Consider the following 45,657-nt stretch of genomic DNA (forward strand, 5'->3'; position numbering starts at 1 on the left):
GAGGCATCAGAAAGTATTGATTTCAGTGCAGATCGTCTTGGGCGGTGCAATTCGCGATGAAGGGGGTCGCCTCAGAAAACGGAAAATAAAGCACGCTAAGCCGGTTGCAGCGGTCGTAGCGGCCTGAACTTGCCCGCGCCGATCTTGGCGCTGCTGCGCCAGAGGTAATCGCCGGTGAGGTTGATGTGCTCCCAACCGAGCGGCGACAGGTACTGCAACAGCGCGTCATCAACGGCATGGCCGTTGCCACGCAGCGCGTGCGCAGCCCGTTCCAGATAGACCGTGTTCCACAACACGACGGCAGCCGTTACCAGATTGAGGCCGCTAGCCCGGTAGCGCTGCTGCTCGAAACTGCGGTCGCGGATTTCACCCAGGCGGTTGAAAAACACTGCCCTGGCCAGCGCATTGCGCGCCTCGCCCTTGTTCAGGCCGGCATGCACGCGGCGGCGCAGTTCCACGCTTTGCAGCCAGTCCAGGATGAACAGCGTGCGCTCGATGCGGCCCAGCTCGCGGAGCGCCACGGCCAGGCCGTTCTGGCGTGGGTAGCTGCCGAGCTTTCGGAGCATCAGGGAGGCCGTCACCGTGCCCTGCTTGATCGAGGTGGCCAGCCGCAGGATTTCGTCCCAATGGGCGCGGACGTGCTTGATGTTGAGCGTGCCGCCGATCATGGGTTTCAGCGCGTCATAGGCGGCGTCGCCCTTCGGGATGTAGAGCTTGGTGTCGCCCAGGTCGCGGATGCGCGGCGCGAAGCGGAAGCCCAGGAGGTGCATCAGGGCGAAGACGTGATCGGTGAAGCCCGCCGTGTCGGTGTAATGCTCCTCGATCCGCAAGTCGGACTCGTGGTACAGCAGGCCGTCGAGCACGTAGGTCGAATCGCGCACGCCGACGTTCACGACCTTGGTGTGAAATGGCGCGTACTGGTCAGAAATGTGGGTGTAGAACGTCCGCCCTGGGCTGCTCCCGTATTTCGGGTTGATGTGGCCGGTGCTCTCGGCCTTGCTGCCGGTGCGGAAGTTCTGGCCGTCCGACGATGAGGTGGTGCCGTCGCCCCAGTGCTCGGCGAAGGGATGGCGGAACTGTGCGTTGACCAGATCGGCCAGCGCCGCCCCGTAGGTTTCGTCGCGGATGTGCCAGGCTTGCAGCCAAGCCAGCTTGGCGTAGGTCGTGCCGGGGCAAGACTCCGCCATCTTGGTCAGGCCCAGGTTGATCGCGTCGGCGAGGATCGTGGTCAGCAACAGGTTCTTGTCTTTGGCCGGGTCGCCCGATTTCAGATGCGCGAAATGCCGAGTGAAGCCCGTCCATTCGTCCACCTCCAGCAGCAGTTCGGTGATCTTGACGTGCGGCAGGATCATTGCCGTCTGGTCGATCAGCGCTTGGGCGGTGTCGGGTACCGCCGCGTCGAGCGGCGTGATCTTCAAGCCTGACTCGGTGATGATGGCGTCCGGCAGCTCGTTGGCCGTCGCCATACGGTTGACGGTGGCAAGCTGTGTTTCCAGCAGCGTCAGCCGGTCGTTCAGGTACCGGTTGCAGTCGGTGGCCACGGCCAGCGGCAATTCGCTGGCCTGCTTGAGGCTGGCGAATTTCGCGGGCGGCACCAGGTAGTCCTCGAAGTCCTTGAACTGGCGCGACCCCTGCACCCAGATGTCGCCGGAACGCAACGCGTTCTTCATCTCCGACAGCGCGCATAGTTCGTAGTAGCGCCGGTCGATGCCGGTGTCGGTCATGACCAGCTTCTGCCAGCGCGGCTTGATGAACTCGGTCGGCGCGTCGGCGGGCACCTTGCGGGCGTTGTCGCTGTTCATGCCGCGCAGCACCTCGATGGCGTCGAGCACGTCCTTCGCGGCGGGAGCGGCCCGCAGCTTGAGCACGGCAAGGAATTCCGGCGCGTAGCGGCGCAGCGTGGCGTAGCTTTCGCCGATGCGGTGCAGGAAATCGAAGTCCTCGGGCTGCGCAAGCTTCTGCGCTTCGGTGACGCTCTCGGCGAAGGCATCCCAGGACATGACGGCCTCGATGGCGGCGAACGGATCGCGGCCCGCCTGCTTGGCCTCGATCAGCGCCTGGCCGATGCGGCCGAACAACCGCACCTTGGCGTTGATCGCCTTGCCGGACGCCTGGAATTGCTGCTGATGCTTGTTCTTGGCGGCGTTGAACAGCTTGCCCAGGATGCGGTCGTGCAGGTCGATGATTTCGTCGGTGACGGTGGCCATGCCCTCGATGGCAAGCGCCACCAGGGTGGCATAGCGTCGCTGCGCCTCGAACTTGGCCAGGTCGGCGGGCGTCATCTGGCCACCCTCACGGGCGATCTTGAGCAGGCGGTTCTGGTGCACCGACCGCTCGATGCCAGAAGGCAGGTCGAGCGCCTGCCACGCTTTGAGGCGTTCGATGTGTTCCAGCATGTGCCGCGAATTCGGTTTGACGGGCGATTGGCGCAGCCAGGCCAGCCAGGTCGTTTTGCCGTTGTCCCGACGCTTGAGCAGATCGTCGAGGCGGCGGCGATGCGCGTCCGACAGCGGTTCGGCCAAGGCATCGTAGATGCGCCGGTTGGCGCGGGTGATTGCTTCGGCGCTCGCCCGCTCGACGGCGTTGAGGGCAGGCAGAATGACCGACTGCTGCCGCAGGTGCTCGATCAAGGTGCTGGCCAGCACGATGCCCTTGTCGGTCTGCAAGGCCATCTCGGTCAGCAACTGGACGGCCTGCCGGTAGTGGCCCATGGTAAAGGGCTGGAAGCCGAACACCGTTTGCAGTTCGACCAGGTGCTCGCGCCGGGTCTGCTCCCGCTGCCCGTATTCGTCCCAGCTTTCGACGCTGACCTTGAGCTGGTCGGCGACCAGTTTCAACAAGGGCGGAAACGGCGGCTCATCGACGCCCAGGATGACACCAGGAAAGCGCAGGTAACAGAGCTGCACGGCGAAGCCCAGCCGGTTGGCCGGGCCGCGCCGCTGCCGGATGATGGAGAGGTCGGTTTCGCTGAACGTGTAGTGACGGATCAACTCATCCTTGGTGTCCGGCAACGCCAGCAGGCTTTCGCGCTCGGCGGCGGACAGGATTGAACGACGTGGCATATTTACTGATCCGTTCTCAAGTATTGATACAGGGTTTCGCGACTGATTCCGAATTCACGAGCCAGCTTGGTCTTTTGCTCGCCAGCCTCGACACGTTGGCGCAGTTCGGCAATACGCTCAGACGACAGGGATTTCTTCCTGCCACGGTAGGCCCCGCGCTGCTTGGCGAGCGCGATGCCCTCGCGCTGCCGCTCGCGGATCAAGGCGCGTTCGAACTCGGCGAACGCGCCCATTACCGACAGCATCAGGTTCGCCATCGGCGAGTCCTCGCCGGTGAAGGTCAAATGCTCCTTAAGGAACTCGATGCGTACGCCGCGCTGGGTGAGGCCCTGCACCAGGCGGCGCAGGTCGTCGAGGTTGCGCGCCAGACGATCCATGCTGTGCACCACGACCGTGTCGCCTTCGCGCACGAAGGCGAGCAGCCGTTCCAGTTCGGGCCGCCGTGTGTCCTTGCCCGACGCCTTGTCGGTGAACACTTTATCCACCTGGATCTGTTCGAGCTGCCGTTCTGGGTTCTGGTCGAAGCTGCTGACGCGGACGTAACCGATGCGCTGACCGTGCAAGGTATCCTCCTGAGGGAAATGTGTCAGGAAGAAATCTATGACCCTTGACGGCGTATGTCAATCAATTCGGAAGGCAACTCTATTCTGACGATTTAGCGCCGGATGGTCTGACGCCAAGTTAGGGTATAGCTCAATATGACACATGGCTGCAAATCGCTAATTTACCAACTATAAAGAGCTATGCTCTCAAGAAGCGGTTGCGCTAACCGATACAGTATAAATTAGGCCCCAAGTATTATTTTATTTGCACAAAGGTAATGATTATGTTTTTCAATAAAAACAAACAACTGCTGGACACAGAAAATAAGCTCTCAGAACTACAGTGGCAGCTTGATTCAATAAATCGAAATGTCGCGGAAATCAGATTCAGGCCAGACGGGAGCGTAATCTATGCGAGCAATATCTTTCTAGAGATGCTTGGTTACAAACTCGAAGAAATAGCAGGGCAGCACCACAGAATTTTCTGCGAAAAGAATTATGCTAGCACAGCTGATTATTCGCGCTTCTGGCAGAAATTGGCTGACGGCCATCCTCTATCAAGTTTATTTAGGCGGCTGCGCAAAGACGGTAACTTAATATTGATTGAGGCTACTTATATTCCAGTTCAAAATCAAGATGGAAAAGTTATTGAAATCATTAAGATTGGCTCAGATGTCACTCAGAGAGAAAACGAGTTACTCTCACTAAGAGCCGTCCATGCAGCCATCTCCCGCTCGATGGCGGAGATCGAGTTCACACCTAACGGTGACATTCTGCATGCAAATGAGAATTTCCTCCGTGCTATGGGTTATCGCCTCAGCGATATCAAGGGTCGACACCACCGAATGTTCTGTTTCGATAATTTTTATCAAGAAAATACAAATTTTTGGCAGAGTTTAAAGGGAGGAACTTTTTTCAGCGGGCAATTTGAGCGCAAGACCGCATCGGGAGAGACCATCTATCTTGAGGCCACCTACAACCCCGTCGTTGATGAAGCCGGCCAGGTTGTGAAAGTGTTAAAATTTGCCACCGACGTCAGCTCGCAGAAGCATAAGGCTGATGAAATCCGTCAAGCCGCAGAGCTTTCCTTCACCACCGCCGAGGAGACATCTCAAATTTCCGTGCGGGGCATGGAGTCCCTTGCTAGTTCAATTGAATTATCTCAGAGCACACTTAATTTAATAAACGGTGCGGTTATTTTGATTACACAGCTAAATGCTCAGGCTAAAGATATCGAGAAAATTGTTACCACCATCCAAGGCGTGGCAGAACAAACTAACTTACTAGCACTTAACGCCGCAATTGAAGCTGCCCGAGCGGGTGAAATGGGCCGAGGCTTTGCTGTAGTAGCCGACGAGGTTCGTCAGTTGGCAGCTCGAACTAGCAGTGCCACCGTGGAAATCCAGAATGTGGTAACTGCTAACGGAAAGCTTACTCAGCAACTGAATATAGATATGAACAGCATCGCTAGAAGCGCCGAAGAAAACAACGATCAGATCGCAACTGTAACAACTATTATGCGTGAAATCAGTGACGGTGCAGACCATGTTGCCCGTACCGTATCGACGTTGTTCAAAGACAATAGCTAGTGTCCAGTTTTAGGCAAAATCAGGATCGGAACTTCGAGCCGCAGCGCTACAGAGCCAGAAGCCCAAACTTGGTGACGGCCATCGTGCTATGGAACACGATGTATCTGGAGCGCATCACTTGGGGCTGGTCGAGGCAAGTCGGTGGGCGGCGAGCTGCTGCAATACCTGTTGCCGCTGGGCTGGGAGCACATCAACCTGACTGGCGATTACGTCTGGCGGCAGAGCCGCAGGCTGGAGGTCGGGAAGTTCAGGCCGCTACGATTGCCCGGAAAACCTTAGCGTACGATTTTTTCCGAATTCTGCGGGCACCCCTTTAAAGTCCAGCGGAAAGTTGGGGCGGCGACCGGCTCGACGGGCTGGGGCAACTGTATCCAAGATAGTGTCCACTAAAAAATGGTGTCCACTATCTTGGCCAATTTGGAGGGCTGTCAGGAGAGGGTGCTGGCCGGACGGTTACTCTGAAACTGCGTATCAACGAGCAGAAAAGCGCAGTGGCACGACCCTGGAAGCGAAAATTTCTGGGCTATGCGATCACGATCTATCGCAAAGAGACACGGGTGCGAGCTGCACCCGAAAGCCTCCGAAGACTGATGGATCGAGTTCGTGAGTTGCTGCGCAAGGGGCGAGGACGATCCTTGCCCCACACTATTGAGGTGCTGAACCCTGTACTGCGGGGTTGGGCAAACTACTTCCGGCTTACCGCGAACATGCGGACGCTGGATGAACTCGATTGGTGGCTGCGTCGAAAACTACGTTGCCTGCTCTGGCGACAGTGGAAAACCCCGAAGACCCGCGAACGACGACTCATCTCACTTGGGCTTAGGCCGGAGCGGGCGTGGAAGTCGAGCGTGAATGGGCGAGGGCCTTGGTGGAATTCGGCATCCAAGCACATGAATCAGGCGGTACCGACGCTGTACTTCGTCAAAATGGGGCTGGTCTCGCTGCGCAGCACTGTGCAGGGACTCCAGCGTATTAATTGAACCGCCGTATGCGGAACCGCACGTACGGTGGTGTGAGAGGGCTGGGGGAGTGATCCCCCACCCTACTCGATCCCGCAGGATGAGCGTGCTTCACTGCAGGCCACAGTTATCTCTAATCGACTTATGTTTACGTGTAAAGTATCGATATTATTTAGAATGCATGGTTCAATTGGTGCACACACAATGGTGCCGGAGCCTTAGGGAGGGACCCAGCATGTGCAATCGGAATTTGATTGAAGAATGGTCGTGGGATGGATCATCGATCGAGGGCATCAAACGCTTCGCTGCCGAGCTCGGAATCGGCCTGCTGGAATTCGTCGAGTCATTCTTTTGCGACGGATGGCCCGAGACAGTTCCAGAGCCATACCGCGGGGTCGCCAAAGGGCCGATCAGTCGAGATCTTACTCAAAGTGAAAATAGCCTGGCAGGCCACCAAAACTACACCCACATCCTGGCAATCGACCTTGCCGGCGCTGCGCTCGTGATGGATACCACGGGCTGCCTGTACACCGATGGGGAAACGCAAACCCTAGTCGAGCGCTCGGCAGCAGACGCGCTGGCCAGGGTGGACGAGTACCGTCTCGGATGGTCTGCACATCGCCCGGAGGTGCGCGAAGCATGAACTATTTGGAGCGTGCAGCGGACGACGCAGGCTATCCCAACCTCGACTTCGAAGATATGTATCAGAAGGGCCTTGCGTGCTTTCAGTGGGGCCTACCAAGGCCTTTGGTTCGCCAGGCATTCAGGCATGCATGTGCAGGGTGGACTGAGCGAAACCGCCCGGTCTTGATGTGGCATGTCCGTGCATTCGTATATGGGTTGTCCGGCCGCTGTGACGGCGGAATTCGGAAGCGCCTGGGGCCGGCGGGCTACCAATGGCCAATCCCCCCTGATCCGTCCTGGGAGCTTGTGGTGTGCGCCTATCCCGACGGCACCTGTGAGCTTGACCTGGTTCATCCAGTGAGCGGCCGATTCTGGTCCGAGGACAACGGTTTTTTCGAACTCCCCACCGAGAAACGCACGTTGATGAACCCTGTGTGGTTCAAGTCCATGGGTTTTGACGTAATGCACATGCAGCCGGCGCTGCAGGTCCGTATAGGCGACCCTAAAAGACCCCATCTGAAGCTGGTGTGATGTAGGGACCAGAGGACCTAATCGCATCCCTGTTCCATTGACCTAGGAGATAACCGCTATGACCGATCAAGTGATGCACATTTTCGCGCCCGAGCAGTCCAAGATCACCCCGTTCATTACCAAAGTTGAGATGCTATTGGGCGGGATACCTCAGGTGATGTTCCCTGACGGCACCCTGCAGTTCGCAGATCAGGACCAGCGGCCAGTGATTCTATTCTCGCCGCGGTTACCCGAGCCTGAGCTGGAAGAGTTCTGCCGCCTCAACATCAAGATTTACGAGCAGCATTACCAGCAGCACAAGGAAGCCATCGACAATTTTGAGACCCGGCCTATCACGCAGTTTTGGTGATGCCCAGACCGTTGCCAGGCGGGTGGGCTAACCCAGCGGGCCAACTCGCCGTTGCAGCACTCGATCTGCCCGGGCCGGCCCCAGGCCTATGATCCCCGATCGCGCCATTGCCCGGATTTACCGCTCTGTGTTGCACATCTCCGGTTATACAGCCAACAGGAGATTTTCCAATGCAACATTTTCAAAAAGCCGCAGTGGACCGCACCGATCGTCAAGCGATGATCAGCTTCCTGGCTGGTCATTATCGCTATGACACAATGAACTCTTGGAACCGCGTCACCAGTTACGCTCACTGCGTGAAGATTCATGCCCTTGGCCTGGATCGGGAGCAGACAGAGAAGGCCTTTGAGCTGCTCAATGTCGACTACTGGGATGACTTGTCTCTGGTGATCGAGGACTTCGTCGTGGAAATGAATGGCGAGTTCACCATCAGCAGTAATGGACGTTCGAGCGGGTATCTGGTGCTCATGAAGAGCCACTGGGAGTCCACCGGCTATCAGTCCTACTGCCGAAGCTGCTCTCAACGCAATTACCAAGGCTGTTCCGAAGGTGACAACCGCTGCGGTCGCTGTGGCGCCGAAGGTCATGCAGGTCGTTTAAACTTCCAGCATCCACCCAAAACGCTTCGTGTCTCTGGCCAGGCGTTGGACCAGGATGAAGACTTCAACGAATGGTCTCTGGACCAACTCGCGAACCGCGTGGAGGTCGTCGAGGCATTTGACAATGCTTGTGACAATATCCGCTCAACCTTCATCGACATGCTGAGCCTAAACGTCGTCGAAGAAACAGTGCTCATTCCGCAGAAGCGCTATGTGCTGAAATCGGCATAGCCCACACAAACGCTCCATCCGCCGCTGGTCTTCGGACTGGCGGTTTTCTTTTGCCCAAAGAAAAGCCCCGACACAAGGTCGGGGCGGGTAGAGCGTTATACCCCCTCGGCATCAGCCTCAGTGTCTGCGATCAGTCGCAGCAAATCAGCGACAGGCAGAGAGCAGAGCTCGCGCATGTCGTCGTTCGTGTCTTCCAGTCGTTGACGCAGGCCCTGGAGCAACTCGTGGAGCTGCTTTTTCTCCAGAAGGTTGACCGCCATGACCAAGACTCGCCATACCAGCTCGGATTCTTCATCCAGAGTGTCGGTGCGTTTGCGAAGATCCGCGAAGAAATCGAGGATCTCACCGCTGTCCAGGTGGTCGTAGACGCAATCCGGACTCCAGGTGACCTCGGTACCGTAATCAGCCGCGAGCGCAGCCGTGACCTGGTCACGCAGTTGCGGCATCGAGGCCCAGTCCCATACGCCGAGTTGCGCGGCTTTGGTGAGTGTTTCCTGGACGGTGTTCAGCGTTGCAAGCATCTGCGGGAACAGCAACCGTCGGACTGACTTCGAACCTTCCCAGACAGCTACCTGCAGGGCATTTTGCATGGGCTTGGTTGGCAAGTGCCGGCGGCGATTAGCTTCCAGCAACAGTTCACGGAGCAAGGCATCGAGCTCGTTCGGCGTGCTGCAGTCGGGTTTGATTGTTGTCGTCTGCAGTAATTGCAGCGTCACCTCGCGGCCGTGAATATCCAGGCAGTGGAACGTGTCGTCGACCCAGTGACCAGCCGACAGTGCCTCAGCAGTGATCAGCGTCTCGCAGTTGCTCGACCACAACAGGCGAAGCAGGGTGATGGTTGAATCCGTTTGCTCGACCTCCGCAGTGCAGCGCGTGGTAAGCCCGGGCAGCGTCAGCTGCACGTGGGAGGCGCTGTGCAGCAGGTTGATGAAGCTGATGAGCGATACGTTGTTCATGGCGAACTCCTGAAAGTAGTTGAACTTGCCCTCAGGGATGCCACACACGCACGAATACCCCCTCCCTTGTTCTGTGCTCTTGAAGCCGCCGGTCCCTCTCGGCCCGCAGTGCCGGCGCCAGGCACACCCCATTCTGTCAGTGAAAAAACCAGGCGAGTACAAATGTTCTCCACTACACTTCATCGACATGCAATTAACAGTCAGAGCAGGCCGACCTAGCTCCCGTCCATCCTGTACCTCCGGAGTCGCCCATGAGCGCTACTGAAGACCTCTTCAAACCTGACAGTCCTTCTTGGAATGAACGGCCCAAGGAGACATTCGACCACTGGATCAGCCAGCAAGCGGGCAGGGGAACCTCAGCCCGCATTCGAATATCGTCCGCGGAGGTCTATCGCTCGCAGTGGGGCCGGTTTGTCGACTGGATTGAGCAAAAGAGCATTAAATTAGACGAAGTGGATGCAAGCAATATTTCAGACTTCCTAGATAGCCTAACCCCTGAGATCGAGAAGAACGAAAAGCGAGTGAACAATAGGCCGCAGCGCGACCGGTACCGCAAACTCATACAACGGGTGTTGGCCGACCTGTTCAAGGAAAAGGAAGAGCCAGGCTTCCTCAACCCGGCGGCGCAGGCGTTGAGGGCTGAAGGGGTCAAATGGAAGGATGTCGACGGCAACCTGCCTACGAGCTTTCTGCGGCCCCAGGAAGCCGAGCTGCTGGCCAATCACCTGGTGGCGCCGCTGACGGCGCAGAACGAGCGGGGGCGCTGGCGCGAAGCCCGCGATCGGGCGATGGTGGGTCTGTGTGTGGGGGCTGGGCTCAAGGTGCAGGACATCGTCGGCCTGACTGTTAATTGCATCACCCCGCAAGCCGCCCCATGGATCATCATTTCCTATGCGGATTCGAAGTTCGAGCACCGGACCAAGCCGTTTGACTACGCCGCCCGGGCGCTGGCCACCTGGTTGCACATCCGCCATCAGGCCGGTACCGAGGGCGACCTGGTGTTCCCGAGCGACATCACGCCGGTGGTCAAGAACGGTCGCAAAATCACCTCGATCAACCCGTCGACGGTGAACCGCATCACCGAGGCCGTGATCGTCGAATCCGGGGTGAAGGCCATTCGCGATCCTGAGCATCGAGCTAGCCCGCAGACCCTACGTAATACCTTTGCGGCTGAGTTGTTCGAAAGAGGTGAAACGCCGGCCCTGGTGGCGGAATGGATGGGCTTTGCACAGCCCGTATCCGCCGAGCGGCTTTATGAGTCCTGGAAACTGTGGCGGCAGTCCACCAAAGGCACAGAACAAGGGGAGTGATCTGTAGTTGGGTAGAGGCGTGATCACCTCCGCCCTCTGCGGACTCTTGTTTAGCGAACCCATGCACTGCGTAAGAAACGCGCATGATTCACGAACGCCAGAAACCACAAGGCCCACTACGAAGTAGCGGGCCTTGTGGTCGCAAGTTCAACCTTTCGGTTGATTTTCCCAGCCTTTCAGGAGATTGGGTAGGTTGAGGCTTGATCGCCTGCATGGGGCCTATTAGACACCGATTCCGCTGGCGATGCAACATGGATCTATAAAATTCTTCAGACCATCGCTTGCGCCCCATAAAATGGCGGAAATTAGCCGCTTCTAGAGGATTAGGCATCCTTATACACTGCTTTAAAACCCTCTAATCAGCACTATAAATACTCACAGTATCGGAATGGGGAAAGGCAACCCATGCATTCAGAAGCACGAGGCGTATAGGTACGCGTTCCAGGCGCGACTTCTGCCTTAACCCAATAGGGACAACGATGGCCACCATACTCTCACACGAACAGCAGCAGCGCCGGGAAGATAACGAGCTCAGCATGCAGCCTATCAACCGAGCCAAGCCTCCAACCGTGCGGGCTATGATTTTGATCGGTTCAAAACATCCTCGGTCCAGCCAGATTCACCCTATGCTGGCCGGCTGAACTGCTTCCAGTACTCGGCCTCCTCGATCGCGAGAGCCTGGCATGCAGGCGATAATCATGAGTTCCTGATCTTTCGCTTATCAGCCACCTGAATTCCCCTAGTGGCTAATCCGCGGGAGGTACCGAGGACAACGAGGGGTGGGGGATAATAGCCACGCCCGATCAATGGCTCGAACGGGTCGAGGTACTCTGTAGGCTGCAGTTGTCCCTGGTGCAGAATACGAAGTGCTGTAATCGACATAAGCTTGTTGGCCACGTCCATTTTCGGCTTCTATGCAGGCCATCACCATTGCTACCTCCCTGCCATCAGTTGTGAGTCTCACAAACAGAGACATCAGGTCGCCAAAATCGGCCGATGAGTTGGATTTCAAGCTTCGCTGCCATGGACAAAGGTTATCCGAATAAGCCTCGGTAGTCGTCTCGACAAGCAAGATAGTGGCAGTGCCCAGCGCCGAGGGATAGTGTAAAGTACTACGCAATATCGTGCTTAGTTTCTAAGCTTTTTTCTGACGTCAAATAATCAGGGAAGACTGATGTATCACCATTACAAGCCACTTCGTAATTTTGTTGCCAAGCTTGACCGTACTGCAGCCCTTCTACAAATATGTCGGTTTTTTCAGAATATCCAATATGGGGAATCTATTCCTCTGCACTTTTCACGCATTCATCCAAAGGGCAAGTGTTCTATAAAGGGTGTAGTATTTCCTTGGGAGCTCGATATCCTTGCGCGTGAGGTGATCTTGAACTCTGGAGTGGGTGCTACAAAAAACCTTTTTGACTTAAGAGATTTTGTTTCCGCCATCGAGAAAGTCAGGAAGCTGCAAGATCAACAGGTGCACGGCCGCCTTGAAAAGATGATCTTCCAAGAAGTGCATCGGATCATTCAGCAACAGTTCCCCTGGCAGGCCCACACTGTCGAATTGCGGCTTGCTCGATACTTTAGGATTTACAGAGCGCCTGAGGTTGAAGCCCTTTTGGAGAAGGAGACTGGCCTCACTATCAAGAAATTCTATCTCCTAGGTATGGCGACAGCCGGTGCGTTCATCTCAAAAAATTCATATGATCTGAATACTGATTTTACACAGCTCGGAATTTCTGATCAGCAACGGGATTCATTTTTCAACTTGATTGTGATGGATTTTCAGCCCCTCCGAGAGCGGACCAAGTCAGTTCAAGAATACAATGAGAACTGGTCGTACACTATCAACCCTTTGCAAAGTACACCTTTGGTTCGTGTTTTTCCAGAGGCCCCTAATATTGTAATTTGCCCGGTTCCTCATTTTATCTTGTCGAGAGTGTCGGAAGGCTTATTTTTTGACTTGGGAAGAATTGAGGGGTTTGAGAATCCATACGGGGCGGCGGTTGAACGATATGTTGGTGAAATAAGTGCTGAGCTTATAACAACGGGCAATCTATCAATTCGAGCGGGAGAGGAGTATTTCGTTAAAAAGACTAAGAAGGATGGGGTGGACTGGTATGTGTACGATGGATCGGCGGCTATGCTTATTGAGTGTAAATCGAAGCGCCTTGGACTTCCAGCTCGTTACCAGCTAGAGGAGGGCGCTCTAGAGAAAGAGGTTAATCATCTGGCAAAATTCGTCGTTCAGAACTACAAGAATTTGGCGGATGTAGTTAGTGAGTATACGCCATGGAAGCCAGAGGGTCGGAAACTCTACCCGGTTGTATTGACTCTCTCAAACTGGTATCTCTTTGGCCCATCCATCTTCCAGAAACTTGAAGACGCTATTCTTAATCTCCTAGACAAGGCTGGTCTTGAAAAGAGCATGGTAGATCAGTACCCATACACAATCATGTCGATTGAGGAGTATGAGATCGCAATTCAGGTCATTAGTCAGGTTGGCTTGACGGAGTTTTTTGAAGAGCGATCAAAAAGCGAGCATAAAGGGTGGATGGTTTCCCCATTCATGGATTCCAAATATCCAGATGTAGTCGCTAATGCTCGCTTTGATTATTTGCGGTCTGAACTAGACTTCATGATCGATGATATTGAACCTGCGGTTTGAGGTATCAGGCTCTGCCTCGGAGTGTGCGCGAGCAGGGCCGAATTCCTGAGGATTTATCGGATTCAACAAAAAAACTCCGCATGGCTACCGCACCAAGTGTACAACCATGGCTGACCAACCAAAGTAGAGAAACCAGCACACATTGGAGCTGAGCTCTGTCCTGTCGGCCTATCACCGGAGCAGAGCTCGCACACTCGCATCAGCACCCCTACCTCAAACCGAGCCCAGCTTTATTGCTCGATGCTCACCATCTCCTGGGACCAGGTCATCGCAAGACCTGTTTCATTCAGGAGATTCAGCATGTCCAAGCAAATCCAAGCAACTCAAACTGCAGTTCTGGTCGATGACCGTGAACAAGGTACGATCCTCGCCTCACTTCGCCACTATCAGGAGTTCCTTCGAAGCGGCGAGTCAGCAGCTCCGGGCTTGCTTGATATCGCAAGCAATTCCGGACAGCTCACCCCTCTGTCCATCCAAGAGATCGAAGGGCTCTGCGAGAAAGTAAATTTCGGCTCGACCGTTAAGGAACTCGAATCGTTCGTCGCCAACACCAAAGCTAAGTGAAGGGTGGCGGTATGCATCCCATCATCGAAGCCTCGCGACTGATGAAAGACGCGCAGATCACCCGTAAAGCAGCGGTGCATGCCAATGGTGGCACCATTTTCCTCTGGGAGCTTTCAACAGGAGGCACCATTGAGACCATCCGCTCAGCGCATGGCTTCAGTTCAACCGCGTTGAAGGCCATCCCCTTCATCGAACGCGTCAATTACTACAGCGCCATGCGCGGTACCAAGGTAACTGGTAGCTACCAGCTGCAAGCTTAGAAACGCTCCATCCAACCCGGCCACGCGCCGGGTTTTTCATGTGGATTTATAGGCCCATGAGGGACATCCCCAAAGGCAAGTTCAACGCCAGATGGCGACTCAAGTGCCTCGGCACACCTCACATGAATGGAGCAGGCGATGGCCACTCTCACCGCAGTTATAGCAAGGAAGAAAATTGAAGATCACCTGATGAAAGGGGCGGGCATCTACGCCTACCACCCGAAGCTGGGCGGGCGCTACTTCGATGCACGTGTGTCTGGCGAAACGCTGGAGGTCTGGGACGGTTACAGCTGGTTCGAAGTGCCTCGTGACACGAAGTTCAACAACGGCAATGGATCTGCGGGTGACCTGTTCACTTATTGATCTGCCAGCAATAAACGCCTTTCAGGAGATACACATGAGCACCCGCACCCCTGTCGCAAAACTGGGCAAGACCGTCATCGCCGCCACAATCGAGCTGAAGGTGGGCCGAAGCGCTTACCAAATTGACGTACCTGCTGGCACCACATGCTGTTTCCTCGTAGGAGGTAGCAATGGAGGACGTTGGGTCGTTGAGGATCTGTCATTCCTCAATCCGAACTCATCGGTGTACCACGATGCCGACCACTACGGGATTCCTATCCCGGAAAGCAACGTAATGGAGAATGCAGGCCGGACATGAGCCGTTTGGATTCTTGCGAGCGAACCAGCTCTGCATAACTGCTTCACCATCCCTCGGACCATTGGTTCGAGGGATTTTTTATGCCGCCGGCTGCACCAGAGTTCTGGCTGACGAATGCAGTATTGCACCCGACGTCGACATCTCGGCGCCTTCGCGCTCGATCGCTCCCGCAGTAGATACCTCAGCCGTTAGCGGCAGCTGGCAATCACCGCACACCAGGTTGAACTGGTCGCCGCCGAGCACAGATTTGTTGCAGCCAGCACATGTGTATTTCGTTCTGGCCCAGGCTTTTTTGTTCGCGCTTCGGAGGCCAGCACCAGCAGGCCCGGCCGCACCCGCCAGATTGATATTCAGCCCTTGATCGTGAAGCTCGCGGATGAGGAGACTCAGGCCCCCGCCTTCGAGAAGGTAGTGCGACACCTTCTGCCCAGTCACTCGGCCACCAGGCATACCGGTACTGGACGGTTGCAGACCGATCTCGACCATTTTCTCGGCCCAGACCTGGTCGTGGTAGGACCGCCGCGGGGGCGGTCCGGAGTGCTGGCGGTACTGATGACAGGCCTGATGCGCCAGCGATTCGATCATCTTGCTGCTCGAAAGGTGCGCCCCGATGGCGATTTGGTCCAGGGCCGGGCAGAGCTCCCCGCTCGGAAGAGCGCCAGGCCGGTAATGGCCTTCAGATCCATGGCGTGTCGAAAATCCGATTTCACAGCCAGGCAATGCCCCGGAAAAGAAACGCTCGTTGATGGCGTGATAGGCGTGCTGCAGTTGCTGCAACGGGTGAGATGGCGGCTTTGTGGTATCCATAACTCTCTTTTAATACTCGCTGCGTATAGTCACGCGTTGTCGGTATTGCTAGTATATGATCACACGTACACATAATTCTACCGATGCCATTTCTAAATCTGAGGTAACCGATGAAAAAGCTCGTTGTCGCTATCGCTCTCGCCAGTTGCTCGCTGGCTGCATTCGCCCAGGCCGAGTCTACTGCACCAGAGGTGGCTCAGGCCCCTGCAGCAGCCATCGCTCCAGCTGCTGCGGCAGCGGCGCCAGCTGCTGACATCGAGATCATGACCGTGCTCAACACGCTCAAGGGCAAATACCCCTCCACCAACTTCACCAACGTGGAGCGGGCGCCGATTGATGGCCTCTACGAAATCACCATGGGCAAGAACATTGCCTATACCGACGCTTCAGGTCGCTACCTGTTGTTCGGCAGCGTCTACGACATGCAGACCCGCAAGGACCTGACGGCACCTAAGCGAGCTGCCGCTGAGAAAATCGACGTATCGAAGTTTCCTCTGGCCGATGCGATCACTCGCGTGAAGGGCAACGGCGCCCGCAAGCTCTACCTGTTCTCTGACCCTGACTGCCCGTTCTGCAAAACCCTGGAATCGGACGTCCTGGCCAAGCTCGACAACGTCACGATCTACACCTTCATGTATCCGCTTGACTCACTGCACCCGCAGGCTCGCGCCAAAGCAGAATCGGTTTGGTGTTTGCCTGAATCGGGCCGGGCTGCAGCATGGGAAGCACTGGCGCATGGCACCCAGCCTCCGGCGAAGAAATGCGACAACCCAATCGAGCGCAACATCGCCCTGGCTGAAAGCATCGGCTTCCAAGGCACCCCAGCCATGGTGAGCGAAGACGGCCGAAAGCTGCCGGGGCTGGTACCACTTGAGCGCCTGGATAACTTCCTCAACGGCGGTTCCTGATCCCCCTCCGACAGTTTTCTCCACGTGGCCATTTCGATGGCCACGTTGGTTTCTGATCACCTGATCATCATGAGCCCCGGGCTGGGCATTCTCATTGGAGTTGTGATGAAGCTACGCCGCTTATGCGCATCCGCTTTCCTTACCGCCCTCTACCTCACGTCATCCACTGTTCATGCCGAAGATCTCGGCAAGTACGGAAACACCTGGGAGATCCAGGAGCAGGATGCAATCGACATGATCCAAGGTCGATTGAAAGCGATGGACAAGAAAGGCGAACTCGACAAGTTCTGGAACGACTACCGCGACAAGCAGTTGGCCGGAGCAGAAAACCCCAAGCCGGTACCCGGCATTGGGCCCGTCGTTGAGCCACAGATCAGGATGTACGACCCGACCTACACGTACCCTGAGACCGTCAAAGATCATCTGGGCAACATCCTGGTGCCGGCGGGCACTCGCATCAACCCGCTGGACCACATCACCCTCAGCAAAGCGATCATCTTCATCGACGCTCGCGATCCGAAGCAGCTGCAGTACGCCAAGAAGCGCACCGATGAGCATCCCCGGGACAAAGTGATATTGGTCGCGGGTTCGTTCCTGAAGCTCAACCGGGAGTGGGGTCGCCCGGTCTACTTCGACCAGATGGGGATCCTCACGAAGAAGTTCGGGATCGAGCGCGTTCCCGCGGTCCTGACCCAAAAGGGCAGGGAACTCCAGATCGAGGAGTTGAAGCTATGAAGAAACTGCTTATGGCCCTGGGCTTTGTGGCAACGGCCCTGCTCAGTCCGGTCAGCTCTGCCGATGAAGGCGTGTGCACCGGTAAATTCCCGAACCTGATTTCGGATGTCTGCTGGTCCTGCATGTTCCCGATCAAGCTTTTCGGTTCAACGGAGCTCATCTCCGATGGCCAGGAGGACTTCGACAGTGGGAACAAAAGCGCATTCTGCACGTGCGACAACCCGCCCAAGGTCGGCATTCCCACATCGTTCTGGGAGTTCGACATGATGACCGACGTTACCACGGTGCCTGGATGCTTCCCCTTGCTTGGTGGGGTGAAAGTCAACGTAGGCGTGAACGCAGACGCCTTCGGCTACATCTCTGACGATCAGAGCAGCGGCATCGGGAGCACACGCGACTCGTTCATGCAGGTCAACTTCTACATCAACCCGGCCATGTATGTGATGGGCGCCATCCTGGACGATACCTGCATGGACAACCGCGGTATCGACGTCCCCTGGATGTCTTTTGCAGACCCCACCCACAACGACGACGAGCTCGCCGGCATCCTGACGCCATACGCATTCCCGTTCGGAAGCATGCTGGCGATTGGGGCCATGTCCGCCGATGCCGTTGCCGCCGCCGCGGGCTTTCCACTGTCCACGATCTTCTGGGCCGCCGGCTCGTACGGTCACATGTACCCGCTGACCGGCCGAAACGAGGCGCACCTGAGCATGGAGCAAACCGCCCGGCTGCAAACCACGCGAATCCTCGCAAAACTGCATGCCGCTGGTACCCAGTGGGCGGCAATGGGGGGTGACGCCATGTGCGGCTACTACCCGCAGATCATCATGGACAAGCGGCAGTACAAGCTGACTCGCCTCTACCCCAAGCCTGAGACCGCAAAAATCGCAGGCAAGTGCTGCTCTCCAATCGGGCGGTCGACCATTCTGACCGAATCGAACACTGAGTTCCCTCTCCCAGGTTACAAGGACTTTGGCTATGGCATTTTCCGTAAACGCGACTGCTGCGGCGGCGCTACTCTTAGTAACTAGCTTCATCGCCGTGCCTGCCGTGTCCCAGCAGCTGGAAATTCCTTCCAACGAAGCTATCCAGAAGATCATGCAGGAGCAGGCGGCATCTCGAAGTGCCGCTCTGAACGGGAAGATTGATCCGGTGAAGCCGGGCACGTTCAAGGCCACGGTACCGGTCATTGACGCCCCAGCACCCACCAAGACTGAATCGCTCGACGACGTGATTGCCCGATTCAACGCGGCCAAGGACGGGAAGAAGGTTAGCCATGGCGCGAACGACTTCATCATCTTCGTGTCGTTCTCAATGCCGAAAGATACGCTTGAGCGGCTGGCGCAACAGGCGCGTGAAACCGGTGCCGTCATGGTCGTGAGAGGGTTTAAAAACGGCTCCCAGATGCAGACCAAACAGGCTGCGCTGGAGGTGAACAAGGCCGGTGTGCCGTGGGAGATCAACCCCAATCTGTTCAAGGCCTTCAAGGTGGAATCGGTACCGACGTTCGTCGTGGCGTCTGCAGAAGCAGAATCCGTTCTGGACGATGGCTGCTCACCAGATGCTACCTTCACGTCGATCACTGGCGACATCAGCGCCATGTTGGCCCTGGATACCATCCGCCTCCGTGCGCAGCCTGAGATCGCGAAGCTTGCCGAGGCCAGGTTGCAGAAGATCTACAAACAACAAGCCCCAGGCACCGTCCACTGATCACGATCAAGCCCGGCATCGCGCTGGGCTTCTCGTGAAACATGCCAGTGGGTATGCGACCGTCAGCCTGGGTGAGCTCAGCGACGCCTCGGACGAAGCAGTCCAAGAGGCATGGGACGCGCTGTACGGCGAGTAATAAAAAACCCGGCCTCAGGTGAGGCCGGGTGCTGTAAAACGTTAATCGGCTTGCGCCAAGCGCCCAGAACCGAATGCCACACGGCGGGCCACTGCATCCCATTCCTGCACAGTAACCAGCATGCTGGTGCGAGCCTTCTCGTGACCGTTCACCGTCTGGCGATACTGCAAGCGCACATGGCCAGGCGTGACGCTTGGATAACCTTCAAGCTCGAACACGTTACGGAAACCGTCAACATCAATGTTGCTGGTGGTGTAGATTTGCGAGAAGAACATCCTGTAGTAACCGGCCTTTGCCAGCATCACAGCAATCTCACAGAGCAGTTTCAAGCGCATGCAGCACGCGGTGATGAACAGAGCGAGTTCAAGCGACAGAGCTTGAGCCTTACGTTTGCAAACATCGGTGTCGATAGTCAGTTTCATGGTCATTCTCCCGGGTTGAGTGGCTAAGCCTTGCGTTTGCCTAGTACCCGGTAATGCACATCACGCATCTACAAATCTGATTACCCCTGTGCTGCCTCCTCGCCGCCGAGCGCTTCCATTAGAGCGGGCACGAGCTTTGACAGCACGCCAGCGTAAGTCAGGAACATTGCACCGAATGCGGCCTCTTCATCCTCCTCATCGGGAATCTCTTTATTCACGTTTTCGAGGAAGACGATGCGCTTGAGGGTCGACTTGTCCGTCAAAACGAAAGACACCTCTTCATTGAACGTCATGGCCAATCGTACGGGCCGCCGACCTTCCAGTAGATGCTGGCGGATCTCTTCTCGCTCCAGGCTGATCGAGGCGTAACCCACCTTTGACTTTTCAAGGTCCAGCCCCTGCAGGTTGACTTCACGGTCGACCGTGAATTCGTCAGGGGATTCGTTGTTCATCAACCAGGTGGCCATCGCAGAGGAGGGGTCCATCGAGGTCCGAATCAGTGATGCGGGTATATCGATGGCATCATGGATTTGAGTGACAACATCATCGGCTTTCGCCGGTGAGCCACAGTCAATGCCGATCAGCCCCGCCGCGGTATCGATCCACACCTTTTCCGTGCTCTGTGCTTCGAATGCCCTGGGCAGAAGTTCGATAAACGCTTCGTCCTTCATCGCCTTCAGCTGGTCCCGGCTGGGCTTGTAGCCCTTCTCTGAGAGCATTTTGGCCGCCTTCTTTGCCACGTGTCGCTGCAACACCGGCTCTGGGACTTTCTTTTCTTCAAAGCACAGATTCAGCAGGATCTGTTTCTGCACCTCAAGCACGAGACCACCGCCCACGCGGGGCTCCACCCACCCCTGGGTTTTGGTGACGCTACCCGAACAAGGGGTGAAAGCCTTTTTTTCCAGCCGTTTCGCAAGGTCGGCCGTAGACAAGCCCCAGGGCTCAGTAATCCGGTAGAGGTGAAGGTTCGAAAACATGATGCAACTCACTCCTGGCCGGCTTACCGCCAGCACAATTTGGCGCACGAAAAAGAAACATGTACGCATAATACTGGCAGATTTATAATCATGCACACACCTATCCTGCCAGTGGAAAAACCATGTCTGAATTCGCCCAGGTTGAGCAACGCCTTCTTCAACTCCGTGCAGAGGTCGCTGGACACATGGATGCGTACCACCGACTCGATGCCCCGACGATCCCGGACGGAGAATTCAACCTCCTGTTTCGTGAACTGGAGCAACTGGAAGCTGCGTATCCAGATCTGGCTACCGCCGACTCACCAACGCAGCGGGTCGGTGGCCGGGTTCTGGAGGAGTTCGTCCAAGCACCACACGATGTGCCAATGCTGTCGCTCAAGGACGCCATGAACGAGGAAGAGGCACGGGCATTTGCAAGCTCTGTGCTGGATGAGCTGTCACAGCCGGCGGACATCGAGTTCACCGCTGAACTGAAGTACGACGGCTTAGCGCTTTCGGCGCGATACCTGGCTGGCGTCCTGGTTCGCGCAGTCACCCGCGGGGATGGTACGACCGGGGAGGATGTAACGGCACAGGCCAAAACCATCCTGAACTTGCCTTTGACCCTCCCTGCGGCCATTGATTTGGAGGTTCGTGGCGAGGTTGTCATGCTCAATAGCGATTTTGAGATCGTGAATGAGCGCCTCAAGAGCCAGGGCTTGAAGACCCTCGCCAACCCCCGCAACGGCGCCGCCGGCAGTATGCGCCAGTTGGACCCCAAGGTGACTGCCTCCAGGAGGCTGTCCTTCTACGCGTATGGAGCCCAGGAGCTCGATGGCACGCCTGCGTTCAAGACAACCAAACAGTGGAAGATCATTGAGGGCTTGCTTGAGCTCGGATTCAGCATCGCCCCGGAAACGACCGTGGTCCGCGGCTGGGATGGCATCAAAGGGTTCTACGATGAGGTGGGTGCGAATCGAACCAACCTCCCAGTAGCCATCGACGGCGTCGTATTCAAGGTCAACTCCCTTGCCGACCAAGAAAGCCTTGGCTGGAACAATCGCACCCCCCGCTTCGCCATTGCGTTTAAGTATCCGGCAGAAGAGGCCGTGTCCATCGTCGAAGACATCGTGGTGCAGATCGGCCGAACTGGGCCTGCAACCCCTGTGGCGAAGCTTAAACCTGTGCGAGTCGGAGGTGTAGTGGTGTCCAGCGCCACTCTCCATAACGCTGATCAGATTGAGGCCAAGGGCATCAAGGTCGGTAGCACCGTTATCGTTCGCCGAGCTGGGGATGTGGTACCGGAGATCGTTCGGACAGTGCCCTCGATCGGCGATGAGTCCCTCTCCCGCTATGTGATGCCGACAAAGTGCCCGTCGTGCGATAGCCCCCTAGTTCGCCTGCAGGGCGCCGTCGAGTTGTATTGCCCAGGTGGCATCAAATGCCCAGCACAGAAGCAGGGCAAGCTCGCTCACTTCGGCTCTCGGCTGGGAATGAACATCGACAACCTGGGCGACAAGTCGGTCTCTACTCTGGTCGCCGCCGGCCTGATCAGCATGCCCTCCGACTTGTACAGCCTGAACGACAAGGTAGTCGCACCGCTCCCGGGGTTTGGGACGGTCTCCGCGAAGAACCTGATCGTGGGCATTGAGGGCTCCAAGGCTCCTGAACTCCCGCGGTTCATTTTCTCGCTGGGGATCGAGGGTGTCGGCGAGGCCACCAGCAAAGCTCTGGCGGCGCAGTTCGGGTCCTGGTCAGCATTCCGCGCAGCGACATACGCGCAACTGCTGGCCACCGCGGATGTTGGAGACGGTACCGCCACCAACATCACCCGATTCTTCGAGGATTCAACACTCGGTGCTGAGGCGGATCGCCTAGCCGTGATCACCACACCGAACGACTTCATTGCCATCAGTGGAACCTCGCTGAAGGGCAAGGTCGTCGTCCTCACTGGCACTTTTCCAACCCTTAGCAGAGAGGCTGCCAAAGCCCTGGTCGAGGGAGCAGGGGGGAAGGTCTCCAGCAAGGTTTCAAGCAAAACCAGTTTCGTCGTTGCCGGCGAAGAAGCAGGCTCGAAACTCGAAGCTGCCCGGGAGCTAGACATTGATATATGGGATGAGGCTCGGCTGCTGGCCACGGCCGCGGGCTGAGGTTTACAGGCCGGCGTGAAGCATCACAAAGCATCAAGTTTTCATCTGGAGAACCAGAAAATGTCAGTAACTAATGGACCATACAAGCGCGATGCTAATGGAGTCGCCTATGAGGTCGACTTTGAGTATGTGCGAGATAATGTCCCGCTCGACTGGTTCTTCGAGCACATGCTCGGTGCGAAGGCGAGACCGTCAGCAGGTGCTATCCGGTACAACATCTGTCCAAACCCTGGGTGCGGAGCTTCTTCCGCTCACTCGGTGAAAATCAGCGTAAAAAATGGCGGGTGGCTTTGCTACTCGTGCGGTGAGCAAGGTGACGTGGTCGCTGCGGCGGCTTACTACTGGGAAAAATCACATCGTGAGGCTGGCCTGGAACTCATGAGCGCCGACGTGGAGCTGCTTAAGCACTACATTCCGCCGAAGCCCATGGACGCGATCCAACGCGATGACAGTGCTCTTGCGCTGGTATTGCAACGGGTCGCCGAATCTCGCAATTATCCGTCGAATGACGCCCTGAAGTACTTTGCTGGCCGGGGTATATCCGAGGGTGTAGCACGAGAGGCCTGCAATCGAGGCATCCTGATCACCATCCCGAACAACCCAATGGAAGCCAAGGGCTTCTTGACTGAGGTCGCAGGGCAGGAACTGATGGTGAAAGCTGGCCTGTGGAACCCCGAAAAGAAGGCGCCAGCCTGTGCATTTCGGCCACTGTGGTTTCGGTCGCAATCGCACTGTGCTGCAGAGTTCAGGCTTATGCGTGAACCCAAAGAAGGGGAGAAGAAGGCCATGCGTTACGGCGGAAAATCTCCTTGGATTTGGGAAGGCTCTGAGAGTGAGTTCATGATCGTCGAAGGCCCTATCGACATGTTATCAGCCGTCGAAATGGGCTCGAAAAGGACGATCTTTGCGCTACCTGGTTGTGAGAACTGGGAGCCTGAATGGTTCAACATGATGGCCAAGAAGAACGTGCTTCAAGCGCTCGATCCTGATAAGCCGGGCTTCAAGGCTGCAGAGAACCTCAAGCCAGTGCTAGAGGCTCTTGAAGCCAACCTTGGAACCTTCAATCCACCCAACCGGGTCGGCGACTTAAACGAGCAGCTCAAGCACATGCGAGGGCTCTTAAATTAACCCCCCAAACCCGGCTCTTGCCGGGTTTTTTTATGCCTACGCATTGGGTGGTGATTGCAATGGAACGATCGGTAGGACTACTCCCGTTGAGACATCCGCTACGCTGAGATCAACCTGCATACCTTTAGTTGATCGGAGCCCTCCCATGCACGAAGAGCCATTTGTTTTGAGTTCGATTGATCGGGCTCGTGACTGGGTTGACATATGCAGCTGCGGAGCAGAGCTGCCCAAGGATAAGGTGGCAGCGATGCTCGCAAGTCTGTGCGGCTTCGGTAGCTGGGACATCATGAGTTACGCCATTGAAGCTCTTCCACCCTCACTGGTCGACGAGAAGGTTGATTCGGAAGTTGTCCAGGCCAGACTTAAGCATCACATGCAGGTCTTGGTTGGAGTGCACCAACTCGATCCCCCCCTCGCGATTTTTATCTTAAGCGTGGTCAACCCCACCTCGGGAAAGCCGCTCAAGGCTTTCTCGAAGTCAGATGAGTTCGCTGTCAGCACTGAACAGAGACTGGCATTTGAAGCATTCCTCAATGAGCTACCAGAGGATGACGGACTCAAGTTTTTCGCTGCACCAGGCAACCCCGAACATTTCGAGCTGCAATGTGAGCCTAACCGGACACAATTGGCACTAGCTCTTTGCGGTGACACAGAGCCGTTTCTTTGGTGCGAGGTCTTTGATGCCCTCGGTTGGGAGTATGAGCTCGCTGATGACGATACCCCGGATATCGACGAGCCCTCCTTTGAAATTTACGACGACATTCTCGGGGAGGTTCCGGTATACATTACTCCGTTGTCTCGATCACCCGCGACGCCAGATGCACCGATAGACCGTGCCCTGCGCCTGCAGAGAGCAGCATGCTTGGGAGATTTTCTTACCCAGGATTTTCCTGGTGAAGCCGCTCTGATGTTGATGCGCTGGCCAGTCATGAAGGAAATTGATGGTCACACCTATTGCCATGCGGGCAGCGTCTACCACTTTGAATTGGGCGAGTGGCAAGACCTGCTGTTCAACTTCCGATGCACAAGCGTGTCCGAGCTTCTGAATCTGAATAATCTCGTTGAGAACATCCACCAGGGGCACCCAGCGCTAGAAGATCATGGGGGTAATTTCTGCACCCTGCTCAGTATCTGTCTCTCCGGTCATAGCGCGGATGATTTTGAGGGTGGGATTGTCCCAATGATACGCCAACAAAGTGCAGAAACGGGTTGGTTCATGCAGCGGGTGAACGAGGACGAATAGCCCTAGGGCTACTCGATTAAAGTATAAATCACAAAGCCATACATAACACGTACACATACGCTGCATGCAGTGATAGAGTCTGCTTCACAGATAGTGGAGCTCTCCCTTGGATCGTCGATCATTCCTACACTACGCCCTCGGCTTGGCCGCCTCCTCAACACCGCTACTCTCAATCGCCAGCACCTTCTGGGATCAACCGAGACGTCTCTGGCTGAAGCGTGAGGTCGAGCCTGGTAAATGGGAGGAGGTCGATAAGGTCTACTTCGATAAGGGGGCTCTTGTATGGCCCGGTTATGATCCGATATGTCGGCTGATGCGCGATGTTCACACCGGACAGGCCGTACAGATTTCCGTCCCACTTTTGAACATCATGTGCGGAATACAGGGCTGGTTCTCCATCAACGGCATACACAAACCTCTCATAGTACTTTCAGGCTATCGGGAGGAGTCGACCAATAAAAAGGTGGGTGGCAAGAAGCATTCAGCACACCTCCGTGGCGGTGCATGCGATCTCACGGTACCAGGTATTCCGGTTGATTACCTTCGACGTCTTGCCCTGTATCTAGGTGGCGGCGGGGTGGGGTTTTATCCCGATGGAACTGGCTTCATCCATGTAGATGATGGGGATGTGAGAGTCTGGCGTGGGTAGGGTATTACCAGGCCCCCGCGCAATCGAGAGCCTGGCTTCCTCTTCACTTGGTTAGAACATGCTGGACCAGGAGATCTGATTAACCAAGGGCTTGTGGGGCAACAGAGCCAGGTCCACGGCCCTCAGTGCTGGGTTACGGCCGGTGAGGTACCAGCAGTCATTCTGCTGGCTCAACATGTAACGATCACTCAGCCGCTCCAGGGCCGAACGGTAGGCCTCTGTGACATTGTTACGGGATGCCAGTGCCAATAGGTCAGCCGATCGAATGCCAGGCTGCCCCCATGCTACCCGGGCAAGATCGAAACCTTCATCACCGGCCAGAATGAAGATCTCATCCGCAACAGCTTCAGGCACAGGGTCGATCATGAAAGGGAACTCGACAGGGAACACGTACCAGCGACGCCAGAACTCGTAGTGGATCCGCAGGCGGATAACGTCCTTACGAGCGCCAAGCACCTCGCAGCACTTATCAAATGCCCAGTCGCCAAGAGTAGGCCCGAACACCCACTGCGCAGCCGTAACGTACACGTCGGTCGGTAGCTTCTTCGCGAACAAGGCTTCGACGTTGGCCTTGATGATGCGAAACGCGAGACGCGTTACGCCGTCCTCGAAATCCTCTTCATCAAGCCGGCGCAGCTCATCCTTCTTCAGTTTTCGTCTTTGCGCTCCAAGGTTCGATAGATTATTGAGTGCGGCGAGCCCAAGTTCTTCAGCAAAAGGATATGACTCGACCACAGTTTCGTCAGTCCCCAGAAAATCCACTTGAGCATCGTCTGCAGCGTTATCAAGATCGAAGGCGTCAAGACCTTCGAAAAGATTGGCGCTATCAAAGCTCTCAAGCCAGTTACGAACATCGCCAGGATCAGAAAGACCGCCAGAATCGTCAGATAGAAGCTCAGATCCGAAGACATCATTTTCTTCCTCGTTGCCCAGGGGCATATCAGTGAATTCGTTCATTGGCACCACCCTTAAACCGGAACTGTTTGCGTGAATTGGTCTGCGCCAGTCATCCGGGCATGCTGGCGCCTGGCCGGCCGTCTGATGTCGGCCGCTGTGGCGAACCTCACTTCACCCGGGGTGGCCACACTCGCCCAGGTCACCCGGTGCTCGCCGGAAACAATCGCGTAGTCGGTGGTGCCCATCGACAAGAGTTTTTGCATCACATCCCCTGTGCCCTGGGCTTGCTCAGGCTCCATAGGCAACAGCTGGGAATAGACCTGCGCTGCCGGCTCGGATTGAGGTTTGAACAGAACCAGGTTGCGAGCTCGACTCAGGCAGGCCTCGCGCAGATCCAGAGACTCACGCCCAAGATCGTCGAGCGAACCAGCTGCAACCCATACGCTCATCACCTGCTCAGTCTGTGGCGAGAGCAGCTGCTCGATGCTCGGGTCATTGCAACCACCTGGATCGGTGAACACAGCCAGCGCAGTGGGTGCACCAGGCTCACCGATCGACCGCAGAACAGCATCCGCCAGGTTCGAGATCACGATGCGGCGGAGATTGGACGCAGCCTGGCCTCGGCCGATGTAGGGAATTGCGAGATACACGATCTTTCGTGTTACCAGCGCCTCGTGCAGCACGACGTCAGGCTGGTAGCTGTTGAACACTTCACCCGCTCTACCGGCGCCGAGCATGCACATGCTCCCAGCGAGGCCCGAGAAGCGTCCTTTCAGCTTTACCGCACAGATGTCGCCATCATCATCCTGAAAGGCCTTGCAGGCCTGCTGCAGGGCTCCCAGCTGCACTGAACGAGGGTATGCAGTGGCCATGTGTTCGATCAGCGCTGAAATAGCGTCAGGCTTCATCACGAACATACCTAGATCAAGGTACGAGTAGGGCAGGCCAGCGAGCTGCAGCGAGGATACAATCGCCCGAACAAGAGCTGCGGTTGGGGTTGAATCGTGACCTGCCGTCGCATCCTGATCCGCGAGGAAATTCAAGACATGGCTCGCGACCTTGGTAGGTGCTGTGTGCAGCACCGGGTTGTAGGTATGGCTCAAGGCGGGACTACCAGGATTCACGATGAGCAGATCAGCTCCCCGACCAACTGCAGTGCTGGCGCCGATCATCGCTCCCAAAAGTGATTCATCGACCGATGAGCCGACCACGAAGACCGCAGCGCCGGCTGCAATGCGTCGCTGAATCACCTCCCTGATCAGTTGCCCCTGGCCCTCAGTGCTCTCATCGAGCACAAGGGTATGCCCGGGCACAACATGAGCGCCCTTAGGTTCTACGTTACTCATCTCTCAGCTGCTCCTGTTGTTTCTTCCGCCCACCAGTGGGCAGCCCGCTGCCACCCAGGTACTTGTCACTGTTCTTGAAGAAGTCCGCACCCTTAACGGACGGCCTGCGGAAGTGGTTGATTCGAATAGGGCCGATTTCTTTCTGCAGCTTTCTGTCGATGCTGATCATCGGCACCCGGACGTTGAAGATCTGGTCTCCGCCGTACTGGATGATGCATTCCCCCTTACCGAGCGCTTTGAGGTCATCCGGCGAGACCTTGTACTCCTCCTGCTCTCGCTCACCGACCGATATGCCGGCGGCGGCACCGGTGCCACCCTCTGGCGCCACATTGAGAAGGGGGGTGCTACTGCTTTCGTTCTGCGTACCGCTCAATGACTTCGTGATACCGATTTTCATGCCGATGAGGTCTGCACACTCAACGGCTGTGGCCTGGGTACCGATCTTGAAAAAGATCTTGGTCCAGGTGTTACCGATGACCATCTCTTTGAAGTCAGGGGAAACCACATCCAGGTTAGCCAAGGTCTGGGCTGCGGGGAACAGTGCCATCTGCGCGCTGCGCCCCTGTTCAAAGGGGCGTGCTAGCGACTGAACGGCGTAACTGCCCAGCTCATCCATGAAATTGAAATGCGGGGGGTTAGGCCGGTCCTCTTCAGGCAGCGCCTGGATCCACGAGATAGCCGTACGCAGGTCGCCCAGGAACATCTTGCCGAAGTTCGAGGCGGCTTCGTTTTTACCCATCGTCGGGAGAGCGACGTAGATGATCTTCTTCGCCCGGATTGCTTCGAACAGGTCGATTTCGGGGGCGTAGGTGTTCATCACGTCACCGAATTTCCCCGTACCGAACAAGTACATCCGGCCGGCAAGACCGCCGAACGTTTCCTTCATCCGCTTGATGTCGACAACGTTCTCCATACCCGGCTTTCCGCCGATCTTGTATTGCTCAAGGAACAGGGAGAAGTTCTTGGTCGCCGGGTTGTGAGGCTGGGTCTTCTTCAGCAATGTTTCCAGCTCCTCGATCGCCTTGTGGTTCATCAGCAGAATCGTGAAGTCGATGAAGTTGTAAGCGAGGCCGGCAGCTTGCATAGCCGCTACGAGAGTGGTGATGCCCTGGTTCGCCGACTGTTTGTAGTGGTCGGCGCCAGGGTTATTCTCGGTAGACGGAATGATGGATAGGATGCGTGCGGCGATCTCATCCGGGTCACCCCGGAGGATGGGGTTGTACGTGTTGCTGAGCGATGGGTTACCAGGATTCAGAATCAGCAGATCCTGCTCGCGGCCCGCCCAGACGCAGTACTGGTAGATCGTTTGAATGTCGTCCGCATTCATCTTGCCGTCAATAAACGTCAAGCCGCCGCCACGCTGAATTTGCTGGAACATCATCAGCTTGCCCAATACGGTTTTACCGACGCCGGACTGGCCCAGGATAAATCCATGTCGCATGAAGTCTTCATCAGGGACACGTACAGGCTGGCCCGTGTCAGTAGTGAAGCCCAGTAGCAAGCCATCACCGTGCGCCAGATCGGTAGCCGACCGGATGTTTATCTTCGACTCAAGGAGCAGCTGGTTCTTCCAGAAATCAAAAACACGGTTGCCGATGTATGCCGAGCCCGCAGCCCCCATGGCAAGGGGGAGGGTGGCCGGCACCGAGCTGAAGAAAGGTGATGTCAGCAGGCCTCCCGCACCGATTGAACTGAGTGCTAGGGTGTCTTTGAAGCCACCGATTTTCGAGCGAAGTATCTGATCCATACTCATGGAAGTGAGCCTTTAGCTACGCACAAAAAAACCCGAGCACCGTGAGGCGCCCGGGTTGTGGGGTTAGAGGAACACGCCAGACGCTGAAGCCTGCGCATTGTCTTTCTCTGCTGCGGGTAAGCGCAGCAGCGGGGATTGCAGAAGCGTTTGGATTTCCATCTGCGACAGGAGCGTGTCCTGCTCAATGGTAGTCCGAACGCTTGGCACGTCCTTTACGGCCTGCCCGGTTTGAGCAATTTGATCCAGCTGATCCTTGTATTTCTGGTACCGAGATTTCTCTGGCGGTTGCGTAGATGCCTGCTGTTGGGTATCTGATTGAACAGTCTCGGCTGCACCTGTTGTGCCTCCAACTGATTCGTTTACCTGACCTTGCTGGGCTTCCTCGCGGAGACCCTCGACATACTTGGTGTCATCGAATTTGCCAGTGAAGACATCAGCACTGAAACCGAGCAACGAAAGGCATTTTGAGGTCGCGTCTGTGAGACTTTTCTTGGCGTGATCCTCATCACTACTGATGATTCCGTAGGAATCTCGCGTGATGTAGGTGGTCGCGCCGAACTGCTTCACTGAACCGCGGAAACCCCGTTGGAGATACCACAGCTCGACGTACACCTTGTGAATGACCTCTTTACCAACTACCTGGCTATCCACCACGAACGGTTTTCCGTCCACGTACGCCTCACTTATCAGTTCGACACCCCAGCCAAGGCCAAAAGGTCCGAAAACCTCAGTAGCACGCTTGATCTGATAGATGGGCGCGATCGCAGTCCCCTGGAAGCCACCCTTGTTGAAGGACTTGGTCTCATCAGGATTGGTTTTCTCAACCTTGTTCCACACCTCCAGGCCGATAGAAGCCGCGGCCTGGCCCTGGCTGGACCAAAGCGATTCGCCGTTGGCCGAGCCTTGGTGGGATGCTGCGTCTGTTCTAGTTTGCATTTTTGACTCCTACGACTCTGCAAAGAGGGAATACCTAATGCAGGGGTATGAAGCACAGCTGCTGATAAGGTGGGGGCTAGACCGCGAAAGCTCTAAAAGCGTTTGCAATACGTAACACGTCGCTATATTTTAGGCGCCACAAGAGGACGGTTGCAACAAAAAGCCAACTATCTGTATTATCGCTACGTGTTAATTCGCATTTCAAACCAACGAGTATCCTATGAACACCTTGAACAGAGCCATTCTGCTTGCAACGCTTGCGCTCTCAGCAAGCACCGCGGGTGCCGTTGATGTGCGACAGGTAGTGGTTCCAGATAGCTATGGCGTTGCGGTTGAGCCCGCGCACGCTGGCCACGCGCTTGTTGAATCCATTCGCGACACCCAGCAAAAAGCCGAATCCCCGATCTGGACTGTGACTGAGCCAGCCAGGGCCCGCGCTCTTATGCCGGCAGAAGAGGCTCTGCTCGATGCAGAGGACGCAAGGGTGGCCGAGGAAGCCCGCCACACACGCGCCACACTTTATTTTGATTTCGACAAAACCATGCCGACGGGCTGGTGGCCGCTGAAGAACGTCATCGCTGACGCTCTCCGCCTCGGCAGCACCATTACCTTGATCGGTTATGCAGACGAAGTGGGTGAGGCGGTTTACAACCAGCGCCTGTCCGAGAATCGCGCCATCGAAGCTGCGCGTTACCTGATCCGGCAGGGTGTTAAGAAGAAAAACATTAAGGTCTACGGCCGGGGCAAACGCGATCCTGTTTCGAGCTCCGACAGCTCGATGAACCGTCGGGTCGAAGTCGACATCGTGAAAGCCGCGGGGAAACCTCTGTGAAAGAGATCGATATCCCCCGGTACGTAGACAGCCAGGTGCAATTACTTTTCTGGGAAATTGATGAGGCTGCGATCTTCATTGGTTGCTTGGGCGCAGGTATCGCACTGGGTGGCTGGGCAACCATCGCTTCCCTCGCCGGCGGCTGGTATGCAGTGAAGCGGTTTAAGCGATTCAAGAGTGGTGCACTGGACGGTGTTTTGCACCACCTCTGCTACGAGGCAGGAGTCATGGCGCTGAACAAGCACTACGACGACTCCTCGAAGCGCGACTACTTCTACTAAAGCTTTTGAATCAATTTATCTGTACGCGTTATGTATCTGATAGCGCTCAGGGGCCGGAATGAAGATCAAGAAAATGCAGAAAACGATGGAAGGGCTGAAAAGCCTCACAAACTTCCAGACCTTGTCGAACGCTTGCCTTGCGGTAGCGGTCCTGCTACTCGCCTTCAACCAAATGGGGCAGCACGAAACCACGCGTTTGGTGCCGCCGAACCTGGACAAGGCGGTGAAAGTTGGCTGGAACAACGCGGACGACGAATACATCAAGTCCTTTGGTCTTTATGCCTCGACCCTGATGGGAAATGTCACGCCCAAGAACGTGAACTTCATCGCCGACTCTGTAAGCGCCTTCGTTGATCCGAAGATCTACGCAGACGTTCGCAAGAAGATGTTCGTGTTGGCCAACGATCCCGTGTTCGCAACGAACGCCGGCTCCGTGTCTTGGAACGCCACTGACATCAGCTACGAAAAGGAATCCAAGAAGGTTTTCATTCTCGGTTCGATGGAGTCACGCAGCGCAGCCGGCAAGCCTAAACAGGACTACCAAGTGATCGAGTACGTCATCGAGATGCGTGCGGGCCGCCCATGGATCACGGGCATGGACCATTACCCAGGCAGCACCCCCAAAACACTCAAGTGGCTTCAGTCTCACCCGCCTAAGCCAGCAGAACCAACCAAGGAGGCGCTTCAGTGAAACGCTCAGCCATTGCTCTAGTCGTGCTGGCCACCATCCATGCATCCATCTCATGGGCTGATGGGATGGCGGAAGTCAAATTGCCACCCGTTCCTACGGCAGCTAAACGTGTCAAACCTGTCGAAGCGCAGCCTCTGCCAGGTTTAGGTGTAATGCCGGGTGCCGAATCAGATTCGCGCACCCAGGTTGTTCGCGTGAGTTCAGACCGGAACGAAGTTATTTACGTTTCGAACATCTTGCCGAACCGGATTTCTACTCCGTTCGCTTCGCCTAAAGCTGTTGACCAACAACCAGATGATTTGGATATTAACCAGATTGGTCAATCGCTTTATGCGACGATGAAAACCAAGGATAAGCCTGTCGCACTCTACGTGACAGGTTCCAATCCAAACGACCCGGTTATCTCTTTGACCTTGATTCCGAAGGAGCTTCCACAGCAGACAATTACTCTGCAGCTGGACAAGCCAATGGCAGAAACTGGTGGGCATGCCTCAGAAAATCATGCGCCAGACAGCAACAACTACACCGATACCATTCGTTATGTGCTACGAGAAGCAGCTCTTGGCAAAGCGCCTGAGGGTTTCAGCGAAGGTCTGCTCCCAGCATCGGCTGCGAACATTGGTAATGTGATTGCCTATCCTAAGGTGCGTTACTCCGGCCCAGAGTACGATATTTATCGCTACAGCCTGCAAGGAACATCAAAAACCGATGTTGATCTTGATGAAGGCACTTTCTACAGCGAAGGCGTCCGTGCCGTGTCTTTCTTCCCGACCGCCACCCTTCGTGCCGGTATGACCACTGATGTTTTCATCGTCTCTGATAAGTCGGCAACGGGGAACTGAGCATGGCTATCAAGGACCAGTTGAAAGATAAGTGGCGGGATCTTAGCCCTGGCGTTCGATCTACCATTGCAATTATTGGCCTTTTAGGCTTTTTGATGATCGTTGGGTCTGTCATTGTTGGTAATGACAAGCCTAAGAATAATTCGAAAACCGACGCGACCTCTGATACCAAACTGCTATTGCCTCGTGGAGATAACAATACTCCCGAGCAGATCATGGCTATGTTGGCTGTTCAGAACAAGCGTCTAGATGAATTCGGCAGATCGATCAAGCAGATGGATCAAGATCGTAAAGATGATCGACTGCGCGCACTCGAAGAAGAACGGCTGCGGGGGCAACGGCCAGACCCAGTTACCCAGGACACGCTTCGCGAGCTGAAGCGTTTGGGTGATCGGATGGAGAAATTGGAACTGAACAAGGGCGGTAACGCGCCAGCACTGAATAGTGCGTTGCCAGGCTATGAAGGCGCCACTGCCACTGGTGAAGCTCTACAAGAGCCGAAATCAAAGGCAGCAACCCTGCGGGTTACTGGCGGCACTCAAACGTCCCGCAATGAGGCACCGAAGCAAGCAGAGAAGCCGACCCCGGCTATGCCAGCCGGATCGTTCTTCGAGGGAGTGCTGTTGAACGGTATGGACGCTCCTACCAGCTCTACAACGCAGAAAAACCCCGTGCCGACAACACTGCGAATCAAGTCTGACGCAGTACTTCCAAACAAGTACAGCGTCGATGTCAAAGAATGTTTTGCGCTCGCTTCAGGCTACGGTGTTCTGTCCAGCGAACGCGCCATGCTTCGAACCGAAACTTTCTCTTGCGTACGCAAGGACGGAAAGATCATCGAAGGGAAAATGGAAGGTTACATCGTTGGCGAGGACGGGCGGGTCGGTATGCGTGGCCGTCTCGTGTCCAAGCAGGGCCAAATGATTGCCAAAACTTTGGTTGCCGGCGGTCTCTCGGGGCTCGCACAAGGCATGACACCACAAACAATCCCGCAGTTGAGCTTGGGTGACAATAGCACCACACAAACCCAAAGTGCTGATACTTCGACCATTCTGCAAACTGGTGTGGCTAAAGGGTTCTCTACTTCCGCGAATGAAATTGCCAAATTCTATATGGAGATGGCTCGCGAAATGACTCCGGTGGTTGAGATCGACGCCGGCCGTAAAGTTACGATCATGCTGGTGAAAGGGATCGAACTGAAATGATGAAAGGTAATTACATGAAACGTACTGCATTAGTCGCAGCGCTGTTGCCTATTGCTCTTCTGAGTGGTTGTTCGTCCTGGCTGAATACTGCCGGCGAAGACGAGTTCTCATGCCCCGGCATGCCACAAGGCATCATTTGTAAGTCGCCAATGGCCGTTTACAAGTCCACTGAACAGAGTCCAGCGCTGACTGACAGTGACATGCCAATTGGTCAGAAGGCGCCGAACGTGAAGTACGGTGACGACATGGGAAAGACTGCCGGCTCTGAGCATAACCTCAAAGTATCAAACGGTATGCCAGGGCCAGCTGTTGCAGAACTTGCTCGACCAGTCCGAGTTCCAGCCCAGGTCATGCGCATCTGGATTGCGCCATGGATCGACAGCAAAGACGATTTGCACTTTCCGTCCTACCTCTTTACCGAGATCCAGCCACGCACTTGGTCGTTCGGGAAATCCGAATATTCAGGCCAAGGCATGGTTGTCCCTCACCTTGAGTTAACCGCTGTACCGCCAGTCAGCGTTGCCGCACCTAAATCGGAAAACGTTGCTGCAGAACCAACCAATTACGGACCGCAAGTTACATCGTCCGCAATCCCATCCACAACTGACATCAATCTGAACTGATAACACTGGGAGCTACACAATGACCGCACAAATCGCACAAATCGAAACCAACGCAGTAGCCGCTGCTCCATTCAAGAAAATCGACAAGCGTGCACTGCTGAGCATGGCTGTTGTCGGCCTGGCTGTCGCCGTCGACGTGACAGCTGGCTCCGACTCCACCTTCACCGAGATCGTCACCAGCCTCGACGGTTGGATGACTGGCTCCCTGGGTAAAGTCTTTGCCCTGGGTGCCCTGGGTACCGGCCTGGCAATCGGCGTGGTCAAGCAGTCGGTCATGGCTGTTGTGACCGGCGTAGCTGTAGCCCTCTCCGCGAGCGTTGGTCCAGGCGTGCTGACCAACATCTTCACCGCCACGCTGTAACGCCTCTCAAGGCGCACTAGGTCGCTAGTGCGCCTTTTCAACTGGCTCTGCCTGCGGGTTGCCCTCCAGGCCTTCCAAGCCTACTCAACCACCACATATGGCGAACAGTGAAATGGCAGCCTCGAAAGCGACGATCAAAGGGGATAGAACCTCCACCCCTCAAAAAAAACTCAATGTCAGGGCTATCGATCCCGACTCAAAGGTATTCTTTTGCTCCGATGGAAATGAACATTACCTCGGGGCATGTTTTGTATCTGATGCCCTGACAGGCGCCAGCTCCTCAACCGTTGACAAGCTCCAGTCTGCCTTGAGCATGAACTTCGCGCCCGGCACCTTCATTCAGATCGCTATGCTTGGAAGCCCCGATGTCGGTGAATACATCGATGCCTATCTGAACAGTAAACCTGCGCTGAACCCGATCCTCAAGGCCCTCTCTCGGCAGCACGCGAATCTGATCACCGGTGGCATCGATACCCCGTTGGTTCAACGGAGCGGTGTGATGCTGAATCGTCAGCGCGTCATCGTGACAGTAAAATTCCCGTGCCGTAACGAGAGCCCGGATGACGCAGACATTGCGGCAACGAAGGAATCGGCCGACCGTGTCACGGAAGCGCTTAAAGCAGCGTCCCTGAACCTGTTCCAGCTCGATGCCGTGGGCTACCTAGTGCTCATGCGAATAATCACGAAGCTCTGGGATGCTCCTCGGTCTCACTACGATGAAGATCAACTGATCAAGGATCAGGTTTACTACCCTGGCGACTCCATCAACTATGATGATCCGTCGACCATCAATTTCAATGACGGCGCCCATTATGCGAAGGCGCTGAGTGTCAAACACTTCCCGCAGAAAACCAGCCTCGCAATCATGAACCACATGATCGGGGACCCGAACGGTCTTTCGAACCAGATCACCGACCCGTACTACATGGTGCTGACCATCCACTATCCGGATCAGGTCGTGAAGAAGGACGAAGTCAAGCAAACGTCCTCAATCATCAATCACCAGGTCTTTGGACCGACAGCCCACCTGATCCCCATCCTCAGCTACAAGAAAAAGGGCATCGACACCCTGGTCCATGAGATCGACGGTAAGGGTGCGATCATCGTAGAAGTAAACTTCACGATCTTCCTGTTCTCACGGGATAAGCAGCGCCTGAACAAACTGTCCGCAGGCCTGCAGGCTTATTACACATCCCTTGCTTTCGAGCTCAGGGAAGATCGCCGAATCTTGGAAGCGCTCTGGAACAACCTGCTGCCACTCAACACATCGCGAGAAGGGGTCAAGAACCTCTATCGCTTCCATACGATGGCAGTTCGGCATGCCTGTCAATTCCTGCCAATCCTTGGCGAGTGGACTGGTAGCGGCATGGCCGGAGCAATGCTCATGCTCACCCGCCGCGGCCAGGCGGCATTGATTGATTTGTATGAATCGAGCACCAACTACAGCGGAATCATTTTTGCTGAGGCCGGCGCTGGCAAGTCGTTCTTCACTCAGAAAATCGCCGCCGACTATCTCGCTGCTGGTGCAAAACTGTGGGTGATCGACGCCGGCCGGAGTTACCTGAAGCTTTGCAAGATGGTTGGCGGCGAGTTCATCGAGTTCAAGCCTGAGTCGGATGTGTGCCTCAACCCGTTCACGCACGTCGAAGACCTGCACGAGGAAATGGACATCCTCAAAGCCACCATCGCCAAAATGGCCGCCCCAGAGGACACGCTTGACGATTACCAGCTCTCTCGCGTTGAACAGGCCATCACCAGTACCTGGGAGAAGTATGGCAACGCAGCGAACATCACTGCAGTTGCGGAGTGGTTCATCAATCAGTCGGACGACCCGGAGTGCTTGCGACTAGGGCGCCAGCTGTTCCCGTTCGCCGGCGGCCAATACACCAAGTGGTTCGATGGTGAGAACAACCTGGATATGAGCAATGCGTTCATCTGCATGGAGCTGAGCGACCTCAAGGGGCGGCCGGCTCTTCAACAGGTAGTGCTGCTGCAGCTGATCTCCCGCATCAACCACGACATGTACAAGGCTCAGCTGGGTGAGCGGGGCCGGAAAAAAATCCTCATCGTCGATGAGGCTTGGGAGATGCTCGATGATCCGATGATGGCCAAGGCGATGGTTGCGGCTTACCGCAAGGCGCGTAAAGAAGACGGCGCAGTGCTGGTGGTCACGCAGGCTATCGGCGACGTCTACGCGTCGAAAAACACTGAAGCTATCGCTGCGAACTCGGCCTGGCAGTTTATCCTGCAGCAAAAATCCGAATCGATCGACTCGGCCATCGACAGCAAGCAGTTCAAGATCGAACCCTACGGTGCTCACATGCTGAAGTCAGTTCACACAATGCCTGGCAAGTACAGCGAGATCATGGTCAAACGCAGCGAAACCGATTGGGGCATCGTGCGTCTTGTTGTGGATGAATTCCACAACGTGACGTTCTCCTCGAAAGGGGCAGCGCGCAACGAGATTCTTGACGATCTTGACCGTGGCGTCGATGCGGTGGAGGCAGTGAACAACTACATGGCCCGCCAAAGCTCCGCGGCGTAGAGAAGCCAGCAAGCTATCCGCACCTCCAGCTCGCACCGCATGCACTGCAATGCTCAGCCCGGCCATCAGCCGGGCTTTTTGTTGCTGCAATCTAATACTGTTGTCGTAGTGCTACGTGTTATGATTGCCAAACAACTGCGCGCAGAGCGCTATCTTTTTCCATCGCTATTAGGGAAACGCCGAGATGACTGATACAGCGAATAGCCAAGAACAACAGGCAGGGGAACAAATCCGCCCTGATGACGACCAGGTTAGGACGAAGCCAGCACCAGCTACCAAAGCCCAGCAAGGACCTGCTGGTGTTTCCTTTCTGACATGCGTCATCGTGGCCCTCGCTGTATCCAGTTTTAGCAGCTTCATGGCTTATCACTTCGCCGGGCAGAATCTCAATGTGGGTGCTCAGGTAGTGTTGGTTGACGGCACAAAGCTCGCCAATGCACAGATGAAGCGAACCCTCGATAAGGCCGAATTGAGCCCCGAGCAAGCACAGGCCGACGGCCTCGCGTTTGTGACAGACCTCCAGAATGTACTGAAGGCGTACACGGATTCAGGGGTACTGGTTATCAACTCATCGGTAGCCTTGAACGCCCCGGCAGGCATGAACGTAACTGTCCAAGTTGCTCAGCATCTTGGCCTTGAGCTGGAGTGATCGCATGAACGCTAAAGCACTGGTGTCTCGACTGGTGTCCCCGCTCAAAGCCCTTCGGTCAGACAAGGCACGGCTTCGATTTCTTCGAAACTCGCTCATCGGTATCGCCGCTTCTTTCATCGTTGCAGTTGCCGCTGTTACGACCTTTCGCCAGGACTACCGGATCGGCGTTGATCTTGCGTCAGTACGTTGCCTGCCCTGGCGCCTGTACATGATCACTTATGGCCAGCCTGCCGAGCTCAAGCGTGGTGATTTCGTCGCTTTCGTGCCAAAAGGTGGCTTCATGGGCGAGCACTTTGAAGGGAAGACCGTCGGAAAGATGGTCGCAGGCCTCCCGGGCGACAAACTGGTCGTGAAGAACAACGTTGCATACATCGGCGATCGACTGATCGGTGAGCTGGACCTCATCGGAAAACTGGGCAAGAAGTCCGGCGATTTCGACCGAGTCATGACAGTACCAGCCGGCAAGATTCTGGTTATTGGGACTGAGCCACGTAGTTATGACGGTCGCTACTGGGGCTTCCTTGATTCGAAGCTGATCATTGGCAAGGTAGGGCCTATCATCTGATGAAAGCTCCATTCAAGCGCCTTTCACGTATGCGTACGCGTAAAGGATTATCAAAAGCAATTTCGGTATTGGCGCTGTTCTCGATCGCTGCCTTGCCGAGTGCTGTCTCTGCGGATACCGACAGTGGATCTCCGAGGTTCATCGAGCGGAAAGCAGAAGGGTGGTTCTTCTACAAAGATCCAAAAGAGACCCCCCCGGCTCCGCCATTAATGCAACGAGAGCCAAAACCGCCCGCCGGAAAAACGGCCGCCGAAGAACCGAAGATCCAGCCGTTTTCTGTTTCGTGGTTGCGCGAAAACATGCCGAAGCTGTTGGACGCCGCGATCGACGACCCTAGCAAGGAAAACGTTGAGGCGTACCTCTACGCGCAGCGCGTGGCCATGGACAAGTCCCAGCGCTATGCAGAGATGACAACCCGTGTAGTGGCAGCCGATCCATTTTTGGACGAGAACAACCGAGTCCCTATCGCGACATATACGAAACCCTTCTTCCTGCGGAATGCCCAGGCCGGTGTAACCGAGGCTTTAAAACATGTCGCGACAGTCGGCGGTTTGTGGGTTTTCTTCGATTCGAAGTGCGAGTTCTGCCGGCCTCAGGTTAATACCGTTCAAAAACTAGCCAAGGAGTATGGATTTGTCACGAAGTTCATTTCCATGGATGGCAAGCCCTTACCGAATGTTACAGAGTTCGAGAAAAACACTGGGCAAGCGAGCATCCTGAACTTGCGCATCACGCCAACTACTGTTCTCGTTGTTCCGCCGAACAACTACTACATCGTGTCGCAAGGGATGATGGCTCAGGATCAGCTCGCGGAGCGGATCATCATTGCAGCTGACAGCAACAATCTACTGCCGAAAGATATTGCCCAGAAAATCAATACCTATGATCGAGGCGTCTTGACCAACGAAGACACTCAAAAAGGTGCAAGTGATGATCCAAAGCAGTGGGTTAAATATCTAAAGGACAAATTAGAAGGCCGCTACGAGGGGGGCAGCAATAATGCGGAATAAATTTAAGCAGCTGGTTTCGTTATTACTGGTTGCAACACTTACCATGGTTTCAGTACCTGCTTCAGCTGGACTTGCAGATGCGCTTGACGGCATGTTCATGTCGAACAGCACGAGCGCGGGCGCATTCACAAGCCAAAGCCGGGGCGGCATGGTCGGCGGAGGCGCAGCCCTTCGAAGCCCGGTGCGAAACATTAACCTGGTAGCTTTCGACCCGCCCCGATTCTCGGCCGGTTGTGGCGGTATTGATATGTTCGCGGGGTCGTTCTCTTTCATCAACGCTGACGCCCTAGTTGCGCTGTTCCGCCAAATCGCAGCAAACGCTGTTGGTGTTGCGTTCAAAGCCGCCATTGACGCTATTAACCCGGCCCTGGGCAAGCTGATGCAGGACTTCCAGAATAAACTTCAAGCCCTGAACCAGATGATGAAGAATACCTGCGCAGTGGCGAACTCGATCGTCAAATCGTTCACTGACCCATCAGCCCGAAAAGAAATGGTTGACCAGGCTTCGACGGCGGCCTCGGCAGCAACTGGCTCTTTCTCTGATCTGTTTGCTGGTTTGTCGGACCTGTTCAGCTCTCCAAACAGCAGTTCTGACAAAGGCACAAATGACGGAAGCTGCGAGGAGTGCGGCAACCCAGTATGGAAAGCATTGACAGATACCTCATCCGGCCAATACCTGGGCAATCCCGACACTGGCGAAGCTGACAGCAACCTCGCTAATGAAGTTGTGATGAGCATGATTGGCGCAGTGGTAATGACCGCTCCTGACAGCTCTTCCAAGAACTCTGACGGTTCTGAGAAGCCAAAGGTTGGCCAAATCTACAGCCCGACTTTGACTTTGATGAACTTCAAAAACGGCTCAAGCTCAAACAGCACCCCATTGAGAATCCTGCATTGCAACAACGGGTACGACCGGAACAAGTGCACTAGCATCAACCCTAATAAGACGTTGAGCTTTGATGGCACGTTGGGATACACCAACAAAATGCTGTTTGGCTACGCACAGGGCGCGACTACTGGGACAGCTAGTACTTCGATTGTTGGTAAACTTACAAACTGCACTACAAACTCATGTGACTTCACCGCTGCACAGAAACAATTCATCAATTCTGTAAAAACACCAGCGCTGGCTCTGATAAGAAAGGTACAACAGTTCCCAGGGGCCATTCAGACAGTTGCTGAGCAAATGGCACCAATCATCGCCAACGAGCTGGCCCTTAAATATGGTGAGGCGGCACTGTATGCCGCCAATCAGACCTTCAATGGAGTCAAAGGTATTAAACCAGACTTTGTTGACCAGAACATCAGTAAGCTCACTCAAGAACTGGCGGCAATCAGGGCGGAAGACGCAAACTTCCAGCCCAGAATTGTAGCTACTGAGCAATGGGTCAAAATGATTCTAACCAGTAACCCCGCCATCTTTGTCAAGCCGGGCCTCTAGGAATAAACTATGGACTTCACTGTATATGTACTTGGTGATGTTTCGACCTTCTATAATACGCTTAATAGCGTAGCGATGGTGTTCAACGCTAAGGGATTCATGACTGGCGTGTACCTGGTAGGTGGGTTCGTTGCGTTGATCTCGGGAATTATGTTCGTCATCCAAAAGGGTGCATCTGAACAGTTCATCCCTGCTAACGGTCCTGTAGGTGGTCTATTTGGCTTCGCTATGATGGTTGCCTGTTGCACCATTAAGGCCGATGTCAAGATCGAAGACATCTACACAGGGACGGTGAACAAGGTCGACAACGTCCCCCTCGTACTTGCCGCCCCGGCCAGCTTATTCACGACGACTATGTACGGTCTGTTTGAAAAGATTACCACGGCATACCAAAGTACTTCTGGCAGTTACATGGCCGTAACTCAGAACGGCTTTGTAACGCCATTGAAACTGCTCCTCACTCTGCGTAAAGGGGTGGAGAATGTTGATCCCTATCTTGTTGCCAGTCTCAAACAATATGTGATCGACTGCGTTCCAGGCTCTACGACGTTCAGCATCGCGGATTTTCAGAAATCTACGAACATAGTGTCTTACGTTTTAGGTCATTCCCGCGGCACAGGTCTTACAACCTACTGGGATAACGTGAACATTAGCGGCTTAGCGCTTTCGTGCCAGGAGGCACAAACGAGGCTTGACGGCCGAGTTGGTTCTTTCCCTTCCTCTGATGCCGCCAAGAAAATGATCAATGCGGGCATGAAGGACAAAAGTCCTTCAGGTAGCGCTTACACGCCAGATGATGTCAGTGCCGCCATCACTAACTTGGTGCCTTCGCTGTGGTCATCAGCACAAAGCGCTGATGATTTCATGGTCAACGCATTCTTCTTTAACTCTATAGTTGGCACATATAACTGTCTCGACAGCGTTGCGGATCAAAATAGCTTCAACCTCTGCATGTCCTCCCTTACCCAGCAAGACGAGCAGTTCCGTTCCGACGCAGCAGCATCTGGAAGCTTCTTTGCTAAAATCATGATGCCGACGATGGTCTTTCTTCAGATCCTTTTCTTCGGCTTCGCCCCAATCGTCATCATTTACAGCCTATTCAAAGGTGCTGGATCTTTGATGATGTATGTGAAATTCCTTGGTTTTGGCATCTGGACAACTTCGTGGTTACCATTCTCCGCAGTAATTCAGATGTACATACAAAACGATGTCGCTGAAAAGCTGACTGAGTTCACCGAGAAAGGGTTGGTGCCGAGCAACTTGAAGGCCGTATATTACGATGTCCTGGCAACTAGGCTCGGTATTGCATCGGACATGCTTGCCGCAACCCCACTCATTTCGGCAGCAATGCTTGGGCTAACTGCTTACGGTATGGTGAGTCTTGCAAGTCGCTGGTCAGGACGTGACCACAATGACGAAAAGCTCCAGTCACCTGATCTCGTAAAGAACGGGGCACATGTCGATGTTGCAAGTCGCAACCAATACCAGTCCGAACATTCTGGCAGCATCAATAATGGGCTTTCGCTGAATGGCGCCAACTGGAACTCTGCGGATCTGAAAAATACTCTAAGCACTTCTACCCAGAGTGCCTTCGGTTCTGACCATTCGAAGCGCAGCGAGAGCTCCTCAGCAGTGGAGGCATCTCTCCGTCAGATGTCCTCGTACAAATCCGGTGATAGCTGGACAGATCAACGTATGCAGTCGCTTGATCGGCAGCATAGTAGTATCTCCCAACAGGCGATGAAACTGGGCGATAGCATTGGCCAGGCCTTGGGCTTCACTGGCAAAGAGATGAACTCGTTCAAAGAGGCGTTCGACGCTAAAGTTGGCTTCAGCGGCATTTTTGGAGGTGTTTCTGCCGGCATCCAGAACGCCACTGGTAAGGATATGACCAAGTCTCAGGCCTCAACGATAGCATCCCAATTTGGTACGGAGATCTCCAAAAATGAAAGCGACATGTCCGGGTGGAAGGCCTCGGTTGCTGACACGTTCTCTCATAGCACCGGTAGAGAAGCCGCAACTGAAAACGCACTCGGTCGTCGTCTGAGTGCAACAACCGCTGACACCCAGTCGTCGTTCAATCGCTTCCAGCAAGCGACCTCAGCGGAAGCCGGCGTTTCCGCAAACGCGAAGATCAGTGAGGAGACCACCGGTGGGAATCTCACACGTTCGCAGCAGGGTATGCAGGCCCTCAATCAGGCCATCGCGGGTCTCAGTGATTCTCAGCGCAGTGAGTTCAACAAAAAATTCCCCGAGCTAGAAACTCGATACGCCCAACAGTCCACCGGAATGGTTGGGGCACGTGAGTCCGCTCAGCTGTGGGCTCTGAAGTCGATTGGGGCGGACACCGAGTTCGCTAACGTCATTTCGGCTATGACGGGCAACGTTGTGGGCGGTCCGAGCGAAGGTGATGCGAGTAAATTTAAGGGCGTAGGGGGCAAAGCGGCCCAGATCAGTGACAACCCAGCCGGTCAGGTTTCTCGTGCAAATATTGGCAATCCGTCGATGAATGTTTCTGGCGTCGATGCAAACCAGGTCGGGCCAACAGGTGCTCCACAGCCACAGGAGTTGAGAGAGGTCGCATCAGGAATGGATCCTTACCGTTCTTACGAAGACCGCGAGACATATGTGTCGTCACAACTGCCGAGTAGCCGTCCTAAAGCACAAGAACAGATGCGAGCAGGGAAAACCGCACTCGAAAATTCAGACACCACGCTTTCCCCTGAGCAGATCCGCGACACCATGTCGACCAAGCCAATCACAAACACGATGATTGGTGCAGGTCAGGCTGAACAGCAATGGGAGCAAGAGAACCCTAAAACTGCGATGGCCGTTACGGCAGCGACAATGTTTGTGCCAGGCGCAGGGTGGGGTAACGCTGCCCTCAAAGGCGCGCAAGCTGGTAGGGCTGTGATGGCAGCAAGAGGGGCAGAGGCAGCACTTAAGACCGCAGAAGCTGGTACAGAGGTTGCGCAGGCTGCACGCGTCGCCAACGCTGCAGGCCATGAGATACCGGCACTTCTCCGTAACCGAGGTCAGGCCTCGCGAGTGGTGAATGGTGAACATGTGGCAGAAGCTGCAGAAACTGCGAAAGTCGCCTCGGCAACTGCGAAGACAGCCGTTCGGGAGGCCGCAGCCGCCACCAAATTCGCCGGCAACGTTTCGGTCGTCCCAGGGATGATGATCGCTTCCGACCACATGGCTGACAACTACAACGCTGATGTGGCCGCGAACGGCAAGCCTGAACGCTATGAGCCCGGCTCAAGTGTGCGCTCGATGCTCCAGAGTGATGTCGCAACAGCAGGCGCTCAAGCACAGAGTGGTCAGCCGCTAGTTACTCCAATGCCGGCGCCCGCCGATGCTCTTGCTCCACTGGGCGGACACCCAGGCAACTTGATGGCCGCCCCGGGCGAAAATACGCAAGCTGCAGCTCATGGCCAGCCACTGGTCACACCGATGAAAGCGAACGCTGAAGCGCCTGCACCTGCACCTGCACCTGCACCTGCACCTGCACCTGCACCTGCACCTGCACCTGCACCTGCACCTATTCGACAGCACGCGACTCCTGCGCAGAGCAATCAGCCTGTAACAGCGGCAGCACTGACCGGCGCCGAGGCACACGCACCGATCCACCAGGATGCCGCACCTGCTCAAGTCAACCAGCCCGTGGCAGCGGCAGCGCTGACCGGCGCCGAGACACATGCACCGATCCGCCAGGATGCTGCACCTGCTCAGGCCAGCCAGCCCGTCGCGGCCGCAGCGCTGACCGGCGCCGAGACACAAGCACCAATCCGCCAGGATGCTGCACCTGCTCAGGCCAACCAACCCGTCGCGGCCGCAGCGCTGACTGGCGCCGAGACACAAGCACCGATCCGCCAGGATGCTGCACCTGCTCAGGCCAACCAACCCGCTGCAGCGGCAGCCCTGA

At 55.5% G+C, this 45,657-nt stretch carries 43 protein-coding genes and 2 pseudogenes; 35 read left to right on the plus strand and 10 right to left on the minus strand.

Annotation, left to right across the window (positions count from 1 at the left end; all coding sequences use genetic code 11):
• Nucleotides 1–95 precede the first annotated feature (95 nt).
• Together APH35_RS21715 and APH35_RS21720 are read right to left on the minus strand one after the other, a co-directional pair.
• A complete protein-coding gene (locus tag APH35_RS21715; protein WP_001138070.1) occupies nt 96–3,062 on the minus strand; it encodes a Tn3 family transposase in 2,967 nt (988 codons plus the stop codon).
• A gap of 2 nt (nt 3,063–3,064) precedes the next feature.
• The gene (locus tag APH35_RS21720) at nt 3,065–3,625 is read right to left on the minus strand and encodes a recombinase family protein (RefSeq protein WP_003124096.1); all 561 of its coding nucleotides are present in this window, start codon (nt 3,623–3,625) and stop codon (nt 3,065–3,067) included.
• Nucleotides 3,626–3,888: 263 nt separating this feature from the next.
• Between APH35_RS21720 and APH35_RS29780 the strand changes: the two are divergent.
• From APH35_RS29780 to APH35_RS21745, 8 genes and pseudogenes are all read left to right on the plus strand, one after another.
• A pseudogene (locus APH35_RS29780) lies at nt 3,889–4,647 on the plus strand (PAS domain-containing protein); the annotation flags it as partial.
• Between the two features lie 87 nt (nt 4,648–4,734).
• Entirely contained in the window at nt 4,735–5,193 is a 459-nt protein-coding gene (locus tag APH35_RS29785; protein ID WP_255260238.1) for a methyl-accepting chemotaxis protein, read from the plus strand.
• Nucleotides 5,194–5,213: 20 nt separating this feature from the next.
• Nucleotides 5,214–5,472, plus strand: a pseudogene (locus APH35_RS28530) (Tn3 family transposase); the annotation flags it as partial.
• A gap of 212 nt (nt 5,473–5,684) precedes the next feature.
• Nucleotides 5,685–6,173, plus strand: coding sequence for a group II intron maturase-specific domain-containing protein (locus APH35_RS28535; RefSeq protein ID WP_256213815.1), 489 nt, complete (start codon nt 5,685–5,687; stop codon nt 6,171–6,173).
• A 214-nt stretch (nt 6,174–6,387) separates the two neighbouring features.
• Nucleotides 6,388–6,795 (plus strand): hypothetical protein, encoded by a 408-nt coding sequence (locus APH35_RS21730; RefSeq protein WP_060515468.1) that lies wholly within the window; start codon nt 6,388–6,390, stop codon nt 6,793–6,795.
• The gene (locus APH35_RS21735; RefSeq protein WP_060515469.1) at nt 6,792–7,307 is read left to right on the plus strand and encodes a hypothetical protein; all 516 of its coding nucleotides are present in this window, start codon (nt 6,792–6,794) and stop codon (nt 7,305–7,307) included. Before APH35_RS21730 ends, APH35_RS21735 begins: the two co-directional genes overlap by 4 nt.
• A 58-nt stretch (nt 7,308–7,365) precedes the next feature.
• The gene (locus APH35_RS21740; protein WP_060515470.1) at nt 7,366–7,656 is read left to right on the plus strand and encodes a hypothetical protein; all 291 of its coding nucleotides are present in this window, start codon (nt 7,366–7,368) and stop codon (nt 7,654–7,656) included.
• Between the two features lie 170 nt (nt 7,657–7,826).
• Complete coding sequence (locus APH35_RS21745; RefSeq protein ID WP_060515471.1) at nt 7,827–8,486, plus strand: hypothetical protein; 660 nt, start codon at nt 7,827–7,829, stop codon at nt 8,484–8,486.
• A 95-nt stretch (nt 8,487–8,581) separates the two neighbouring features.
• On the opposite strand, the gene APH35_RS21750 is transcribed toward APH35_RS21745, so the two are convergent.
• A complete protein-coding gene (locus tag APH35_RS21750) occupies nt 8,582–9,442 on the minus strand; it encodes a hypothetical protein (RefSeq protein WP_060515500.1) in 861 nt (286 codons plus the stop codon).
• Between the two features lie 251 nt (nt 9,443–9,693).
• Here APH35_RS21750 and APH35_RS21755 point away from each other — a divergent pair, with 251 nt between their 5' ends.
• The 6 genes from APH35_RS21755 to APH35_RS21785 all read left to right on the plus strand — a co-directional run bounded on the left by APH35_RS21755 (nt 9,694) and on the right by APH35_RS21785 (nt 14,902).
• Nucleotides 9,694–10,752 carry a tyrosine-type recombinase/integrase gene (locus APH35_RS21755; protein WP_060515472.1) on the plus strand — a complete coding sequence of 353 codons (1,059 nt, stop codon included), beginning with the start codon at nt 9,694–9,696 and terminating at the stop codon, nt 10,750–10,752.
• Between the two features lie 1,174 nt (nt 10,753–11,926).
• Nucleotides 11,927–13,417 carry a hypothetical protein gene (locus APH35_RS21765; protein WP_060515474.1) on the plus strand — a complete coding sequence of 497 codons (1,491 nt, stop codon included), beginning with the start codon at nt 11,927–11,929 and terminating at the stop codon, nt 13,415–13,417.
• A 300-nt stretch (nt 13,418–13,717) separates the two neighbouring features.
• Nucleotides 13,718–13,981 (plus strand): hypothetical protein, encoded by a 264-nt coding sequence (locus tag APH35_RS21770; protein WP_060515475.1) that lies wholly within the window; start codon nt 13,718–13,720, stop codon nt 13,979–13,981.
• An 11-nt stretch (nt 13,982–13,992) separates the two neighbouring features.
• Nucleotides 13,993–14,241: a hypothetical protein gene (locus tag APH35_RS21775; protein ID WP_060515501.1), complete on the plus strand. Its 249-nt coding sequence runs from the start codon at nt 13,993–13,995 to the stop codon at nt 14,239–14,241.
• Nucleotides 14,242–14,379: 138 nt separating this feature from the next.
• Entirely contained in the window at nt 14,380–14,604 is a 225-nt protein-coding gene (locus APH35_RS29495; RefSeq protein WP_060515476.1) for a hypothetical protein, read from the plus strand.
• A 34-nt stretch (nt 14,605–14,638) separates the two neighbouring features.
• On the plus strand, nt 14,639–14,902 hold the full coding sequence (locus tag APH35_RS21785) for a hypothetical protein (RefSeq protein ID WP_060515477.1): 264 nt from the start codon (nt 14,639–14,641) through the stop codon (nt 14,900–14,902).
• A 78-nt stretch (nt 14,903–14,980) separates the two neighbouring features.
• Here APH35_RS21785 and APH35_RS21790 read toward each other — a convergent pair whose 3' ends face one another.
• Nucleotides 14,981–15,709, minus strand: coding sequence for a hypothetical protein (locus APH35_RS21790; RefSeq protein WP_060515478.1), 729 nt, complete (start codon nt 15,707–15,709; stop codon nt 14,981–14,983).
• A 110-nt stretch (nt 15,710–15,819) separates the two neighbouring features.
• Here APH35_RS21790 and APH35_RS21795 point away from each other — a divergent pair, with 110 nt between their 5' ends.
• Genes APH35_RS21795 through trbC form a run of 4 tightly spaced genes read left to right on the plus strand, consistent with a single transcriptional unit; the run spans nt 15,820 to nt 19,065 of the window.
• Nucleotides 15,820–16,617, plus strand: a complete 798-nt coding sequence (locus APH35_RS21795; RefSeq protein WP_060515479.1) for a DsbC family protein — start codon at nt 15,820–15,822, stop codon at nt 16,615–16,617.
• A gap of 36 nt (nt 16,618–16,653) precedes the next feature.
• The gene (traW, locus tag APH35_RS21800; protein ID WP_082425845.1) at nt 16,654–17,352 is read left to right on the plus strand and encodes a type-F conjugative transfer system protein TraW; all 699 of its coding nucleotides are present in this window, start codon (nt 16,654–16,656) and stop codon (nt 17,350–17,352) included.
• Entirely contained in the window at nt 17,349–18,386 is a 1,038-nt protein-coding gene (locus tag APH35_RS21805; RefSeq protein ID WP_060515480.1) for a TraU family protein, read from the plus strand. The genes traW and APH35_RS21805 overlap by 4 nt, the downstream gene beginning before the upstream one ends.
• Nucleotides 18,334–19,065, plus strand: a complete 732-nt coding sequence (gene trbC / locus APH35_RS21810) for a type-F conjugative transfer system pilin assembly protein TrbC (RefSeq protein ID WP_256213816.1) — start codon at nt 18,334–18,336, stop codon at nt 19,063–19,065. The genes APH35_RS21805 and trbC overlap by 53 nt, the downstream gene beginning before the upstream one ends.
• Nucleotides 19,066–19,242: 177 nt before the next feature.
• On the opposite strand, the gene APH35_RS21815 is transcribed toward trbC, so the two are convergent.
• Complete coding sequence (locus tag APH35_RS21815; RefSeq protein WP_060515481.1) at nt 19,243–19,623, minus strand: hypothetical protein; 381 nt, start codon at nt 19,621–19,623, stop codon at nt 19,243–19,245.
• An 80-nt stretch (nt 19,624–19,703) separates the two neighbouring features.
• Nucleotides 19,704–20,600 carry a recombination-associated protein RdgC gene (locus APH35_RS21820; protein ID WP_060515482.1) on the minus strand — a complete coding sequence of 299 codons (897 nt, stop codon included), beginning with the start codon at nt 20,598–20,600 and terminating at the stop codon, nt 19,704–19,706.
• Between the two features lie 122 nt (nt 20,601–20,722).
• On the opposite strand from APH35_RS21820, the gene ligA reads away from it, so the two are divergent.
• The 4 genes from ligA (at nt 20,723) to APH35_RS28540 (ending at nt 25,749) form a co-directional block, all read left to right on the plus strand.
• Nucleotides 20,723–22,729 (plus strand): NAD-dependent DNA ligase LigA, encoded by a 2,007-nt coding sequence (ligA, locus tag APH35_RS21825; protein ID WP_060515483.1) that lies wholly within the window; start codon nt 20,723–20,725, stop codon nt 22,727–22,729.
• A gap of 15 nt (nt 22,730–22,744) precedes the next feature.
• A complete protein-coding gene (locus APH35_RS21830) occupies nt 22,745–23,857 on the plus strand; it encodes a toprim domain-containing protein (protein ID WP_256213817.1) in 1,113 nt (370 codons plus the stop codon).
• A gap of 145 nt (nt 23,858–24,002) precedes the next feature.
• On the plus strand, nt 24,003–25,100 hold the full coding sequence (locus APH35_RS21835; protein WP_060515485.1) for a hypothetical protein: 1,098 nt from the start codon (nt 24,003–24,005) through the stop codon (nt 25,098–25,100).
• 106 nt (nt 25,101–25,206) lie between these two features.
• Nucleotides 25,207–25,749 carry a YcbK family protein gene (locus APH35_RS28540; protein ID WP_082425846.1) on the plus strand — a complete coding sequence of 181 codons (543 nt, stop codon included), beginning with the start codon at nt 25,207–25,209 and terminating at the stop codon, nt 25,747–25,749.
• Nucleotides 25,750–25,800: 51 nt separating this feature from the next.
• Here APH35_RS28540 and APH35_RS21845 read toward each other — a convergent pair whose 3' ends face one another.
• From APH35_RS21845 to APH35_RS21860, 4 genes are all read right to left on the minus strand, one after another.
• Nucleotides 25,801–26,706, minus strand: coding sequence for a hypothetical protein (locus APH35_RS21845; protein ID WP_060515487.1), 906 nt, complete (start codon nt 26,704–26,706; stop codon nt 25,801–25,803).
• Between the two features lie 11 nt (nt 26,707–26,717).
• Nucleotides 26,718–27,992: a hypothetical protein gene (locus APH35_RS21850; protein WP_060515488.1), complete on the minus strand. Its 1,275-nt coding sequence runs from the start codon at nt 27,990–27,992 to the stop codon at nt 26,718–26,720.
• Entirely contained in the window at nt 27,985–29,745 is a 1,761-nt protein-coding gene (locus tag APH35_RS21855) for a type IV secretory system conjugative DNA transfer family protein (RefSeq protein ID WP_060515489.1), read from the minus strand. Before APH35_RS21855 ends, APH35_RS21850 begins: the two co-directional genes overlap by 8 nt.
• A gap of 63 nt (nt 29,746–29,808) precedes the next feature.
• Entirely contained in the window at nt 29,809–30,681 is an 873-nt protein-coding gene (locus APH35_RS21860; RefSeq protein WP_060515490.1) for a hypothetical protein, read from the minus strand.
• Between the two features lie 220 nt (nt 30,682–30,901).
• Here APH35_RS21860 and APH35_RS21865 point away from each other — a divergent pair, with 220 nt between their 5' ends.
• The 13 genes from APH35_RS21865 to APH35_RS21920 form a co-directional block, all read left to right on the plus strand.
• Nucleotides 30,902–31,513 carry an OmpA family protein gene (locus APH35_RS21865; protein ID WP_060515491.1) on the plus strand — a complete coding sequence of 204 codons (612 nt, stop codon included), beginning with the start codon at nt 30,902–30,904 and terminating at the stop codon, nt 31,511–31,513.
• A complete protein-coding gene (gene traL, locus APH35_RS21870) occupies nt 31,510–31,794 on the plus strand; it encodes a type IV conjugative transfer system protein TraL (protein WP_023383785.1) in 285 nt (94 codons plus the stop codon). The genes APH35_RS21865 and traL overlap by 4 nt, the downstream gene beginning before the upstream one ends.
• A gap of 58 nt (nt 31,795–31,852) precedes the next feature.
• Nucleotides 31,853–32,485 carry a TraE/TraK family type IV conjugative transfer system protein gene (locus tag APH35_RS21875; RefSeq protein WP_060515492.1) on the plus strand — a complete coding sequence of 211 codons (633 nt, stop codon included), beginning with the start codon at nt 31,853–31,855 and terminating at the stop codon, nt 32,483–32,485.
• Nucleotides 32,482–33,327 (plus strand): TraK domain-containing protein, encoded by an 846-nt coding sequence (locus tag APH35_RS21880; protein ID WP_060515493.1) that lies wholly within the window; start codon nt 32,482–32,484, stop codon nt 33,325–33,327. The genes APH35_RS21875 and APH35_RS21880 overlap by 4 nt, the downstream gene beginning before the upstream one ends.
• Nucleotides 33,328–33,329: 2 nt before the next feature.
• Nucleotides 33,330–34,532, plus strand: coding sequence for a TraB/VirB10 family protein (locus APH35_RS21885; RefSeq protein WP_060515494.1), 1,203 nt, complete (start codon nt 33,330–33,332; stop codon nt 34,530–34,532).
• Nucleotides 34,533–34,546: 14 nt separating this feature from the next.
• Complete coding sequence (gene traV / locus APH35_RS28545) at nt 34,547–35,155, plus strand: type IV conjugative transfer system lipoprotein TraV (protein WP_082425847.1); 609 nt, start codon at nt 34,547–34,549, stop codon at nt 35,153–35,155.
• Between the two features lie 19 nt (nt 35,156–35,174).
• A complete protein-coding gene (gene traA / locus APH35_RS21890) occupies nt 35,175–35,516 on the plus strand; it encodes a TraA family conjugative transfer protein (RefSeq protein ID WP_060515495.1) in 342 nt (113 codons plus the stop codon).
• 112 nt (nt 35,517–35,628) lie between these two features.
• Nucleotides 35,629–38,061, plus strand: a complete 2,433-nt coding sequence (gene traC, locus APH35_RS21895; protein WP_060515496.1) for a type IV secretion system protein TraC — start codon at nt 35,629–35,631, stop codon at nt 38,059–38,061.
• Between the two features lie 184 nt (nt 38,062–38,245).
• Complete coding sequence (locus tag APH35_RS21900) at nt 38,246–38,710, plus strand: hypothetical protein (RefSeq protein ID WP_060515497.1); 465 nt, start codon at nt 38,246–38,248, stop codon at nt 38,708–38,710.
• A gap of 4 nt (nt 38,711–38,714) precedes the next feature.
• Nucleotides 38,715–39,278 carry a S26 family signal peptidase gene (locus APH35_RS21905; RefSeq protein ID WP_060515498.1) on the plus strand — a complete coding sequence of 188 codons (564 nt, stop codon included), beginning with the start codon at nt 38,715–38,717 and terminating at the stop codon, nt 39,276–39,278.
• Nucleotides 39,278–40,288, plus strand: a complete 1,011-nt coding sequence (gene traF, locus APH35_RS21910) for a conjugal transfer protein TraF (RefSeq protein ID WP_256213818.1) — start codon at nt 39,278–39,280, stop codon at nt 40,286–40,288. The genes APH35_RS21905 and traF overlap by 1 nt, the downstream gene beginning before the upstream one ends.
• On the plus strand, nt 40,278–41,729 hold the full coding sequence (locus APH35_RS21915; RefSeq protein WP_060515499.1) for a conjugal transfer protein TraH: 1,452 nt from the start codon (nt 40,278–40,280) through the stop codon (nt 41,727–41,729). Before traF ends, APH35_RS21915 begins: the two co-directional genes overlap by 11 nt.
• 9 nt (nt 41,730–41,738) lie before the next feature.
• On the plus strand, nt 41,739–45,657 hold a 3,919-nt coding region (locus APH35_RS21920), incomplete at its 3' end, for a conjugal transfer protein TraG N-terminal domain-containing protein (protein WP_256213819.1).

The organism is Pseudomonas sp. NBRC 111132 (genome assembly GCF_001320565.1).
GTDB lineage: Bacteria > Pseudomonadota > Gammaproteobacteria > Pseudomonadales > Pseudomonadaceae > Aquipseudomonas > Aquipseudomonas putida_P.

Excerpts from the sequence above, each read along its gene's own strand:
- APH35_RS21715 (WP_001138070.1), bottom strand. The coding sequence starts at position 3,062 with ATGCCACGTCGTTCAATCCTGTCCGCCGCCGAGCGCGAAAGCCTGCTG.
- APH35_RS29785 (WP_255260238.1), top strand. The coding sequence starts at position 4,735 with ATGGAGTCCCTTGCTAGTTCAATTGAATTATCTCAGAGCACACTTAAT.
- APH35_RS21730 (WP_060515468.1), top strand. The coding sequence starts at position 6,388 with ATGTGCAATCGGAATTTGATTGAAGAATGGTCGTGGGATGGATCATCG.
- APH35_RS21735 (WP_060515469.1), top strand. The coding sequence starts at position 6,792 with ATGAACTATTTGGAGCGTGCAGCGGACGACGCAGGCTATCCCAACCTC.
- APH35_RS21740 (WP_060515470.1), top strand. The coding sequence starts at position 7,366 with ATGACCGATCAAGTGATGCACATTTTCGCGCCCGAGCAGTCCAAGATC.
- APH35_RS21745 (WP_060515471.1), top strand. The coding sequence starts at position 7,827 with ATGCAACATTTTCAAAAAGCCGCAGTGGACCGCACCGATCGTCAAGCG.
- APH35_RS21750 (WP_060515500.1), bottom strand. The coding sequence starts at position 9,442 with ATGAACAACGTATCGCTCATCAGCTTCATCAACCTGCTGCACAGCGCC.
- APH35_RS21755 (WP_060515472.1), top strand. The coding sequence starts at position 9,694 with ATGAGCGCTACTGAAGACCTCTTCAAACCTGACAGTCCTTCTTGGAAT.
- APH35_RS21765 (WP_060515474.1), top strand. The coding sequence starts at position 11,927 with ATGTATCACCATTACAAGCCACTTCGTAATTTTGTTGCCAAGCTTGAC.
- APH35_RS21770 (WP_060515475.1), top strand. The coding sequence starts at position 13,718 with ATGTCCAAGCAAATCCAAGCAACTCAAACTGCAGTTCTGGTCGATGAC.
- APH35_RS21775 (WP_060515501.1), top strand. The coding sequence starts at position 13,993 with ATGCATCCCATCATCGAAGCCTCGCGACTGATGAAAGACGCGCAGATC.
- APH35_RS29495 (WP_060515476.1), top strand. The coding sequence starts at position 14,380 with ATGGCCACTCTCACCGCAGTTATAGCAAGGAAGAAAATTGAAGATCAC.
- APH35_RS21785 (WP_060515477.1), top strand. The coding sequence starts at position 14,639 with ATGAGCACCCGCACCCCTGTCGCAAAACTGGGCAAGACCGTCATCGCC.
- APH35_RS21790 (WP_060515478.1), bottom strand. The coding sequence starts at position 15,709 with ATGGATACCACAAAGCCGCCATCTCACCCGTTGCAGCAACTGCAGCAC.
- APH35_RS21795 (WP_060515479.1), top strand. The coding sequence starts at position 15,820 with ATGAAAAAGCTCGTTGTCGCTATCGCTCTCGCCAGTTGCTCGCTGGCT.
- traW (WP_082425845.1), top strand. The coding sequence starts at position 16,654 with ATGGCCACGTTGGTTTCTGATCACCTGATCATCATGAGCCCCGGGCTG.
- APH35_RS21805 (WP_060515480.1), top strand. The coding sequence starts at position 17,349 with ATGAAGAAACTGCTTATGGCCCTGGGCTTTGTGGCAACGGCCCTGCTC.
- trbC (WP_256213816.1), top strand. The coding sequence starts at position 18,334 with ATGGCATTTTCCGTAAACGCGACTGCTGCGGCGGCGCTACTCTTAGTA.
- APH35_RS21815 (WP_060515481.1), bottom strand. The coding sequence starts at position 19,623 with ATGAAACTGACTATCGACACCGATGTTTGCAAACGTAAGGCTCAAGCT.
- APH35_RS21820 (WP_060515482.1), bottom strand. The coding sequence starts at position 20,600 with ATGTTTTCGAACCTTCACCTCTACCGGATTACTGAGCCCTGGGGCTTG.
- ligA (WP_060515483.1), top strand. The coding sequence starts at position 20,723 with ATGTCTGAATTCGCCCAGGTTGAGCAACGCCTTCTTCAACTCCGTGCA.
- APH35_RS21835 (WP_060515485.1), top strand. The coding sequence starts at position 24,003 with ATGCACGAAGAGCCATTTGTTTTGAGTTCGATTGATCGGGCTCGTGAC.
- APH35_RS21845 (WP_060515487.1), bottom strand. The coding sequence starts at position 26,706 with ATGAACGAATTCACTGATATGCCCCTGGGCAACGAGGAAGAAAATGAT.
- APH35_RS21850 (WP_060515488.1), bottom strand. The coding sequence starts at position 27,992 with ATGAGTAACGTAGAACCTAAGGGCGCTCATGTTGTGCCCGGGCATACC.
- APH35_RS21855 (WP_060515489.1), bottom strand. The coding sequence starts at position 29,745 with ATGAGTATGGATCAGATACTTCGCTCGAAAATCGGTGGCTTCAAAGAC.
- APH35_RS21860 (WP_060515490.1), bottom strand. The coding sequence starts at position 30,681 with ATGCAAACTAGAACAGACGCAGCATCCCACCAAGGCTCGGCCAACGGC.
- APH35_RS21865 (WP_060515491.1), top strand. The coding sequence starts at position 30,902 with ATGAACACCTTGAACAGAGCCATTCTGCTTGCAACGCTTGCGCTCTCA.
- APH35_RS21875 (WP_060515492.1), top strand. The coding sequence starts at position 31,853 with ATGAAGATCAAGAAAATGCAGAAAACGATGGAAGGGCTGAAAAGCCTC.
- APH35_RS21885 (WP_060515494.1), top strand. The coding sequence starts at position 33,330 with ATGGCTATCAAGGACCAGTTGAAAGATAAGTGGCGGGATCTTAGCCCT.
- traV (WP_082425847.1), top strand. The coding sequence starts at position 34,547 with ATGAAACGTACTGCATTAGTCGCAGCGCTGTTGCCTATTGCTCTTCTG.
- traA (WP_060515495.1), top strand. The coding sequence starts at position 35,175 with ATGACCGCACAAATCGCACAAATCGAAACCAACGCAGTAGCCGCTGCT.
- traC (WP_060515496.1), top strand. The coding sequence starts at position 35,629 with ATGGCAGCCTCGAAAGCGACGATCAAAGGGGATAGAACCTCCACCCCT.
- APH35_RS21900 (WP_060515497.1), top strand. The coding sequence starts at position 38,246 with ATGACTGATACAGCGAATAGCCAAGAACAACAGGCAGGGGAACAAATC.
- APH35_RS21905 (WP_060515498.1), top strand. The coding sequence starts at position 38,715 with ATGAACGCTAAAGCACTGGTGTCTCGACTGGTGTCCCCGCTCAAAGCC.
- traF (WP_256213818.1), top strand. The coding sequence starts at position 39,278 with ATGAAAGCTCCATTCAAGCGCCTTTCACGTATGCGTACGCGTAAAGGA.
- APH35_RS21915 (WP_060515499.1), top strand. The coding sequence starts at position 40,278 with ATGCGGAATAAATTTAAGCAGCTGGTTTCGTTATTACTGGTTGCAACA.